This is a genomic window from Flavobacterium sp. T50_26 (genome assembly GCF_057652995.1).
Genome location: NZ_JBYFCC010000022.1, coordinates 1 through 57,671 on the forward strand (window position 1 = coordinate 1; position 57,671 = coordinate 57,671).

Annotated in this window: 54 protein-coding genes and 1 tRNA gene; 22 read left to right on the forward strand and 33 right to left on the reverse strand. The window is 31.7% G+C overall.

Annotated features, from left to right (window positions below; genetic code table 11):
* Positions 1–140: 140 nt before the first annotated feature.
* From AC23MC_RS12945 to AC23MC_RS12990, 10 genes are all read left to right on the forward strand, one after another.
* Positions 141–347 carry a hypothetical protein gene (locus AC23MC_RS12945; RefSeq protein WP_487568825.1) on the forward strand — a complete coding sequence of 69 codons (207 nt, stop codon included), beginning with the start codon at positions 141–143 and terminating at the stop codon, positions 345–347.
* Between the two features lie 269 nt (positions 348–616).
* Positions 617–733, forward strand: coding sequence for a hypothetical protein (locus tag AC23MC_RS12950; RefSeq protein ID WP_487570647.1), 117 nt, complete (start codon positions 617–619; stop codon positions 731–733).
* 2 nt (positions 734–735) lie between these two features.
* Complete coding sequence (locus tag AC23MC_RS12955) at positions 736–1,011, forward strand: helix-turn-helix domain-containing protein (RefSeq protein WP_487568824.1); 276 nt, start codon at positions 736–738, stop codon at positions 1,009–1,011.
* An 18-nt stretch (positions 1,012–1,029) separates the two neighbouring features.
* Positions 1,030–1,914, forward strand: a complete 885-nt coding sequence (locus AC23MC_RS12960; RefSeq protein WP_487568823.1) for a hypothetical protein — start codon at positions 1,030–1,032, stop codon at positions 1,912–1,914.
* A 99-nt stretch (positions 1,915–2,013) separates the two neighbouring features.
* Positions 2,014–5,307, forward strand: coding sequence for an Eco57I restriction-modification methylase domain-containing protein (locus AC23MC_RS12965; protein WP_487568822.1), 3,294 nt, complete (start codon positions 2,014–2,016; stop codon positions 5,305–5,307).
* A gap of 2 nt (positions 5,308–5,309) precedes the next feature.
* Positions 5,310–6,485, forward strand: a complete 1,176-nt coding sequence (locus AC23MC_RS12970) for an ABC-three component system protein (protein WP_487568821.1) — start codon at positions 5,310–5,312, stop codon at positions 6,483–6,485.
* Positions 6,478–6,981, forward strand: coding sequence for a three component ABC system middle component (locus AC23MC_RS12975; RefSeq protein ID WP_487568820.1), 504 nt, complete (start codon positions 6,478–6,480; stop codon positions 6,979–6,981). The genes AC23MC_RS12970 and AC23MC_RS12975 overlap by 8 nt, the downstream gene beginning before the upstream one ends.
* On the forward strand, positions 6,978–9,020 hold the full coding sequence (locus tag AC23MC_RS12980) for a DUF3732 domain-containing protein (protein ID WP_487568819.1): 2,043 nt from the start codon (positions 6,978–6,980) through the stop codon (positions 9,018–9,020). Before AC23MC_RS12975 ends, AC23MC_RS12980 begins: the two co-directional genes overlap by 4 nt.
* Before the next feature lie 6 nt (positions 9,021–9,026).
* Entirely contained in the window at positions 9,027–10,346 is a 1,320-nt protein-coding gene (locus tag AC23MC_RS12985; RefSeq protein WP_487568818.1) for a putative phage abortive infection protein, read from the forward strand.
* 135 nt (positions 10,347–10,481) lie between these two features.
* A complete protein-coding gene (locus tag AC23MC_RS12990; RefSeq protein WP_487568817.1) occupies positions 10,482–11,921 on the forward strand; it encodes a hypothetical protein in 1,440 nt (479 codons plus the stop codon).
* A gap of 402 nt (positions 11,922–12,323) precedes the next feature.
* On the opposite strand, the gene AC23MC_RS12995 is transcribed toward AC23MC_RS12990, so the two are convergent.
* Positions 12,324–13,388 carry a hypothetical protein gene (locus tag AC23MC_RS12995; protein WP_487568816.1) on the reverse strand — a complete coding sequence of 355 codons (1,065 nt, stop codon included), beginning with the start codon at positions 13,386–13,388 and terminating at the stop codon, positions 12,324–12,326.
* 1,569 nt (positions 13,389–14,957) lie between these two features.
* Between AC23MC_RS12995 and AC23MC_RS13000 the strand changes: the two genes are divergently transcribed.
* Entirely contained in the window at positions 14,958–15,380 is a 423-nt protein-coding gene (locus AC23MC_RS13000) for a DUF6943 family protein (RefSeq protein ID WP_487568815.1), read from the forward strand.
* A gap of 228 nt (positions 15,381–15,608) precedes the next feature.
* The gene (locus AC23MC_RS13005; RefSeq protein WP_300058711.1) at positions 15,609–16,250 is read left to right on the forward strand and encodes a DUF6266 family protein; all 642 of its coding nucleotides are present in this window, start codon (positions 15,609–15,611) and stop codon (positions 16,248–16,250) included.
* A 142-nt stretch (positions 16,251–16,392) separates the two neighbouring features.
* Here the strand turns inward: AC23MC_RS13005 and AC23MC_RS13010 are convergent.
* The 12 genes from AC23MC_RS13010 to AC23MC_RS13065 form a co-directional block, all read right to left on the reverse strand.
* A tRNA-Ser gene (locus AC23MC_RS13010) sits at positions 16,393–16,477 on the reverse strand.
* Positions 16,478–16,633: 156 nt separating this feature from the next.
* Positions 16,634–17,764: a 3,4-dihydroxy-2-butanone-4-phosphate synthase gene (gene ribB / locus AC23MC_RS13015; RefSeq protein ID WP_487568814.1), complete on the reverse strand. Its 1,131-nt coding sequence runs from the start codon at positions 17,762–17,764 to the stop codon at positions 16,634–16,636.
* Positions 17,765–17,775: 11 nt separating this feature from the next.
* On the reverse strand, positions 17,776–19,785 hold the full coding sequence (locus tag AC23MC_RS13020) for an LptF/LptG family permease (protein WP_487570646.1): 2,010 nt from the start codon (positions 19,783–19,785) through the stop codon (positions 17,776–17,778).
* Positions 19,786–19,793: 8 nt separating this feature from the next.
* On the reverse strand, positions 19,794–20,435 hold the full coding sequence (gene lolA1, locus AC23MC_RS13025; protein ID WP_487568813.1) for an outer membrane lipoprotein periplasmic chaperone LolA1: 642 nt from the start codon (positions 20,433–20,435) through the stop codon (positions 19,794–19,796).
* A 1-nt stretch (position 20,436) separates the two neighbouring features.
* Positions 20,437–22,887 (reverse strand): DNA translocase FtsK, encoded by a 2,451-nt coding sequence (locus AC23MC_RS13030; protein ID WP_487568812.1) that lies wholly within the window; start codon positions 22,885–22,887, stop codon positions 20,437–20,439.
* A gap of 45 nt (positions 22,888–22,932) precedes the next feature.
* Positions 22,933–23,316 (reverse strand): diacylglycerol kinase family protein, encoded by a 384-nt coding sequence (locus AC23MC_RS13035; RefSeq protein WP_487568811.1) that lies wholly within the window; start codon positions 23,314–23,316, stop codon positions 22,933–22,935.
* 6 nt (positions 23,317–23,322) lie between these two features.
* Positions 23,323–23,820 (reverse strand): thiol peroxidase, encoded by a 498-nt coding sequence (tpx, locus tag AC23MC_RS13040; RefSeq protein ID WP_487568810.1) that lies wholly within the window; start codon positions 23,818–23,820, stop codon positions 23,323–23,325.
* Positions 23,821–23,934: 114 nt separating this feature from the next.
* Complete coding sequence (locus tag AC23MC_RS13045) at positions 23,935–24,192, reverse strand: DUF6952 family protein (RefSeq protein ID WP_248434164.1); 258 nt, start codon at positions 24,190–24,192, stop codon at positions 23,935–23,937.
* Positions 24,192–24,506: a thioredoxin family protein gene (locus tag AC23MC_RS13050; RefSeq protein WP_487568809.1), complete on the reverse strand. Its 315-nt coding sequence runs from the start codon at positions 24,504–24,506 to the stop codon at positions 24,192–24,194. Before AC23MC_RS13050 ends, AC23MC_RS13045 begins: the two co-directional genes overlap by 1 nt.
* A gap of 35 nt (positions 24,507–24,541) precedes the next feature.
* Positions 24,542–25,180 (reverse strand): peroxiredoxin, encoded by a 639-nt coding sequence (locus tag AC23MC_RS13055; protein WP_487568808.1) that lies wholly within the window; start codon positions 25,178–25,180, stop codon positions 24,542–24,544.
* Between the two features lie 283 nt (positions 25,181–25,463).
* Positions 25,464–26,945: a Na+/H+ antiporter NhaC gene (nhaC, locus tag AC23MC_RS13060; protein WP_487568807.1), complete on the reverse strand. Its 1,482-nt coding sequence runs from the start codon at positions 26,943–26,945 to the stop codon at positions 25,464–25,466.
* A gap of 92 nt (positions 26,946–27,037) precedes the next feature.
* Entirely contained in the window at positions 27,038–28,264 is a 1,227-nt protein-coding gene (locus AC23MC_RS13065) for an aminotransferase class I/II-fold pyridoxal phosphate-dependent enzyme (protein ID WP_487568806.1), read from the reverse strand.
* Between the two features lie 168 nt (positions 28,265–28,432).
* Between AC23MC_RS13065 and AC23MC_RS13070 the strand changes: the two genes are divergently transcribed.
* The 3 genes from AC23MC_RS13070 (at position 28,433) to AC23MC_RS13080 (ending at position 30,550) form a co-directional block, all read left to right on the forward strand.
* Positions 28,433–28,894: an Lrp/AsnC family transcriptional regulator gene (locus tag AC23MC_RS13070; protein ID WP_487568805.1), complete on the forward strand. Its 462-nt coding sequence runs from the start codon at positions 28,433–28,435 to the stop codon at positions 28,892–28,894.
* Positions 28,895–28,977: 83 nt separating this feature from the next.
* A complete protein-coding gene (gene bshA / locus AC23MC_RS13075; RefSeq protein WP_487568804.1) occupies positions 28,978–30,126 on the forward strand; it encodes an N-acetyl-alpha-D-glucosaminyl L-malate synthase BshA in 1,149 nt (382 codons plus the stop codon).
* Between the two features lies 1 nt (position 30,127).
* On the forward strand, positions 30,128–30,550 hold the full coding sequence (locus AC23MC_RS13080; protein WP_487568803.1) for a protease complex subunit PrcB family protein: 423 nt from the start codon (positions 30,128–30,130) through the stop codon (positions 30,548–30,550).
* A 209-nt stretch (positions 30,551–30,759) separates the two neighbouring features.
* Here the strand turns inward: AC23MC_RS13080 and AC23MC_RS13085 are convergent, their stop codons facing one another.
* From AC23MC_RS13085 to AC23MC_RS13095, 3 genes are all read right to left on the reverse strand, one after another.
* Positions 30,760–31,818, reverse strand: a complete 1,059-nt coding sequence (locus AC23MC_RS13085) for an IS4 family transposase (protein ID WP_487568801.1) — start codon at positions 31,816–31,818, stop codon at positions 30,760–30,762.
* 172 nt (positions 31,819–31,990) lie between these two features.
* On the reverse strand, positions 31,991–32,491 hold the full coding sequence (locus AC23MC_RS13090) for a hypothetical protein (RefSeq protein WP_487568800.1): 501 nt from the start codon (positions 32,489–32,491) through the stop codon (positions 31,991–31,993).
* 99 nt (positions 32,492–32,590) lie between these two features.
* Positions 32,591–33,421 (reverse strand): UDP-2,3-diacylglucosamine diphosphatase, encoded by an 831-nt coding sequence (locus AC23MC_RS13095; RefSeq protein ID WP_487568799.1) that lies wholly within the window; start codon positions 33,419–33,421, stop codon positions 32,591–32,593.
* A 160-nt stretch (positions 33,422–33,581) separates the two neighbouring features.
* Between AC23MC_RS13095 and aroC the strand changes: the two genes are divergently transcribed.
* Together aroC and AC23MC_RS13105 are read left to right on the forward strand one after the other, a co-directional pair.
* Positions 33,582–34,643, forward strand: coding sequence for a chorismate synthase (aroC, locus tag AC23MC_RS13100; RefSeq protein WP_487568827.1), 1,062 nt, complete (start codon positions 33,582–33,584; stop codon positions 34,641–34,643).
* A gap of 2 nt (positions 34,644–34,645) precedes the next feature.
* Positions 34,646–35,920 carry a dicarboxylate/amino acid:cation symporter gene (locus AC23MC_RS13105; RefSeq protein WP_487568826.1) on the forward strand — a complete coding sequence of 425 codons (1,275 nt, stop codon included), beginning with the start codon at positions 34,646–34,648 and terminating at the stop codon, positions 35,918–35,920.
* A 79-nt stretch (positions 35,921–35,999) separates the two neighbouring features.
* On the opposite strand, the gene AC23MC_RS13110 is transcribed toward AC23MC_RS13105, so the two are convergent.
* Genes AC23MC_RS13110 through AC23MC_RS13120 form a run of 3 tightly spaced genes read right to left on the reverse strand, consistent with a single transcriptional unit; the run spans position 36,000 to position 39,252 of the window.
* Complete coding sequence (locus tag AC23MC_RS13110) at positions 36,000–37,274, reverse strand: glucose-1-phosphate adenylyltransferase (RefSeq protein WP_487568798.1); 1,275 nt, start codon at positions 37,272–37,274, stop codon at positions 36,000–36,002.
* 4 nt (positions 37,275–37,278) lie between these two features.
* Positions 37,279–38,694, reverse strand: coding sequence for a glycogen synthase (locus AC23MC_RS13115; RefSeq protein ID WP_487568797.1), 1,416 nt, complete (start codon positions 38,692–38,694; stop codon positions 37,279–37,281).
* The gene (locus AC23MC_RS13120; protein ID WP_487568796.1) at positions 38,695–39,252 is read right to left on the reverse strand and encodes a thioredoxin family protein; all 558 of its coding nucleotides are present in this window, start codon (positions 39,250–39,252) and stop codon (positions 38,695–38,697) included.
* 95 nt (positions 39,253–39,347) lie between these two features.
* Between AC23MC_RS13120 and AC23MC_RS13125 the strand changes: the two genes are divergently transcribed.
* A complete protein-coding gene (locus AC23MC_RS13125) occupies positions 39,348–39,680 on the forward strand; it encodes a tRNA-binding protein (RefSeq protein ID WP_487568795.1) in 333 nt (110 codons plus the stop codon).
* Between the two features lie 30 nt (positions 39,681–39,710).
* Here the strand turns inward: AC23MC_RS13125 and AC23MC_RS13130 are convergent, their stop codons facing one another.
* On the reverse strand, positions 39,711–40,088 hold the full coding sequence (locus tag AC23MC_RS13130; protein ID WP_291096063.1) for a PUR family DNA/RNA-binding protein: 378 nt from the start codon (positions 40,086–40,088) through the stop codon (positions 39,711–39,713).
* Positions 40,089–40,158: 70 nt separating this feature from the next.
* The gene (locus AC23MC_RS13135) at positions 40,159–41,919 is read right to left on the reverse strand and encodes an ABC transporter ATP-binding protein (protein WP_487568794.1); all 1,761 of its coding nucleotides are present in this window, start codon (positions 41,917–41,919) and stop codon (positions 40,159–40,161) included.
* A 202-nt stretch (positions 41,920–42,121) separates the two neighbouring features.
* On the opposite strand from AC23MC_RS13135, the gene AC23MC_RS13140 reads away from it, so the two are divergent.
* The 4 genes from AC23MC_RS13140 (at position 42,122) to yajC (ending at position 45,092) form a co-directional block, all read left to right on the forward strand.
* On the forward strand, positions 42,122–43,225 hold the full coding sequence (locus AC23MC_RS13140; RefSeq protein ID WP_248434147.1) for a Glu/Leu/Phe/Val family dehydrogenase: 1,104 nt from the start codon (positions 42,122–42,124) through the stop codon (positions 43,223–43,225).
* A 125-nt stretch (positions 43,226–43,350) separates the two neighbouring features.
* Positions 43,351–44,244 carry a transcription antitermination factor NusB gene (gene nusB, locus AC23MC_RS13145; protein ID WP_487568793.1) on the forward strand — a complete coding sequence of 298 codons (894 nt, stop codon included), beginning with the start codon at positions 43,351–43,353 and terminating at the stop codon, positions 44,242–44,244.
* A gap of 19 nt (positions 44,245–44,263) precedes the next feature.
* Positions 44,264–44,815, forward strand: a complete 552-nt coding sequence (locus AC23MC_RS13150; protein ID WP_487568792.1) for a DUF1573 domain-containing protein — start codon at positions 44,264–44,266, stop codon at positions 44,813–44,815.
* Position 44,816: 1 nt separating this feature from the next.
* Positions 44,817–45,092, forward strand: a complete 276-nt coding sequence (gene yajC, locus AC23MC_RS13155) for a preprotein translocase subunit YajC (protein WP_112086370.1) — start codon at positions 44,817–44,819, stop codon at positions 45,090–45,092.
* Here yajC and AC23MC_RS13160 read toward each other — a convergent pair whose 3' ends face one another.
* The 12 genes from AC23MC_RS13160 to AC23MC_RS13215 form a co-directional block, all read right to left on the reverse strand.
* Positions 45,093–45,671 (reverse strand): YdeI/OmpD-associated family protein, encoded by a 579-nt coding sequence (locus tag AC23MC_RS13160; RefSeq protein WP_487568791.1) that lies wholly within the window; start codon positions 45,669–45,671, stop codon positions 45,093–45,095.
* Positions 45,672–45,876: 205 nt separating this feature from the next.
* On the reverse strand, positions 45,877–47,118 hold the full coding sequence (gene pepT, locus AC23MC_RS13165) for a peptidase T (protein WP_487568790.1): 1,242 nt from the start codon (positions 47,116–47,118) through the stop codon (positions 45,877–45,879).
* A 135-nt stretch (positions 47,119–47,253) separates the two neighbouring features.
* A complete protein-coding gene (locus tag AC23MC_RS13170; RefSeq protein ID WP_487568789.1) occupies positions 47,254–48,012 on the reverse strand; it encodes an FkbM family methyltransferase in 759 nt (252 codons plus the stop codon).
* A gap of 758 nt (positions 48,013–48,770) precedes the next feature.
* Complete coding sequence (locus AC23MC_RS13175; protein ID WP_487568788.1) at positions 48,771–49,220, reverse strand: HAD family hydrolase; 450 nt, start codon at positions 49,218–49,220, stop codon at positions 48,771–48,773.
* Between the two features lie 173 nt (positions 49,221–49,393).
* Positions 49,394–49,858 (reverse strand): hypothetical protein, encoded by a 465-nt coding sequence (locus AC23MC_RS13180; protein WP_487568787.1) that lies wholly within the window; start codon positions 49,856–49,858, stop codon positions 49,394–49,396.
* A 335-nt stretch (positions 49,859–50,193) separates the two neighbouring features.
* The gene (locus AC23MC_RS13185; protein ID WP_487568786.1) at positions 50,194–51,990 is read right to left on the reverse strand and encodes an SLC13 family permease; all 1,797 of its coding nucleotides are present in this window, start codon (positions 51,988–51,990) and stop codon (positions 50,194–50,196) included.
* A 169-nt stretch (positions 51,991–52,159) separates the two neighbouring features.
* The gene (locus AC23MC_RS13190; RefSeq protein WP_487568785.1) at positions 52,160–52,510 is read right to left on the reverse strand and encodes a DUF2200 domain-containing protein; all 351 of its coding nucleotides are present in this window, start codon (positions 52,508–52,510) and stop codon (positions 52,160–52,162) included.
* 409 nt (positions 52,511–52,919) lie between these two features.
* Entirely contained in the window at positions 52,920–54,314 is a 1,395-nt protein-coding gene (locus AC23MC_RS13195) for a hypothetical protein (RefSeq protein ID WP_487568784.1), read from the reverse strand.
* Positions 54,315–54,336: 22 nt separating this feature from the next.
* Complete coding sequence (locus tag AC23MC_RS13200; RefSeq protein ID WP_487568783.1) at positions 54,337–55,449, reverse strand: hypothetical protein; 1,113 nt, start codon at positions 55,447–55,449, stop codon at positions 54,337–54,339.
* A complete protein-coding gene (locus tag AC23MC_RS13205; RefSeq protein WP_487568782.1) occupies positions 55,449–56,699 on the reverse strand; it encodes an OmpA family protein in 1,251 nt (416 codons plus the stop codon). Before AC23MC_RS13205 ends, AC23MC_RS13200 begins: the two co-directional genes overlap by 1 nt.
* Before the next feature lie 11 nt (positions 56,700–56,710).
* Positions 56,711–57,457 (reverse strand): hypothetical protein, encoded by a 747-nt coding sequence (locus AC23MC_RS13210; RefSeq protein WP_487568781.1) that lies wholly within the window; start codon positions 57,455–57,457, stop codon positions 56,711–56,713.
* A gap of 2 nt (positions 57,458–57,459) precedes the next feature.
* Positions 57,460–57,618, reverse strand: a complete 159-nt coding sequence (locus tag AC23MC_RS13215; RefSeq protein WP_487568780.1) for a hypothetical protein — start codon at positions 57,616–57,618, stop codon at positions 57,460–57,462.
* Positions 57,619–57,671: the final 53 nt, after the last annotated feature.

The window sequence follows — 57,671 nt, forward strand, 5'->3', positions numbered from 1 at the left end:
CAAAAAAATCATTTATCTTTGAATTATTAACGAAATACTCTATTAGCAAAAGTCCAATTTAGTTTGAAGATATACATAGTGAAAATAATGAAAAAGATAGTAACACTAAGCAATTAACAGTAAATCAAGCTGTAATTCTTTTGGATAAACTGGGTGTATTTAATACCAACTATCTTTCTAGACTTCCCAATACTAAAAAAGCTAAAATAATCAGTCAATTATTGGGTAAAAACGAGAAAAATATCAAAACAGCAATTGAAAACCTAGAAAAAAGACAATCAGTGTTAGGTGTTAATTATGTTGATGATATTGATAAAATTCAACAGCTTTTAGATAACTTGGAGTAACCTCTGGAGTACCTTTTGGAGTTACTCCAATAATAAGATTCGAGAAACCTCTCGATAAATTTGTTCCATCATAACAGTAAAAAGTTAATTATGGAACAGTCTAAAATCACCCAAGTATTCGGGGTTACTCCCGAAGAGTTCAAAGAAAGCATCTTAACGGATGTTAGAGCAGAAATTAAATCCCTAGCTCTAAATTTCAACCCATTACTCCACAAGAGTATCTTACAAGACAAGAAACGGCAGAGATTCTAAAAGTATCTCTTGTTACGCTGTCTGATTGGAATAAAAAGAAAATCCTTAATCCCTATCGTTTAGGAAATTTAATCCGCTACAAGCGTTCAGAAATTGAAAGTGCATTAATCAGTATCAACTCTAAAAAAGTATAGTGATGGATGAGCCTTTCAAATCTAGTATTAAAAACATCGAAAAACGATTAGAGGAACTAACTGCACTTAGTACCAATAAACAAGAAATCATTTTCAATAAAGTAATTATTGACAATGATGAATTTCAGAGACTTTTTAAAATCAGTCCCGGAACTGCTGCCAATTGGCGTGAAAAAGGATTAATAGCCTTCAGTCAAATCAACAACAAAATCTTCTATAAAATAGCCGACGTCAATAAAATGTTGGATGACAATTATAGAGCATTCAAAAAGAAATAATTCCAATCAACGTACCTAATGATTGACTTATTCAAAATTAAAATAACAGATGATGCCCTCATTAATTCAGTTTGGAGCAATCCATTATTGGAGTTTGATGGTAAGTCTGAAAAAAGGTTTGATGATGAAGTCAAAGAATTGGTGAGAAGAAAACACAAAAATTTATACTTTACTAAGTTTCAAAATAGATTGGAAATTAAAGGGAGTTTACACTATTATTTTAACAATGAAGAACACAACGCCAATGATTTTTATATTTCAGACTGCATTGATACAATTTTAGAATTACAGCAGACATTTGATTTGGATTTAAGTAAATGCTATTTAGTAAATCTTGAATATGGTGTGAATATTAATCCGAAAGTTTTAATCCCTGATTTAATTCATAATATAATCTATCATGAGAAAAGAGCATTTAATAGGCCTAATAACTTTGATTTTAAAATTGCCGGAAATGAAGCATATAAACTGATTAAAGCTTATGACAAAAGTGTGCAATTTCCAAACCATTGTAATAATACATTTCGGTTTGAAGTAAAATCAAAACAAGCTAAATTTATTAATGGTTTAGGGTTGTTTACACTACAAAATCTTACAGATAGAAATCGTTATAATGTGCTGATTAATTCGCTTTTAAACGAATGGGACAATATTTTACTTTTTGATAAATCAAAATCTGTTGATGATAAATTTTTTAACACCAACTTTTGGGATGATATTATTAAAAACGGGAATCGGAATAAATTCTGTAATCAAAAGAAGATTTATTTTAGAAAATTAGGTACGGTTAATCTTCATTCTGATATTAGAAACTTAATTGAACGTAAAACAAAATATTTAAAAAGTGTGCATATTCCAACTACTATAAACTTGGAAACTGCACAGTATAAGATATTGTTTTAAATTCATATTTTTATTGTATCTACTTTTATTCATTAAAACCCAAAAAGTTTATTAAATTTAACCCAATTAAATTTCATCTTACTACAGAATTTTCCTTATATGTCATTATATCAAAAATCAGTACTTAAAAAGTACTTAAAGCAATTAGAAACGTCAAAAGTTGAGAAAGCATATAAAAAATATGCCAATCATTTTTTGAACCCAACTATACAAGAAAACATTAGAAATTCTAAAGAAGAAGAATATCAAGGTATTTTCTTGACAGATTTATTTGTAAATATATTAGACTATACTTTAAAGCCAAATCCAAATTTTAATTTAGTAGCTGAATATAAAAACCAAACTAACTCTCGTAAGGCAGATGGTGCTATATTATTTGATAATAAAGCTACTGGTGTTATAGAATTAAAAGGCACTAATACTAAAGATTTAGAAAGCATACGTAAACAAGCTTTTGATTACAAAGCAAATCAAAAAGAATGTGTGTATGTTATAACTTCTAACTATGAAAAGTTACGCTTCTATATTAATGATGCAACAGAATTTGAAGAATTTAATTTATTTGAACTTTCAAAAGAACAATTTGAACTCTTATATTTATGTTTATATAAAGATCATATTGAAAACAATATCCCTTTAAAAATTAAAGAAGCATCTTTATTAGAAGAAGAAGAAATTACAAAAAAATTCTACAAAGATTATTCAGTCTTTAAAAGAGAATTATATCGTGACTTAGTAAAGAGAAATACTAAACGTATAAAAAGTAATTTAAGTAAAATAAGCACTGATGTTAATGAAGCTGATTTAGATGAAGAAACAAAAGCTGATTTATTAAAATTAGAGAAAAACGTAAAGTTAAATCTATTCAAAAAATCGCAAAAATTAATTGATAGATTTTTATTTGTATTCTTTGCTGAAGATAGAGGATTATTACCTCCAAATAGTACATTACAAATCTTAAACAAATGGAAAGCAGATATTGATTTTGGTGACGAAAGACCGCTTTACGATATGTTTAAGCAGTACTTTAAATTTCTCGACACTGGTAGACAAGGAACAACTAACAGAGCCGAAATTTACGCCTATAATGGTGGCTTGTTTAAAGAAGATATTGTATTAGACCAATTAGAAATTGATAATGATTTATTGTACATTCATACCAAAACATTAGCTTCTTATGATTTTGAAAGCCAAGTTGATGTAAACATTTTAGGTCATATTTTTGAAAACTCACTTAACGAAATTGAAAGCGTAAATGCAGAAATTGAAGGTGGCGATTTTGACAAACAAAAAAGTAAACGTAAAAAAGATGGTGTTTTTTATACGCCAAAATATATTACAAAATACATAGTAGAAAATACAATTGGTAAACTATGCAATGAAAAGAAAAACGAATTAGGTTTTAAAGAAGAAGAATATTTTAAAGGAAGAAAAAACAGACAACAAGCTACTATTATTAAGTTAGTTGAAATACTAGACACATATAGAGATTGGCTGTTACAATTAACCATTTGCGACCCCGCTTGTGGTAGTGGTGCTTTCTTAAACCAAGCGTTAGATTTCTTAATAAAAGAACACAATTATATCGATGAACTTAAAGCTAAAATTTTAGGTGGTGGAATAGTCTTTAGCGATATTGAAAATACCATTTTAGAAAACAATATTTATGGGGTCGATTTAAACGAAGAAAGTGTAGAAATTGCTAAATTATCTTTATGGTTAAGAACTGCACAACCTCGTAGAAAGCTAAACAACTTAAACAGCAATATTAAATGCGGCAACAGCTTAATAGATAGTAAATCTGTCGCTGGTGATAAGGCATTCAATTGGAAAGAACAGTTTCCTACGGTTTTTGACAAAGGTGGTTTTGACGTAATTATTGGAAATCCTCCTTATGTTAGAAATGAATTTATTGATTCTTTATCTAAAAATTATTTAGAGAAAAATTATAAATTATTTACAGGAAAATCAGACCTTTATGTATACTTTTTCGAGAAAGTTCAAAATATTTTAAAGGCAAAAGGTTTGTCTGGATTTATAGTTTCAAGTAAATATACGAAAACAAAATATGGTAAAATTTTAATTGATTTTCTACATGAAGAAACTCATATTGAGTGCTTTATAGATTTTCAAGATTTAGATGTGTTTTCAGGTATTGTTGCATATCCATCTATAATTTTATTTAAAAAAATAAATATTAATCCAGATAACAATTTTTCCAAACTTTTAGTAGTGTCTAATGATAATTACGAAGAAGTTGAAAATTTATTTTCTAATGCAATTGATGTAAAACAATCAGAAATATTTGAACGATTAGGCTCTTGGTCAGTAGGTAGTGTAGATGATAGTTTATTTAAACTAATTAAGAAACTTGAAAAGAAAAACGAACAATTAGGTAAATTAATTGAAAAACCACAAGTTGGCATTAAAACAGGTGCAAATGGTAGTTTTATTTTTGAAAAAACTAAAATTCCAATTGAAATAAGAAATTCACAACTGCTAAATGATTATTTAGTTGGTAGAGAAGTTAAAAGATATAGACCTACTATTACTGCAAATAAGATATTCTTCCCTTATAAAAAAATTGATAATAAATTAGAATTAATTAAAGAAGAAGATTATAAAACTGAATTTTCTTATTTAGAAAAAGATAAATCAATTTTAAGTAAAAGAGCAATAATTGACAAAGGAATAATTTCTGGAACCAAAAAATGGTATGAATTTCAACAAATAAAAACTGATTTTCCATTTAATACTAGATATATTGTTTATCCAGATATTTCATCAACTGTAAACTTTACTTTTGCAGACAACGTATTGTTAGATATGACTTGTTTTGGGATTGCCTCAGATTCTAAGTCCCTTTTAGGTATTCTTAACTCAACTTTAATAAAAACCTATCTAAATACGATTTGTGTAAAAGCAAGAGGTGGTTACTTACGCTTAAAAAGTCAATATATACTTAAAATTCCAATACCAAATAATTACTCAAGTGATGTTTTAGACAATGTCGTTAATAAAATGATGCTATATACTTTAGAATTAGACAACATTGAAAGTAAATTCACAAAATACTTACAATCTCAATTTGCTATCGAAAAGCTTACAAAAAAGTTAGAAAATTGGTATGAGTTATCTTTTGGAGATTTTATAAAAGAGATTAACAAAGCTATAAAAGAATCTAATAAAGAAAGAGTTAAAAACAACCTTCAAACCATAAAAGAATTAACCAAACTTAATGAAATGGATTGGATGGATGTATTTGAAACTAAAAAAGCAGAAGTTCAAAACCTAAAGCAACAAATTAACACAACAGATAAAGAAATTGATGCAATGGTCTATGAGTTATATGGATTAACAGATGAGGAGAAATTAATAGTTGAAAATAGTTAATTATGGGAAAAAAAGTTAAATTTTCATCACCAGCTCCAACAGGAGCAATAATATCTCAATTCTATTTAGCACTTGAGAAATGTTTTGATATGGATAAAAATGAAAGTATCTATATTGAAAAGGATGGTGATGTTAGTTTAATAAATAGAATTGATAAAGAAAATGGAATACAAACAGAACTAAAAGAGTATTCAGAAGAAGATAACCTTACCGATTCACATTTAAACTTTTGGAATACATTGAATAATTGGTTGTCTTCAAATTTTGATTCCAAAAAATACAAATTTTTAATTTTAGCCACTACTCAAGAAATTGGAAACAATTCATATCTTCAAAAATGGAATACTTCAAGTAAAAATGAAAGATTAGAAATATTAAATAATATATTGACAGATGCAGAAAATAGATACAAAAAAGCTTTAGCAAAAGATGATAAAGCTGGTATCCCAGAATCATTAAAATTAATGAGATTAGTTTTTTCTGATGATTATAAATTACTTGATATAATCGATAAAGTATATATCGATAGTTCAGTTCTTAAAAGAAATGAGTTAATAGTTAAATTAAAAAATGTTAAATTAAAATCTTTTGATGAAGAAAATAGAGAAAGTGTTTTAAATTCTTTATTGGGATATATTATACAAAGTGAGGAATATAATAAAGGTTGGGAGATTAGTTATGATAATTTCTCACAAGAACTAATTGATTTAAATAATAAATATAAGATTAATTCAGTGTTGTTTCCATATGATAAAGAATTAACAATAATTCCTGAAAGTAAAAAAAAGGAATTTGTTGAATATGATTTTATTAAAAAAATTAAGGAAATTAATTATGAATCTGTTATTCCAAGAAGTTTAAACCATTATTGGTTTACATTTAATACAATTAATAATGAATTTAAAACAAGAACACAACGAGTTGAATCACTTCTGCAATTTCAAAACGAATTAATAGATGAATACTCTAGTGTTTATGATCGTATGTCAAGAAATTGTAATGATTTAGAAATTGAAAGTAAATCTCAAGATTTCTTTGATAATATAATGGAAAAAGAGATAATAAATATAGACATTTTTAATAATACACCTCTTATATTTAAAAAAGGTATGTATCATATTTTAGCAGATGAAAAAGATGAAATTATATGGAAATTAAAAAATAAATCAAATGAGTAAAGCGATTCAAAATTTAAATATTTTATATAATAATCCTTTCATATTAACACCTATAATAATAACGTTTTATGAAAAATATGAAGGAAAACAAGGTAAAGATATGTTTCTCGCATATTTAATACTACCATTAGTCTTATATGAATATAGCAAGATAGTTTTAAAAAATAAAAAGAAGGAATTGCGAACATTTATAAATTTTGTTCAAAAAGAAGATATAAAAAATAATAAAACTGAAATTAGAAAAAGTGATAAATTGTATGGTTTGCCTGGGAGAGTTGAAGATTTTAAAGAGTTAACAAATCTATGTTTGCAATATGCTTTTGATACAGGCTCTTTAAGATTGAATAAAGATTTATCAATAACATTTATTAAAAATGATTTTAAAGTTGATAAAACATTAATTGAAAACTTTAAGGCTTCACAAAATTTAGCATTAATATTTAAAAATGAGAAAATCACTCATATTTATATGAGATTAGGTATAAAAAAAATATGAAAGCATTTATAAAATATATAGGAGTAATAACTAAAGATGAAAAAATTCATCACATTAATTTTAAAGAAGGTGTAAATGTTATTACAGGACGCTCATCTACGGGTAAAAGTGCGATATTAGAAGTTTTCGATTATTGTTTTGGAAGTTCAGAATTTATAATTCCAGATGGTGTAATAACTAATAATACTGTATTTTATTTTGTCGTAATAAAATTAAAAGAAATTTATTTAATATTAGGTAGAAGCAAGAACAAAAAAGATTGTTTTTTGGCTTCAACATCTGATAATTCATTTATTGAAAACATAAGTAATTTTAATATTGAATATTTTCATTCGTTAGATAAATATACTTTAAAAGATTTTAGAAAAGAATTAAATAAATATTTTAAAATTGATATTGATGATACTGATGAAGATTTAGAGGATAGAAAATTTAGAAATAATAATGCAAAAAAAGCTGCTCCATCCTACAGAAATTTCACTTCTTTTATGCTTCAACATCAGAATTTAATTGCTAATAAACATGCTCTTTTTTACAGATTTGATGAAAAAGAAAAAAAAGAACAAGTAATTGAACAATTTAAAATTTTTTTAAGTTTTGTTGATTCTGAGTACTTCCCATTAAAACAAAGATTAGCTGAATTAAATAGAGAATTAAAGCAATTAGAATTTATAAAAGAAAGTACTAAAAAGTACATTAACGAGAACAAAGAAAAATTAAAATTTTTGTTAGAGGAATTTGAACTTATTACAAATAAAAAACTTTTTAAAAAAAATATTGACTCAATTCTACAAAGACCAAATGAAAGTTTAGAATATTTAGACAATTTAATTTCTAGTAAAGAAAATATTATAAGTAATGATTTTTCAAATCAGAATATAAAGAAGAAAAATGATTTACAGACTAGTTATAATAAGATTGTTTCAGATATTAGAAAAATTCAAAATATCATTAGTGAAATAGATGTTTCAATTATTTATGCAAAAGATTTCATCGAACAAAAATCAAATATATCTCATGCTAATGAATCTAGTTTAAGTAATTGTGAATGTATTTTTTGTGGAAATAAAAACATTAAGTTAATAGATAAACAAAACAAACTAAAAGAAGCTATAGAATGGTTTAATAGCGAAATGGATAAATCGCAATATACTATTGAATCTTTTGTTAGTAATAAAAAAGAATACGAAGTAAAACTGAAAAAATTAATGGTTGAAGCTAATTTGATTAAAAATGAACTAAACGTATTAGATAAAGTTATTACTTCACTTGAAAAAAATAAAAGCATAGAATATCAAGCTACCAAAGTAATTATCCAAATAGAAGCTTTCTTAGAAACAATTAAAACAAATAGTTTGACAGAAATTGAAACTAAAATTAATAATTTAGAAAATTCAATTTCAATTATTGAGCAAAATTTGAAAACAGATTATAATGTTGATAATAAATTAAATTTAGCAGAGCGTCAAATTAATCAACAAATGATTAGAATTGGTAAAGAGTTAGAATTTGAAGAAATATATAAAGATAATTTAAATTTAAAATTTGATTCAAAGACATTTGAATTGTATCAACAGACTTTAATTAAAGGGTATCCTGATAAAAAGGTTTATTTAAGGTCTATGGGTAGTGGTGCTAATTGGCTTTCAAGCCATGTGGCACTTTTTACTAGTTTATTATATTATTCGTGTAGTTTAAAGGATAAATCTTTAATCCCTACAATATTATTTTTAGACCAGCCTAGTCAAGTTTATTTTCCAACTGAAATTGATAATGACGAAGTTTTTGATGGAAAAAAGTTAAAAAAAATATCAAATGAAGAAACTAAATACGATGATGACATAAATGCAGTCACAAATCTTTTTGATAAATTGGTTGAATTTTGTAATTACACTTTATTAGAAACAGGAATTGAACCTCAAATAATCATAACCGATCACGCAGATAAATTAAAATTAATAAATGCAGATTTTGACAAAGATTTAGTAAGAGCTAGGTGGAGGGATAAAAAGGATGGATTTATAAAACTTAATGATTAGGGTTTTATGAGTACATATAACATATTACTAACCTGTATTTTAATAATATTTGTTTTTCTGCTTTTATCAATGTTAAGCTTTAAAAACATATTAGATAATCATATTAAACGAGTAAATAAAAACTATATAATTACACCATTGATTGTAATAAGTGTAATTTTAATAATAATTTCTTTTATTACACCATATTTTTATACCGATACTGATATAGGTAATTCAATAAAATTTGACGATAAAACAGGTCAAATTGGAGATACTATTGGAGGTATTATGAATCCATTTATTGCTCTTGCTGGAGCTGTATTAACATTTATTGCTTTTTACATACAAAAGATTGCAAACGATGATATTAAAAATCAATTCAAGATTCAACAGTTTGAAAGTCAATTTTATGAGATGCTACATTTACATAGAGAAAATCTAAATGAAATGACTATTGGAGGCTATGTTTTTGAATATGATAATAATGATAAAAGCAAAGCTGCAAAAAAAGATTCAAAAAAAGAAAAAACAACATCAGGAAAGAAGGTTTTTGTTACAATGTTAAAGGAATTTGAAGCAATTCATTTAATCTGTACTAAAGTTTTTATGTTTAAATTTAAACTTTTAGCATCACCACAAAAAGAACAAGTTGATATTCTATTAAAGCAATTTATATTCAATCATTCCTACTTTGTTTTCTTTAATGGTATTAATTTATATAAAAAGAGTAATGACAGGTATAAACAAAATGATTCAACAGGTTTCCTAAATTTAGTTTTAGATGATTTTATTCGAGAATTAGAAGCCAAAAGAAACGAACATTTAGAATCAGGTATAAAAGAATATCATCAATATTATATAACAGGAAACGTTTTAACAAGCGATATTAAGAGCAATAGTTTATGGTTAAGTTTTAATTATAAGCCATTTTCTGGTCATCAGTCAATATTGGCTCATTATTACAGGCATTTATTTCAAACTGTAAAATTTGTAGCAAAGCAAAATAATAATCTTATTTCGTATGAATCAAAAAGAGATTATTTAAGAGTTTTACGTTCTATGATGTCTAATCAAGAACAAGTACTTTTGTTATATAATTGGTATGGTGGTTTTGGTTCTAATTGGGAAGAAAAATCAATAAACAACCGAAAGAATAAAAAAGGGAACTATTTCTTCACAGACTATAGAATGATTCATAATATACCACCAGATTTATTAATAAACGAATTAAATTTAGGAGTTATATTTAATGAAAATTATAGAAATTTTCTTTATGAAGTAGACAGAAAAGAAGAAGATTCGCTTTTTGAACTAATCAATATAATTAGTGTATTAAAAAACTAATGTGACACTAAAAATGCTTCAAATTGATGTTGATATTGAAGTTTTAAAATTTTTTTAAACCTTTTTACTGGGCTAAATCAAAAAAAAAAAGTCTTGTTGAAAAAACTCTAAAGAGTTTTTTATATATAGCGTCATATGACAAATTGTGAAATAATACTAAAACAGACAGGACCATTGATGTCAGGTGAGCTTGGTGCAATACTTGTTAGTCAATACGGTTTAATTGCAAATACAGCGAGTAAAACTATTATTCGTGATAAGTCAATCAAAAGAATTACGGGATTTTATAAAAGCGGGCAACATTTTTGTTTTCTTGAAGAGCACAAAGAAAATGTCGATTTTTTCGATTTATTTCAAGAATCTTTATTCAATAATGGTAGAAAATATTGGTATGTTCTTAACGCTTTAAAAATGTGTGGAGGTATTATCAGCCAAAGATACCTAGAATGTTATACAAATTATCCTATTAGTCCCTTAAAGAGCCATATTCCCTTTAATGTAATTCTTCAAAGATTTGTTGAGCAAGGCATATTATTATTCAATGATGATTGTTATTTACTTTCACCGAAATATGAAAAGTCCTTTACAAACTACGCTCATTATTCAGCAATTGAATGTATTAAAGACACTATATTAGATAACTTCAAATCATTATCTAAAAACATTGGTTTAATATCTTATAAAACAGGAGAGTTTTTTTCAGAGCATGGTAAATTCAGATTTGGTTTTAAAGGAGTATCTTATGTTTCAGGTTTAATGCAAGGAAATAAAAATGGTTTTGTAGTAGCTGATATTTTAATAGGTCATCCAATTTATGAAAATGATGTAAAGTTTTTTATTGATAAATTGGAAACCATAAGTAAATTTGAAAAATCTGCTAAATTAATTCCTTTTTTAATTGTTGATAATTTAGATAAAAACGCCTTAAAAATTTTAAAAAATAAGGGTATTGTTATTGGTTTTATTGATGAATTATTTGGCGAAAAATATGCTAAAACTTTAATTGAATTAGTAAGTATTTTAAATAATGCTGGAGCAAGTTTAAAACAAACACCAGAGAAATATTTAGATTTAATAAAACAACTAAAGAAATATAATGAAGGATTAGCCAACAACATAAAAGGAACTTTGTTTGAATTTGTAGTAGGTCATATTCATTCAACAAAATGCCAATCATTAGATTTAGGCAGAGAAATAATAGATGAAAATGGCAAACATGAAACTGATGTAGTAAGTGTTTACGCAGATAAGATTGTTATTTCAGAGTGTAAAGCAACAAATGCTAAAATTGATATTGTTTTAATTGATATTTGGATACAAGTTAAAATTCCAGCTTTTTTCAAATGGATTAAAACAATAGAACCATATAAAGAAAAAAACGTGGTTTTTGAGTATTGGTCTATAAGTGGTTTTACAGATGAAACATTAGAACGATTAAATCATTTAAAGAACACTTCAAAACGTTATAAAGTAGAATATTTTGTAGGGAATGATGTAAAAGAAAAAGCTATTGATATGAATAATAAAAAACTAAAAGGAGTTCTAAACGATTTCTTTTTAAAAACTAAAGTGTAAAGTATATAAGTTATAAAAAATTTCTATTATCTCATTCAACTCAGCTACACAAAAATCGCTTCTTGTCTAAATATTGCTAGCATCAGTTATATGTTTGTTTCATTTCGTTAATTAAACATAAAAGTAGAATAAAACAATAACATGAGAGTTGATGTGTATAAACATGTAATACAAAAAAAGAGCTATTTTCATAGCTCTTTTTCTTTTATTTGTTAAACAATAAAATTTAATTTAAATTCCTGTTTTAGTTCTCATAATAATATTTTTTTAGTTTAATATATTAAATAGTATTAGTTACTAATTCTTAGAAATACCTTTTACATATCTAATTATATTTCAAATATAATATATTATTTAATATTAAAAAATGTAATAGCGATTATTTAATAAACATTAACACTATTAACCTTCTCCATTATGTTTTCTAAAAAGAAATATCTTGTACTTTTCGCCTGGTAGAAACACATCTCTATTAACATAACATATTCTATCTTGAAATATATTTTCCTTATTAAAATGATTATTACCAACAGGTTCAAAGACTATTTGTAATTTATTACAGATTTTAATTCTTACTGTTAGATCATCTACAACATTACTACTGCTAAAACTCACTATCCTGTCATCATCAATAATTTGTGAAAATTTAAAACATCTTTCAATGTGATATTCTCTTTTGTTTTCCAATGGATAGGTAAATTTCTTTTTTGTGAAGTTATCAGAATCAATTTGATTAGTTATTACACATTTTTTCAAGTCAATAATCTCTCCGTCTACTTTTGTGAAATTTTCATCAAGTATTTTTGTTTCTGTTTTAACTTCATCTTCTATATTTCTTACAAATGAAACAAAAAAATCCCAATTGAATTTTTCAGTTGAATTTCTAATGATTGTTAAAGAGGTAAACTCTTTAACATCTATGGTTTTATTATCGTCAGCTAATTCAAATTCGTAACTAATTTGAACATTTTTATAATATTTATTAAGACTATTATTTTCGAATAGTTCATTTTTTATATTTTTCTCTATCTTATCATATAATTCAGGAAATTCCTTTTTATATTTAATTAAAGTAACTCTTTTCCAAATATTAGATAAATCATTTTGTTTACTAAGAAAATCTTCAGAAAATGTAATTGAAGAAACTATCTTTTCAAGTTTATTTTCAAATTTAGGACTATCGATTATTCTATTAAACTCACTTTCAAAAACTTTTAAATATTGAAAATATTTTAATGTAACTGTAAATACACCAGCTGAAAAAGAGAAAATACATAGAGTTTTAAAAAACTCAATAATATCTGCGTAGTTATTTAAAGCAATTTTCAAATCACTGTTAAAATAATAAATTAAATAAAATATTATAAAAACTGACGAATAGCTTAAGAAAACTAAATATAAATTTGACTTTAACCAATTCTTTAAAACGTTATACCATTCTACTTTTTCTATATTTTCTGGTCTCATGCTTTAGTGTTATATTTTTCAAATATAGTTATTTCATAAATATGAAAACTTTAAATTAGTAATGCTTTCTCTACAGAATTATTACTTTCTAACCTAACATTCCACCAACATTCTTGTAACTTTTGTCCACATTCAATAAATACGAGCTTTTTAAGCTCTAAGGTCAAGAATAAATAGTATCAATTCTTTATTTGCTTTATTCCTTTAATTACTTCCTTTCTTTAAAAATTGTATTAATCGAAAGAATTAAATAACTAAAAGAACTCTTCTGTGCCCGGTTTAACGTTTTAGTCCTTCGTTCACCACCGCTTGCCAACGCTCAAAAAAGTTTTTGTATGCCAGACGTTTATGCCTCCGATACAAAATGGTAGTAGGCAACAAAAACTTTTCCCAAAGCTTCTTTACATAATGTGGCATTATAGGGCAATAAAAAAATTCGGTTTTCCAAAAAGAAAGTGTGCATTGCCCTATAATAACATTATGTAAAAAAGCCGCACGGCCCACGCTCGAAAGCCCCGCTCCAGCCACACATTTTTTTCGCTTTCCTCGCACCACCCAGCTTCAAAAAACACGTGGCTTCACGGGTCTTACTTTGTGTTTTCATTAGAACGTTTATACTTTGCTTAAAAGCCTTATTTCAAATAACGTTTAGAGTATGGTTTTTATCAGCTAACCGCATAAATCGGTAGTATTTGCATTATATTTTGAAGTTGCTATCCATCTTCGCATCACGTTTATTGTTATATGTTTTTCAAAACACTTTCAAGCAACCTCAAAATATAAATTCACCCGCAAGAGTATAGTTTTGATTTGCTCAAGAGAGTAGTAGTCATTACTTTTAGTCTTGCCGATGCCGTACTGCTTTTTTGAACTTTTAAACTTATAAACTCATAAACTTTGAAACCTTTCTCGGCATCAGCAATCCTCAAAAGCAATCAGAAAATTGTGCTAAGCAAATAAAAACTATACACTTGCTCTTCCTCCGAAACAAATTCTTCCTAATCACTTAAAAAAAAGCGGTAGTATTTGCATTGTTTTTTGAAGGTGCCACCCATCTCCGAATCAAATCTTTCTAACTTTCTTTTTCAGTAAACTTTCAGGCACCCTCAAAAATCAAACAGTGCAGTAAGAGTTTCAAATTTCGTGTTCGGATAAAAAGCGTTTATATTGTTTTTTTGGTTTTTTATCCGCCCCCAAAATTTGAAACCCTTACAAGACGACCCCAACTCCGAACGAGAGAAATAAATGCTAGGAAAGAGATGCTGCTCCGAATCAAAAAAAATAAAATAAAAAAAAAGGTAGCAAAGTTAAGTTCCGGGTATACAAAAAAGCAAGTTCAAGCCCTGCGGGTTTTTTAAAAAATCTCCACCACCCATACATCTCCGAATGACGATTTATCTAATTATCTTTTTCATAAGACTAATTGGGGTGGTAGTATTTTTTAAAAAAAACTTGCTTTTTTGAAACCCTCCACTTGACGAGAGTGCTTTCTTTTTTTTTCTTTTTTTTCTTTTGAAAAAATTTTATGGGAAAAGTGTGTCTAGTCAGTAATTCTTTAAACGCCACGTTATGATAAATTTTAAATTGAAACATCACCGAACTGGGGAAACCTACTCAAACCCTCATTTTTTCATTCTCAACAAAGGAATGAACACAGGTAAACTTTTAGAAGTTCCATGCCCTAATTGCTTTGTAATTTCGTTCTATTGCTCCGAAGATTGCGAACACATGAAAGCCATTATTTCCTCACTTTGGAGGATAAAATTTTGGCATCAATTTCTAATCGGTTCCGTTATTCCGTATATCCGAATCCATGATTTTTCTAAAAACCTGATGTTAAAATCAAATGAAATGATGCAAGATTTTGAGCAGCACAAAAAAGATGTTGCCACGCTCAAACTTTTGGAGCAAAAAGAAGACCAATTTCACAAAAACATTAACCTAATAAATGACCTTAGAAGAGTCATTTTGTATCGATACTGCAAACGATAAACAAAAGAAGCCGAGTTATTGACTCGGTTTTTTTATTTTAAATAGTATTTCTTTTTTGTTTTTGATATGCATTGGAATCATTTAAAAACAATTAAATACAATAAACGGCATTACATATGATAATAAAGAAAAAACCAAAGTATATTTTAATTTTGCTTTAAGAAATTACAAATCAATACCAAAGCCGTACCAAGTCCACAAAATTGTAATTTTAAAAGTGTATATATTATGGGTAAAATTGGTAAAGGTATTCTAGGAGGAGTATCAGGTAAGGTAGCCAACGTAGTTGGTGCAAATTGGAAAGGGATTGACTACATTAGAGCAAAACCTCTAAGTGTTAGAAACCCAAGAACAGATTTACAAGTAAATCAAAGAACTAAATTTGCATTGGTTTTGAGATTTCTTCAACCAAATTTAAACTTCATTAAAGTTGGTTACAAAAACTTTTCTGTAAAGAAATCACAGTTCAACAGTGCAATGTCATACATTTTGAATAATGCTATTTCAGGCACCTATCCGAACTATTTAATTGATTACTCTTTGGCTTTGTTGAGTAGAGGTAGTCTTTCAGGAGCTTTAAACCCTGTATTTGATTTATCTACTGCCGGACAAGTTGAATTTAGTTGGGATGACAACTCTGGAGAGGGAAGTGCTTTGGCAACTGACAAAGTTATGGCAGTAGTTTACAACCCTTTAAAGGGTGAAAGTGTATTTATTACCGGTGGTGCTTTAAGAAGCGATTTAACGCAAGTAATACAAATACCAAATAGCTACTCAGGTGATGAGTTAGAAATGTTCATCGGGTTTATTAATGATGCTGGAACACAACTTTCAAATAGTGTATATATTGGCTCAGGTACGGCTCTATAAATGTAATGCACTATTTTAAGAACCACCTTTTAGGTGGTTTTTTTTATATCTAAAAAGTATTAATTGCGGGGATAATGTGGGGATAATTAGCAAATAAAAAACCCTAACTTATTGATAATCAATCGTTAGGGTTTAAATTATGCGGAGAAAGAGGGATTCGAACCCCCGGACCTGTTACAGTCAACAGTTTTCAAGACTGCCGCAATCGACCACTCTGCCATTTCTCCAATAAACACAACCATTTTCTGATTGCGAGTGCAAATATAGAACGAATTTTGGTTTATACAAACCTTTTTTTGCTAAAAATAAATACTATTTTAAAAGAAACTACTAACCGTTTCATTTTCTATGTTTTAGAAAGAACAATTAGTCTTAATTTTAAACTAATAATTCACATATTCTGTAATTTCCAAACCATATCCAATCATCCCCACTCGTTTTGTTTGTTTAGAATTAGAAAGCAATCGTATTTTTGAAATATCAAGATCATGCAAAATTTGAGCTCCAATGCCAAAATCTTTTGCATCCATTTTTATAGGAGGAGCTTTCATTTGTCCTTCTTCTTGAAGTATTTTTAGTTCACTAATTCGATTAAGTAACTCGATTGATGGAATTTCTTGATTAATGAATATAATTGCACCTCGTCCTTCTTCATTTATTCTATTGAACATGCTTTCCAAACGTTTATCAGAATTATTAGTCAACGTTTCTAAAATATCATTGTTCACTTGTTTCGAATTGATTCTGGTTAAAACAGCCTCGCCATTATTCCAGCTTCCTTTTGTTAAAGCCAAGTGAACTTGTTTATTTGTAGTTTGAAGGTAAGCTCTCAATCGAAATGAACCAAAACGAGTATTGATTTCAAAATCTTCTTTTTTCTGAATCAAACTATCATGTTGCATTCTGTAGGCAACCAAATCTTCAATAGAAACTAATTTTAAATCAAATTTTTTTGCTACGTTAACTAACTCTGGTAAACGTGACATGGAACCATCGTCGTTCATAATTTCACAAATAACACCAGCAGGACTAAAGCCGGCAAGTCTGGCAAAATCAATTGCCGCTTCGGTATGACCTGTTCTTCGTAAAACACCACCTTGTTTAGCAATTAATGGAAAAATATGTCCGGGTCTAGCTAAATCAAATGGTTTTGTATTTTCGTCCACCAGAGCTAAAATAGTTTTTGCTCTATCTGCGGCAGAAATTCCGGTAGTAACTCCGTGTCCTTTTAAATCAACAGAAACTGTAAATGCTGTCTCCATATGATCAGTATTATTCGATACCATTGTATGAAGTTCTAATTCTTTACATCGTCTTTCTGTTAATGGAGCACAAATGAGGCCGCGACCATGCATAGCCATAAAATTGATCATTTCGGGTGTAACCTTTTCGGCAGCAGCCAAAAAATCGCCTTCGTTTTCACGATCTTCGTCATCCACTACGATAATTACTTTTCCTTGACGGATGTCTTCTATGGCTTCTTCAATTGTATTTAGCTGTATTTTTTTTGGCATTTCAACTTTAATTATTGTTTATTGAATTCTTCTAGCGTTTCTTTTAATTGTTTTCTATTGTAAAAATATATTAAAATAAAAAAAGGAAAGCCAAGTATAATTGCTAAGTAGATATTGACAAATCCTTGTTTGTTTGTTATTTTAGAAATTTCTGATAAAGTTTGGCCAGATTTATAAATATAAAAATACATAAGTATAGAATTCAATAAACTTAAAATTATTAATACTAAATTCATTGAATTTAAAACTGCCGAAAACACAATCGAAAATATAAATAACATCAAAGCAATTTTACTTTGTTTTTTATAAATAGTTATATAATGAGTTAATTTTAAGTATTCACTATTGTATAAGTTATTGCTATACAACAATTCTTTTTGAGTAATTCCTCTTGATTCAAGTATTTTTAACAACTTTATTCGTTGCGTGGTAGTGTAATTAAATTGATCAGAATTTTTTACAATTCCAATAAGAATAGAGTCAGACATTTTATTGAATTCTAAAAATTCATCTTCCTCAAAATTTATACTAATTTTATCTAAATCAATTATTTCTTTTTTAAATTCTACAGGTTGAGTGTTCTTTTTAAATAATTTTAAGAATGGCTGCAAAATAACATCCATGTTAACCAATCCAATGTCGTTTGTGGCTCGATAAGTTAGCAATATGGCAATTGGAGTTAATAGTATGGAAGACATCCAAGATCCTAAAAATGGAGTAATTCCGTCTTCTTGAGCTAATTTTTTTCCAAAAACATTGATGAAATGGTAAACTATAAAAACAACCATAGCAAAAACAATTGGCAAACCTAAACCACCTTTTCTAATAATTGCTCCAATGGGTGCTCCAATAAAAAACATAAGTAAACAGGCATAGGCAATCACAAATTTATCATATAATGCTAGCCAGTGATTGTTAATGTTTTTTATTTTTCCTTCTAATTCATATTTTGAACCTTCAATAGAAAATTTTGTATTTGCAACATTGGCTTTTGCAATATCATAAATTGCTGGTATTTGATGAGGCTGTAGCAAACTCATTAAATCATTAATATTCTCATTTTTAATCACCCGTTCTTTAGCAACTGTGTCTTTAACACTATTTTTTACAGGTTTAGCATAAAATGAAGTATAGCGTTGTTTCATATTTTCTGTATAGGAAACAATGTCTTTTTTATGATTATTTTCCAATGAATCAAGCGTGTATCTTAATTCATTGATGTTTAACATGTTATTTGTATTGGAGATTTGATCTGTTTCCATATCTGTTTTTTGCAAGGGTGCCAAATCAAAATTGATAATATACTTTTTGAAAGCACTTTTAGCAAATGGAACTTTGTTTTTTTCGGTGTAATTTTTTACTGGAATATCTTCATAATAATTTCCATCAAATAAAATTAATTGAAGAAAATTGGAGTTTTCATTACTAATTAATTCACCTCTTTTTGATTTAATAACTACGTTTGTTCCAACCCCTAAATTTGAGAGTTTATGAATGGTTACATCTCGCAACAAATTATCGTTGTCGCCATATTTATCTGCTACTTTGATGGTATAGCTTCCTACAGTGCTAAATTGTCCTTCTGCAATAGCCATGGAAGGTTTTTGCTGAACAATGCTTTTTCGTAGATTAATAAATTTATATTCAGCTTGCGGAATGATATTATTTGCAAATAGAAAGGCAACAAAACTTAATCCCAAAATAAATACTGTTAACGAGTGCATGGCTCTTCTAAGTGATATTCCGGAAGATTTCATGGCTGCAAACTCATAATTTTCGGCAAAATTTCCAAAAGTCATGATGGAAGAGAGTAGTACAGAAAGTGGAAGTACCAGAGGAACCACCTTTGGTGAATAGAACGCTAAAAACTTTAAAATTAAAAAACTGTCCAAATCTTTTCCTGCCAAATCGGCAATAAAAAGCCATATTCCTTGAAGAATAAAGATAAAAAACAGAATAACAAATACTGTAGCAAATGTGCTCAGAAATGATGTCAGAATATAGCGATCAAGAATTTTCACCTTAAAAATTAGTCTATTCTATTGATGTAGTAATTTTTATATTTACTCTCGTCAAAGGTAAACTGATTTTTTGATAATGGCTGATTGGTTTTGAAAGAATTAACAGTGAGCGTTGTTTTTGTTCCTTTTTTGCCAACTTCAATTAGGTTATAAATATGCTTTGTCTGCACATCAATTCCCAAAAGAATTTCTTTTCGTTGATCTTTTGAACTTATAGGAACGAGTTTGATGTATTGGATTTTACGTCCTTTAACGTCTTGCGGAACATCCCAATAATATTTATATCCCGAATTAAAAAAAGTTAACATTTTGGATGGAGTGATTGCATTTTCATCTTTTTCATCCACTTTAGAAATGGTTACTTCTTCATCTTCAGGAACTATTGTGTATGTTTTTTTTCCATCAAAAATCTTCGTTGTTCCCATGAAATTCAAGTGGTAAAGATTCCCTTTTAAAATTACATTTCCTTTACTATCTTGATTAATATTTTCTTTGGTATTTTGAAGACTGTATTTAAAATCGATAGAAATGTTTTCGTAGCTTTTTACTTTGGCAGTTACTTCATCCAATAAATCTTTTGCTTTTTTATCTTGTGCTTGTGCATTGAATACAGATAAAAACAGAATTGAAATCCAGATAAATTTTTTCATTTTAAGCATTGTTTTGTTCGTTGTTAAAAAATTCGTTTAACGAATTCAAGTCAGGAATATTTACTGATCGAGCTTTGCTTCCTTCAAAAGGTCCTACAATTCCGGCAGCTTCCAATTGATCTATCAATCTTCCTGCACGATTGTAACCTAGTTTTAACTTTCGTTGCAATAATGAGGCAGAACCTTGTTGTGCGGTTACAATCACCTCGGCAGCATCCCTAAACATTGAATCACGTTCGGATATATCTATATCAAGCATTGTGCCACTTTCTTCGCCAACGTATTCAGGAAGCAGATAGGCATTTGGATACGCTTTTTGCGAACCTATGAATTCAGTGATGCGTTCAACTTCCGGAGTATCAACAAAAGCACATTGCACACGAACCAAATCATTGCCATTTGTATATAGCATATCACCACGACCAATTAACTGATCGGCTCCTTGTGTGTCTAAAATTGTTCGTGAATCGATTTTGGAAGTTACTCTAAACGCAATACGTGCAGGGAAGTTAGCTTTAATTAAACCTGTAATTACATTCACCGAAGGGCGTTGTGTAGCAATAATTAAATGAATTCCGATTGCACGAGCTAATTGTGCCAAACGGGCGATTGGTGTTTCAACTTCTTTTCCGGCGGTCATAATCAAATCGGCAAACTCATCAACCACCAATATAATGTAAGGTAAAAAGCGATGACCTTCGTTTGGATTTAGTTTTCGAGCTTTAAACTTATCATTGTATTCCTTGATATTTCTAACCATCGCATCTTTTAAAAGCGTATAACGGTTATCCATTTCAATACACAACGAATTTAAAGTATTGATAACCTTTGTGTTATCTGTAATGATGGCATCTGAATTATCTGGTAATTTGGCCAAATAATGACGTTCAATTTTATTAAAAAGTGTTAGCTCTACTTTTTTAGGATCTACCAACACGAATTTTACTTCAGCAGGATGTTTTTTGTATAATAAAGAGGTCAACACCGCATTTAATCCAACCGATTTTCCTTGTCCTGTAGCACCGGCCATCAAAAGGTGAGGCATCTTAGCTAAATCAACCACAAATGTTTCGTTCGAAATTGTTTTACCTAACGCTAAAGGCAATTCCATTTCGGCTTCTTGAAAACGAGAAGAACCAATGACCGATTTCATGGGAACCATCGTTGGATTTTTGTTTGGCACTTCAATACCAATTGTTCCTTTTCCGGGAATTGGAGCAATTATACGAATACCTAAAGCTGAAAGCGATAAGGCGATATCATCTTCTAAACTTTTAATTTTTGAAATACGAATACCGGCTTCAGGAACAATTTCATATAAAGTAACAGACGGACCAACGGTTGCTTTTATTTGAGCAATGTCGATTTTATAGTTGCGAAGCGTTTCTAAAATTCGGTTTTTATTCTCTTCTAATTCTTCTTGATTTATCGTAATTCCGCTTGAACCGTAGTCTTTTAATAAATCTAAAGTTGGAAATTTATATTTAGAAAGTTCTAACGTTGGGTCAAATTCACCAAAATCGGCTACTAAACGAGCTGCTAAATTTTCTTCAATTTGTTCTTCTTCTGGAGCTTTTTCTATCACAAACTGTTCATCGTCAGTTAAAATGATTTCTGGTTCTTTAGCAATAGGTTGAAGAATTGAATCTACATTTTTAATTTTTGGTTCTAAATTTATTTCAGAAGAATGTTCTATCGTTGGTTTAAGAGCCTCTTTATTAATTTCAAATGTTGAGGTTGGTTTTTTTATCGAAATTACACCTTCTTCTAATTCTTCTTCTTTTTTTGGTTCAATAGGTTTATCAAACGGATTGATGGAAGCTGCTTCTTCTAAATCGTCTTTTATTTCTTTTTTCTTTCTTTCAAATAATTTTTGAAAAGTTTCAGGAGAAACATTTACTTTAAAAATAAGATAAATTAAAAAACTGAATGCCAAAACCAAAAGTGTTCCGGGTTTTCCCATGAAATCTTGTATGTAGGAATTCATTTCAAACCCAATTATTCCTCCTAATTCTGGAATATAATTGGAAAAAAAGCCAAACATTAGGGAAAAATTCACCATAGCAAATAAATCCCAAAACCATAAATTCTTTAACTTTTTTATCGGCAGGCTAAGAATCATGTAGATTCCGGACATAAAAAAAAGTCGAACGAGTAGGAAGGAAGCTATACCAAAACCTCTATATAAAAATAAGTCGGCTAAGTAAGCCCCCACTTTCCCTAACCAATTTTTTACATCAACAGAACGATTAGCGATGCTGCTAACAGCACTTTGATCATCTTGCCAATGAATAAAAAAGGAAACCATAGACAGAAACAAAGCCACTGAAAAAAGTACCAAAAAACAGCCAAACAAGAAACGGTGTTGTTTAGAAAATTTGAATATTTTTTTATTTTCAGATTTTACTTCTGCTTCTTTTTTGGCAGAATTTGTCGAAGATGTTTTAGCCATTAACTCCCTTAATTTGTTGTAAAAGTAACTATTTTTAAATTATTTTCAATATAATTTGACAAGGTATGGAACATAAATTATCATTCCAACAACAATAGCCGTTAAAGCTGCAAAAAATACTGCACCGGCTGCAATATCTTTGATAAAGCCGATTTTTTCATGATAATTTGGATGAACAAAATCTGCTACTTTTTCAACAGCTGTATTCAATCCTTCAATAGATAAAACCAAACCGACGCAAAGGGTTTGAATTAACCATTCATTTTTAGAAATATCAAAATAAAATCCAGCTATGGTTACCATAATTCCTAAAGAAAATTGAACCATTATGCTGTGTTCTGTTGACAAAAGTTTATAGGCACCTTTAAAAGCATAAAGGATGCTTTTTAAACGTCCGATAAAAAAACTATTGTCTTTTTGGAATTCCATTACTAATTATAGTGCAGCTAAGGCTGTTTCATAATTTGGCTCGTCTGCAATTTCAGGAACTTGTTGAGAATGTGTCACCACTCCATTTTCATCAACAACAATAACCACTCTTGAGTGAAGTCCGGCCAATGGTCCGTCTGTCATAGTTAAACCGTAATTTTTTCCGAAATCACCTTCTTTGAAATCGGATAAATTTTCAACGTTTTCAATTCCTTCTGCACCACAAAAACGTTTTTGAGCAAAGGGTAAATCGCGAGAAATGCAAAGTACTTTTGTATTCTCTAAAGTGGAAGCTTTTTGGTTGAATGTTCTAACGGAAGTAGCACAAACACCTGTATCTACGCTTGGAAAAATATTTAGAACTAATTTACTTCCTGCAAAATCACTTAATGAAACGACTGATAAATCTGTTTTTACTAATTGAAAATCAGGTGCTTTTGACCCAACTGTTGGTAATTCACCATTGGTATGAATAGGATTTCCTCCTAAAGTTATTGTTGCCATGTTTAATTTTTTTAAGACTTCAAAAATAGGAATTATTTAATAAAGTTTCTCTTATACCACAAACAAAAAAACGCTTCCCGAAAGAAGCGTCTTTAATAGGTATTTGTATGGAAATTATTTGTCTATTGAACCCAAAACCCGTTGCATGAAACTGTTTAAAGCTTCTTTTTTTTCCATTCCGTTTTGGATGGATTTGTGCACTTCAAGAGCTCCGTACATATTTGAAATTAATTCGCCAATTACATCCAATTCCTCGTCTTTTAGCGAAGGAACTTCTGTTAAAGCTTCCAACACTTCAATTGTTTCAACGAGATAATCTTGATCGTTTTCCTCAATAAATTGAGTTAACTGTTTGATAACGGGTAATTTCATTAGTTTGCTGAAATTTCTGCAACCAATTCAGCTAAAACTTCTGCTTTGTTGGTTTGGGTTTGGTTAACTAATTCACCATTTACAAAAGTTGCAAACGTTGGTAAGTTGGAAACATTGGCTAATTTTCTCGATTCAGGAGAATTTTCTGCATCAACTAATACAAATGTAATTCCGTCGTTTTCTGAAGCCAATTTTTTAAATTTTGGTTTCATAATTCTGCAATTTCCACACCAAGAAGCAGAATATTGAACTACTACTTTGTTGTTTTGATTGACTAAATCGTGAAGTGTATCTTCGGTTAAATCGATTAACATAGAAATTAGAATTTAGAGTTTAGAATTCAGAATTTTTAGTTTTGACTTAAATAAGCAGCAGTGCTCAAACGGTCAGCAACCATTGCTTCTTTTCCTTCTTCCCAGTTGGCAGGACAAACTTCACCTTTGGTTTGAACATGCGTATAAGCATCAATTAAACGTAAATATTCGTTTACATTTCTTCCTAATGGCATATCGTTTACACTTTCGTGGAAAATTTTTCCTGTTTCATCAATTAAATAAGTAGCTCTGTACGTTACGTTTGATCCTGAAATTAAATACGTTTCAGTATCTTCATTGTATTCTCCGGCTTCAATATCTAAAATTCCTAAAGCAGAAGATAAGTTTCTTGTTGTATCTGCAAGTAGAGGGTAAGTTACACCTTCAATTCCACCATTATTTTTTGCTGTATTTAACCATGCAAAATGTACTTCATTTGTATCGCAAGAAGCACCAATTACAACTGTATTTCTTTTTTCAAATTCAGGTAAAGCAGCTTGAAAAGCGTGTAATTCTGTTGGACAAACAAATGTGAAATCTTTTGGATACCAAAACAAGATTACTTTTTTGTTGTTTTTAACCGCTTCATCCAACACATTGATTCTCAAATTGTCTCCCATTTCTGAAATTGCATCAACTGTAATGTTTGGAAATTTTTTACCTACTAATGACATAATTATTTATTTTTTTAATTGTTAAATTCTGATGCAAATTTAAGTTATTTGATGTGTATGAACTATGATATATATCATTCAAAATTTTAATGAACGTATTGATTTTATTGATACTGACAGAGGGTTGTGTCTAAATCTTGCAAGTGTGTAATTTTACTTCACTATTTTTTTTGTATTCGTAATTTTCGTATTAAAGTTTTAAACATTTAACAATTGTTAAAGTTAAATTAAAATAAAAAAACTGCCTATTAAAGCAGTTTTTATGATTTATGATAGACAAATCTTATTTAGAAGTTAATTGTTTAATTTTAATGTTAAACGCAGCAAACAATAAAGTCATAAACGGACTAATTATATTGAAGAAAGCATACGGTAAATAGGCCCAAGTTGAAACACCTAAAACTCCTGCTTGATAAGCTCCACAAGTATTCCAAGGAATTAAAGGAGAAGTTACGGTTCCGGAATCTTCTAATGTTCTACTCAAGTTTTCAGGTGCCAACCCTTTATCTGCATAAGCTTTTGAAAACATTTTTCCGGGAACAACAATGGCTAAATATTGATCAGAAGCAGTTAGATTTAAAGCTAAACAACTCGCTACTGTACTGGCAAATAAGCCCAATGTGGTGTGAAAAAGTTTAAGTAAAGAATCTGTAATTCTAGTTAAAGCTCCAATGGCTTCCATTACGCCGCCAAAAACCATTGCACAAAGAATCAACCAAATGGTTCCCAACATTCCTTTCATTCCTTTGGAAGAAAACAGATTTGAAAGCATTTCGTTAGTAGTTTCAATCGAAGTTTCCACGGTGATAGCGTTCATGACACCTTTATAACCGGAAATAAAAGACAATTTATCGCTACCACCAATTTTAGCAACTAATTCCGGTTGAAAAATAAGAGCAAATACACCTCCCAATAAAGTTCCGATTAACAAGGCAATGAGCGGTTCTGTTTTTTTTACAATTAAAAATATTACAACTCCGGGAACCAAAAATAACCATGGCGATATGTTGAACGTTTCTTTTATAGAAGTTAAAGTTTCTGCAGTATCGCCACCACCTGTTGTGGTTTGTGCTAAGCCTAAAAATATAAAAATAAGCAAAGTTAAAATCATTGTAGGCACAGTTGTTAACGTCATATACCGAATGTGCGTAAACAAATCTGTTCCTGCCATTGCTGGTGCTAAATTGGTCGTGTCTGATAAAGGAGAAAGTTTATCACCAAAATAAGCTCCTGAAACGACTGCTCCGGCAACCATTCCGAGTGGCATTCCTATCGTGCTTCCAATACCAATTAGAGCAATTCCGACTGTTGCAGAAGTTGTCCATGAACTTCCTGTTGCAATTGAAATTACCGAACAAATTACTAAACAAGCCGGTAAAAATATAGCAGGATGAAGGATTTGAAGTCCGTAATATATCATTGTTGGAATAACTCCACTCAACAACCAAGTTCCTGAAAGAGCACCAACCATTAATAGAATTAAAATTGCTCCTGAAGTTGATTTAATGTTTTTTGAAATGTCTTCCATCATCGCTGCATAAGAGACTTTGTTTCTAAAACCAATTATAGCGGCAATGGCAGCTCCAATAATCAAAGCAAATTGATTTGGGCCTGACGTTGCACTGTCGCCATAAGCATAAACATTATAACCTAAAATTCCAATCAATAAAAAAATAGGAAGTAGTGCTTCAAAAAGCGATAAATTTTTATTCTCAATAAGTTGTTCGTCTTTAGGATCGAATGGTTTGATGTCTTGACTTTCCATGTATTTTGTTTGTGGATGCAATATATAAAAAAATCATGAAAACACTGTAAAATTAAAAATCCGACTCGTTAAAGTCGGATTCAAAGTGTTTTTTATGCTTCTTGAAGTTCTTTTAAAACGCCAATTTCTTTCATACACGCCTTCATCATTTGATAGGTTCGTTCGATGTCATTATCTAAACCAATTGAAAAACGAATTAAACCATCGGTTAAACCCATTTCTTTTTGTTCTTCAAGCGGAATTTCAGATGAAGTGGAAGTACCCGGTGCACTAAATAATGTTTTATAAAATCCTAAACTTACAGCTAAGTAACCTAAGTTTCTGTTTTGCATTAATTCCATTAATTCGTTGGCTTTGTCGAGCGAACCCACATCAACTGTCATCATACCACCAAAACCATATTCTTTATTAATCATTTTAGAATAAATTTCGTGACTCGGATGGCTTTTCAAACCCGGATAAACCACTTTCAAACCATCATTTTCGAACTTTTCAGCCAAATAACTTGCATTATGACTGTGTTGTTTCATTCGAATATGAAGTGTTCGCAAGTTCTTTAAAATACTAGCCGAACGGAGACTATCCATCGTTGGTCCAAGTAACATACTTGCCCCGTTATTTACATTTTTCAAATCATTGATAAACTCTTGCGAAGCACAAACAACTCCACCAACTGTATCACTACTTCCGTTGATAAATTTAGTTAAACTATGAATCACTACATCGGCACCCAACTTTGTCGGAGCAACAGAAAGTGGCGAAAAAGTATTATCAACAACCAATTTAATATTATGCTTTTTAGCTAGCTTTGATAAGCTTTCAATATCCGCTACTTCTAATAAAGGATTACTTACGGTTTCGCAATATAACACTTTGGTATTCTTTGTGATAGCTGCTTCAACTAAGTCTAATTTTGTGATGTCAACAAAGTGGGTTTTGATGTTCCATTTTGGCAACATATTTTTCATAAATGCATACGTTCCGCCGTAGATTGTTCTGCTTGAAACGATTTCGTCTCCGGCAGCACACAATTGCATTAAAACAGGAGTAATTGCTCCCATTCCTGAGGCAGCAACATTGGCACTTTCTGTTCCTTCCATAGCAGCTAAGGCTTCACCTAAATATAAATTCATTGGCGAAGAGTGGCGAGAATAGAGGTAGCAGCCTTCGGCATTTCCTTCAAATGTATCAAACATCGTTTTGGCAGAAAGAAATGTATAGGTTGAACTATCTGATATAGATGGATTTACACCACCAAATTCACCAAAATACTGTAAGTCTTGAATGTGATCGGCCGGATTAAATTGATTATTTTTCATATCTTTAGTAATTGTTTTTCATTACAAAAGAAAGTATATTCAGTAAAATAATCAATATATGTTTTAAAATTTAGTTTTTTATTCTATTAAAATTAATTTTTATAGAAATTTGTGTTATATTTGATTTGCTTTTGACAAGAATTATAGAAAATTTAAAATTTTTAGTGTATGGAATTCGATTTAATTGACAAAAAACTATTAATGCTTTTGCAAGAAGATAGTAAAAAAACGACCAAAGATCTTTCAAATAAACTAAATCTTTCAGTTACTGCCGTTTATGAAAGAATAAAAAAATTAGAACGCGAAGGTATAATTCGAAACTATGTTGCTTTGTTGGACAGAACCAAAATTAATAAAAGTTTTGTGGTTTTTTGTCACATCAAACTAATTCAGCACACCAAAGAATACCTAAATACTTTTGAACATGAAGTAACACAATTGACTGAGGTTTTAGAATGTTTTCATGTTAGTGGTGATTACGACTATATTCTTAAAATTTGTGTAGGAGGAATGGAAGAATACCGTGAGTTTATGGTAACCAAACTCACTAATTTAAAGCACATTGGCAGCACGCATAGTTCGTTTATGATTTCCGAATTAAAAAATAGTACGCAATATGAATTGCTTTAATCAATTGTAAAATTAATTTTTTAACGATTTCTTACCAAAAGCAAATACTAAAGGGTGTAACTTTGTTATACTAATTTTTATACATGAAAATAGCAATAGTTTGTTATCCAACGTTTGGAGGAAGTGGCGTGGTAGCTACAGAATTAGGGTTAGAATTGGCTCAACGCGGGCATGAAATTCACTTTATAACCTACAAGCAACCGGTTCGATTAGCGTTACTTAATCCAAATTTGCATTATCACGAAGTAAACGTTCCCGAATATCCTCTTTTTCACTATCAACCTTATGAATTAGCCCTATCAAGCAAATTGGTGGATATGGTGAAGTTACATAAAATTGAACTTTTGCACGTTCATTATGCTATTCCACATGCTTATGCAGGGTATATGGCCAAACAAATGTTGAAAGCAGAAGGAATTTATATTCCTATGGTCACTACTTTGCACGGAACAGATATTACGTTGGTTGGGAAACATCCATTTTACAAATCGGCAGTAACTTTTAGCATTAATCAATCGGATGTGGTGACTTCGGTTTCACAAAGTTTAAAGGATGATACGTATAGACATTTCGCTATTTCCAAAGAAATTGAAGTTATTCCGAATTTTATTGAATTAAATAAAGTCAAAGTAGAAGAGGGATCACCTTGTTATAGATCGCTCATGGCGAATGACGGAGAGCGTATAATTACCCACATAAGTAACTTCAGAAAAGTAAAACGAATTCCGGATATTATTAAGATATTTTATAAAATTCAACAGCAAATTCCTGCTAAGTTGATGATGGTTGGCGAAGGTCCGGAAAAAGAAAGAGCGGAATTGTTATGCGAAGAACTAGGCATTTCCAGTAAAGTCATCTTTTTTGGAAACAGCAACGAAATTGATAAGATTTTATGTTTCACTGATTTGTTTTTGCTTCCATCGGAAACAGAAAGTTTTGGTTTGGCAGCTTTAGAGGCCATGGCTTGTAGTGTTCCGGTTATTTCTACCAACACAGGCGGATTACCGGAAGTAAATATTGATGGTTTTTCAGGCTATTTAAGTGATGTTGGCAATATAGATTCGATGGCAGAAAACGCTATTAAAATAATTCAAGATGATTCAACGTTATCTACCTTTAAAAAGAATGCTTTTTCGGTTGCAAAACAATTTGACATAGTCAATATTCTCCCTCTTTATGAGGCAGTTTATGAAAAAGCAATCAAAAATCAATTTAATTCTATTTCAAATTAAGATGAAAAAAATCCTTGCACTTGCTTCTGTTTTTTTAGTATTGTTTTCATGTTCAACACAAAAAAATGCAGATGAAAAACCTCCACTTTATGAAATATTAAAGCAAAGAGAAATTGGTGGAGCCAACTTTCGTTTTTTTGAAATTATTACCGAGCAAAAAGAATTTAAAATGTTGCTGAATGATCCGGATTTAAAAAATAAAGTCAAACCATCAGATATCAATACCAGCAATTTTTTATTGCTGAATATGGGTGAGAAAAATTCCGGAGGATATTCATTTTCAATTGAAAACATAGAAGAAACAGAAAATGACATCATTATTACTATTAAAGAAAACGGTCCTAAAGGATTGGCAACAACTGTAATGACCTATCCAATTTCAATTGTCAAGATAAATTCAAAAAAGAATATCATCATAAAATAAAAAAAACGTCCCGATTGGGTAGTCATGGTCGGAAGAAATTCCGACCATTTTTTATGTCTTAAAAACCTTGTCAGGATCTCCTCCTGCAAATAGTATAAGAATTTCTGTAATCATATCTCTAAGTTCCATTGCTATGCGTCTTTTAGCTGTTTTATATCCTAAATTATTTACCTTTTTATAAATCAACAGTAACATAGCCGCTATCATTGTCATATAAACCATAACTTGAATTCCGTTTTATTGAGTGAAACTAAATGGCTCAGATTAAGGTCTTGTTTAAGAAATCTGAAAAACACTTCAATATCCCATCTTTTACGATAATAATCTGAAATTTCTTTTGTTGAGAGATTAAATTCATTAGTTAAGAACCAAAATTCTTTGCTCGTTTTTCTGTTTTTTATAATCACCAAACGAAATTCAGTTTCTACCTTTTCTTGTCTGTAATGTAAATTACCTCGCTTGTTTTCAATAGGTTTTCCAGTGTATAATTTTACTTTGCTGTCTTTTATAACATCCCAATCCTCCCATTGTAGAATACTAGATGAGTTAATAAGAGATTCGATTTCTTCAAATTTGCGATTTTCCTTGGCACGGATAATGAAGTTTACCGATTTCTGGTCAAACTCCTTCATCATCCGAGTGGATTGCAGTCCTCTATCAATAACATAGATATTACTGTGATGGTCTTCTTTTTTTACTTGTTTCAAAATAGCTTCAGGAAGAGCTGATTCCTCTGAAGAATATTTTTGTGAGGTAAAAACTTCAACTCCTGATGGTAGAATTCCGTCAAAAGAAAAACTAAATTTCACTAATTTTTTTCCGCTTTTTTGGTCAATTCCTTCTTTGAGTTTAACACAGGAGTCAGCAACAATTGTACTATCAACTCGGATTAAGTTGAACTTCTGAATTTCTGTTTTATCATAGAGTTTAGAGAATTGCTCATACATTTGCTCGTAAATCTCTTTAAAATAATTAGAATCAATATTTGAAAGACGTTCTGAAATTGAACTACGTCTCACTTTTTCTTCTTCTGCTAAACCAAATAAAGCTTTGAATCCGCTACTATTGAAAGTATCTTCTAAAGTTCTTTGGCTTAACTTCTCATTGTCATAAATAGAAAACAAAAGGAGGTAAAACATTTTTCTTCCATGAAGAACTTTACTGTAATAATCTACCTTAGTAGTGGCTGAAAGATGGCTTAAAAGTGCTTCGGGTATAAACTCTAAAATCTGTTTAAGTGAAATTTTGTGATCTCTGAATGTGTTCATTATATCTAATTATTACACAATAAATATAAGAAAATTCATTCATATAAACAAGCAAAAAAACAACTTATTATGAATAATAATTGATTTTAGTTACTATCAAAACAAAAAAAGTCGGAAGAAAAAATCTTCCGACCATGACTACCCGATTGGGACGTTTTTACTATACTAATTTCTAGAATTGATAACGAACACCTAAAGCGATATCCGGTCCAAAACTTCTGTCTCCGTATCCATCTCCAATATACAATTCCGGACGGAAATCAAGAGATAATAAAAGCGGGAAATCAAAATTATATTCTATTCCAATGTCTCCCGCAGCCAAAACATACGTTCCGCTGTCTTTATAATTATTATTTCCCGGACCATCATAATTGTGGTTCCAGCTTCCAACACCGGCACCAACACCGGCATACCAATTAAATCCACCTTCAATGTTCCAAACCCATTGATAAAGACCAACTAATTTGTAACCATCCCAATTCTTGCTGTTTCTCCAACCTAAATCAAATTCCAAACGATTGTTTTTTGAAAGTCCTCTTTGATAGGATATTTCACCGCCAAAACCGTCGTTGTCTCCAAGTCGTAAACCAATTGCATTTTTTGAGATTTCTTGAGCATTAGTACTCAAGATAAAGCCGAAAACCATGATGGCTGATAAAAGTACTTTTTTCATTTTTTGTTAATTTAAGATTTCTACAAAGATAACGCTCAATTTATAAAAATCGTATTTTAACAAGTTAAAGTATGTTAACAAAAACTTCTGTTAATCAAGTTATTTTTTTGAAAAAAGTAAGGATGCAATGAGTTGCTCGCTCAGTTTGGTTTCCATTTCAAAGAAATCTTCCTCAATCATATTAGAATCTTTATCGTATCGATACAGTTTCCAACGTTTTTTATTGTATTCCAAAGCGGTTAGATTTTCAACCCAATCACCTGAATTTAAGTAGAAAGTAGTTCCTTTTTTATTGACTTTTCTAGTCATTTTCGGCTCATGAATATGGCCACAAATCACATAATCATAATGATTTTCTATAGCTAATTCAGATGCTGTATGCTCAAAATCTGAAATAAATTTTACTGCCTTTTTTACATTTGCCTTTATTTTTTTTGAGAAGGAATAAGGCTCTCTCCCCATTTTTTGAAGAATCCAATTCACAAATCGATTTGCAACGATTAATAAATCATAGCCCCAACCGCCTAATTTTGCAATCCATTTTGAATGTTGAACGGATGCATCAAAAACATCACCATGAAAAATCCATGCTTTTTTTTCGTTTAATTCCAAAACTAATTTATCAACAATAGAAAAATTTCCAATTTTAGTTTCGCTGAATTTTCGAAGCATTTCGTCATGATTTCCTGTGATGTAATATACTTCGGTACCTTTGGAAGCCAAATCAATAATTTTTTTGATGACTTTTAAATGCGTTTTTGGAAAGTAGGATTTACGAAATTGCCAAATATCAATGATATCTCCGTTTAAAATTAACGTTTTGGGTTTAATAGTCGAAAGATAATGACACAATTCTTTGGCATGGCAACCAAATGTTCCGAGATGTACATCGGAAATGACCACCACTTCAACTTTTCTCTTTTTAAGCATACATAAATGAGGTTTAGCAAATTAACACCCATTTTTTTATGTATGCTTTATCTAAAAGTTAACGAATTGAAGGTTTATATTATATTAATGTGAATTCAAATAGATTTTATTGGTACTATTTTATTGAAAAAACTTATTTTTGTTGAAACAACTTCAGAAAATGGCAGGAAATAGCTATGGAACCTTATTCAGACTCACAACTTTTGGAGAATCGCACGGCGAAGCGTTAGGCGGCATAATTGATGGTTGCCCTCCCGGAATTTCTTTAGATTTTGAGGTTATTCAGCAAGAAATGATTCGGCGAAAACCAGGACAATCAGCCATTGTAACACAACGAAAAGAAGCCGACGAAGTTCAGTTTCTATCCGGAATTTTTGAAGGTAAAACGACCGGAACTCCAATTGGTTTTATTATTCCAAATACAAATCAAAAATCGGATGATTACAGTCATATTAAAGATGCCTTTAGACCGAGTCATGCCGATTTTACGTATGAAAAAAAATACGGAATCAGAGATTATCGCGGTGGCGGAAGAAGTTCTGCTCGCGAAACATCCAGTAGAGTAGTGGCAGGAGCAATTGCAAAACAAATGCTTTCCGAAATAAAAATTAATGCTTTTGTTTCTTCTGTAGGCGATATTTTTATTGATAAACCGTATCAAGACTTAGATTTTTCTAAAACAGAAAGCAATCCTGTTCGTTGTCCGGACGAAGCTACTGCTGCAAAAATGGAAGAATTAATTCGTTCTATTCGAAAAGATGGTGATACGATTGGCGGAACAATAACATGTGTAATTCAAAATGTTCCCATTGGTTTAGGTGAACCCGTTTTTGATAAATTGCATGCCGAATTAGGAAAAGCTATGTTATCGATTAATGCTGTGAAAGGATTTGAATTTGGTAGCGGTTTTTGTGGTGCAAGAATGCGAGGAAGCGAGCACAATGATTTGTTTAACGAAGATGGAACTACTCAATCCAATTTATCAGGCGGAATTCAGGGCGGAATTTCAAACGGAATGGATATCTATTTCAGAGTAGCATTCAAACCCGTTGCTACCATTATGCAAAAGCAGACAACAATTGATAAAGATGGAAATTATTTAGATTTAGAAGGAAAAGGACGTCATGATCCGTGTGTTGTTCCTAGAGCTGTCCCAATCGTAGAAGCCATGGCAGCGATTGTGTTAGCCGATTTTTACTTATTACAAAAAACATACAAATAACAATTATGAAATTAGCTTTACATTGGAAGATTCTCATCGGAATGATTCTCGGATTAGTTTTTGGTTATCTGATGAAAAACATGGAACTCAAAGAAGTTGTGGTAGATTGGGTAAAGCCTTTCGGAACAATTTTTATCAATTTATTAAAGATGATCGCAGTTCCGTTAATCGTTGTTTCATTGATTGTTGGACTGTCTGATTTAAAAGATATAGCAAAGCTATCTAAACTTGGTGGTCGAACAGTGGTTTTGTATTTGTTTACAACTGTGACTGCTGTTTCAATTGGATTGGTTTTAGCCAATTTAATAAAACCGGGCGATTATATCAATGATGAATCACGTAAAAGTCTGTTAGAAAACTTTGCAGGTGATGCTGCTCAAAAAATTGAATTAGCCGAAAAAGCAAAAAATAGTGGACCTTTACAACCTTTAGTTGATGTTGTTCCTGAAAATCTTTTTTTGGCAATGACAGATAATGCATCAATGTTACAGGTTATTTTGTTTGTAATATTAATGGGAATTGGGTTGATTTTAATAGATGAAAATAAAGCTAAGCCTGTTGTTGATTTTTTTAAAGGTTTAAATGATGTCATTCTGAAAATCATAGATATTATTATGATGTTTTCACCCATCGGTGTTTTTGCGTTAATGGCAGCATTAATGGTGGAAATTCCGGATTTCTCTACCTTAAATGCATTATTAGTATATGCTTTAACGGTTGTTTTAGGATTAATAATTATGACTTTTGTTGTCTATCCTACTTTGTTAATTACGCTGGCAAAATATTCTCCGGTTAAATTTTTTAAAGCCATTTCCCCTGCTCAATTATTAGCTTTTTCAACAAGTTCAAGTGCCGCAACTTTGCCTGTAACAATGGAAAGAGTAACAGAACACGTTGGTGTCGATGAAGAAGTTTCCAGTTTTGTTTTACCATTAGGAGCAACCGTAAACATGGACGGAACCAGTTTGTATCAAGCTGTTGCAGCAGTTTTTATTGCTCAAGCCATGGGAATTCCTTTGGATTTGCAAACGCAATTAATGATTGTGGTTACAGCTACTTTGGCATCCATTGGTTCCGCTGCTGTACCAAGTGCAGGAATGGTGATGCTCGTAATTGTTTTAGGGCAAGCCGGAATTCCGGAAGCTGGTTTAGCCTTAATTTTTGCGATAGACAGACCGCTTGATATGTGTAGAACAGTAGTTAATGTAACCAGTGATGCAACAGTTGCAACCGTAGTCGCAAAATCTGTTGGAAAACTGCATGATGTTGATGAGTAGTGTTTTATCAAATTTTAAATAACTAAAAAAGGTTTATTGAAATCAATCAATAAACCTTTTTTTTAGCTTTTTAAGAAACTTATTCTATTCTAAAACCATCCGGCAAAACGGCTCCTTTTTTTACAACAATAATACCTTCTTTGATAGTATATAAAGGAGTGTTGATATCTTCTAAATGTTTTCCACCGTTTAAGTAAACATCATTACCAATTCTACAATTTTTATCTACAATTGTATTGTTGATGTAACATCGTTTCCCAATACCAATATTTTTGACGTTATTGGCAATATTTTGATTTAATTCATCTAAATTTTGATAGTAATCGCTACCCATCACATAGGAATTTTTGATGACGGTATCTTCATCCACACGAGCACGAATACCAATAACGGAATGTTCGATGATTGCTGAATTTAAAATACAACCTTCGGCAACAATTGATTTTTCAATCGTTGTTTTTCCTAGTGTTTTTCCAGGAGGTAAAACCCTTGCACGAGTGTAAATTTTACTATTATTATCAAACAAATTAAACTTCGGAATATCATCGGTTAAACCTAAATTGGCTTCAAAAAACGAATCGATATTTCCAATATCCGTCCAATATCCTTCGTATTGATAACTTAATATTCGTTGATTTCCAATGGCTTGCGGAATAATTTCTTTACCAAAATCTTTCGTATCAGGATTTTTCATTAAATTAATCAATAAATCACGATTAAAGATATAAATTCCCATTGAAGCTAAATAATGTCTGCCTTCATTTTTCATTTCATCACTCACATCAGAAGTCCATTGTGGTAATAATTCTGCTGCCGGTTTTTCTATAAAGGATGAAATAAAACTGTTTTCATCTGTTTTCAAAATACCAAATTCAGGAGCTTCTTTTGCCGAAACCGGTAAAGTAGCTATTGTAATTGATGCACCACTTTTTTGATGAGCATCAATCATTTGATTAAAATCCATTTGATACAATTGATCACCCGACAAAATTAAAGCATAGTCAAATTCATGATTTAAAAAATGCTGCATACATTGACGAACCGCATCAGCCGTACCCTGAAACCACGTTGGGTTGTCCGGTGTTTGTTCGGCAGCTAAAATATCAACAAATGCTGAACTAAAATAACTGAAATGGTAGGTGTTTTTGATGTGTTGATTTAAGGAAGCCGAGTTAAATTGAGTCAATACAAACATTCGTTTAATATCTGAATTGATACAATTTGAGATAGGAATATCAACTAAACGATATTTTCCTGCAATAGGAACAGCCGGTTTCGAACGACTTTCCGTTAACGGATACAATCGTGAGCCTTGTCCACCGCCTAAAATGATGGCTAATACTTCTTTTTTCATGTGGTTAATTTTTTAATGATTGATAAACATCTATATATTCTTGTGCAACTTTTTCCCATGAGTGGTCAATTTGCATAATCGTTTTTCTTGTTTTTTCAAAAAGTTTGGAGTCGTTGTATAAATCAATTGCTCTGGTTATCGAATGATTTACATCATAAACACTAGTGTGATCATGACAAATTCCGAATCCGCCATCGCCAATATCTAGTACGGTATCTTTTAAACCGCCGGTTCTTCTTACAATCGGAATTGTGCCGTATCGCAACGCATACAATTGATTTAATCCACACGGTTCAACGCGAGATGGCATCAATAAATAATCTGCTCCGGCATAAATGATGTGGGCTAATTTTTCGTTATAACCAATGTAAGCATTGTAATTTCCGCTGTAGAAATGAGTTAGTTGTGTTAAACCATGCTCCACATTCGAATCGCCTGAACCTAAAATTAAAATATTGATTTCGTTCGGATTTCTGCTTAATGCAATGCTGCAAATTTCAGGTAATAAATCGGCACCTTTTTCGCCAACCAATCTTCCTATGAAAGTGAAAAGTGGTTTGGTTGGATCTAAGTTAAATTGTTCGCATAAAATCTTCTTATTCTTGGCTTTTCCGTCTTTTAAGGTTTTTACCTCATAATTAAATTCGAGCATTTCGTCAGTTTTCGGATTCCAAACTTCATTATCAATTCCGTTTAAAATTCCGAGGCATTTTGGGCGTTCAAAACGCAATAAATTTTCTAAACCATTGGCTTTTTCGCTCATTTCATCTAAATAACTTGGCGAAACAGTGGTTACTTTCCAAGCACATTTTATGGCTGAAGCAAGTGGATTGATAATTCCATTCCATTCTAAAAATCCTAAACGCGACGAGCTTACTTGCGGTAAATAATGCAATTTATCAAAACCAAACCAACCTTGGTATTGCCCGTTATGAATGGTTAAAACCGTTGGGACACGATTCAAATGTTGATATATTGGTGCATGCGACATCATAAAAGGAATCAGTCCGGTGTGATGATCGTGGCAATGAATGATATCAGGAACTTGATTGGTTTCGGTTAACCAATTTAAAAAAGCAACTTGAAAAGCAGTAAATCGCTCGGTATCATCTTGATAGGAATAGACATTAGGACGATCAAATAATTCTGGAATAGCAATTAGAAATAACTCAAATCCAAGTTTATTGGTTTTTTCTTTAAGAATTGTATATGAAAATTGAAACCATCCCAATCGCAATTGACCTTGATGAACAGTTTCAAATTCGTTTTCATTCGTAAATTTATTGTCATAACCCGGCACAACCACTTTGGCATGTTGACCTAATTTGTTTAAATATTTTGGTAATGCTCCAACCACATCGGCTAAACCGCCCACTTTTGCCACCGGATAACATTCGGCACTAATATGAATAATTTCCATTTATTTTTTCCATTTAATATTACAACCGATACTTGGTTTTTGATTTGGGTTGACGCTTCTGTTATACAAAACACTGTCAATAGCTCCTCGTAAATCGCTTCCACTTAGTGGAATGCCGTTTCCGGGACGAGAATCATCTAATTGTCCACGATACACCAATTTGTCCTGATTATCAAAAAGAAAAAAATCAGGCGTGCAAGCTGCTCCAAAAGCTTTGGCAACTTCTTGTGTTTCATCATATAAATACGGAAATTCAAACTTGTTTTCAAAAGCAAATTCAGTCATTAACTCCGGACTATCTTCCGGATATTGTGTTGAATCATTGCTTGAAATGGCTACGATTCCGATTCCTTGTACGCGGTAATCATTGGCAACCAAAATAATTTCATCAATTACGTGATGCACAAACGGACAATGATTACAAATAAAAAAAACTAACGTTCCTTTTTCGCCTTTGCAATCTGAAAACGTGAAAAAATCATTGGAATTGGTGTCTTTTAAATGAAAATTTGGAGCTAAAGTTCCTAAAGAAATCATGCTTGATTCTGTTCTTGCCATTACTGCGGATAATTTTTTTAAGTTAATGCTTAAAGTTAAGAATTTTTAGATTGATATTCTTATTTTTGAGTTTAAATTTTTAAGAATAAATTATTATGTTGAGTTGGGAAGAATTTGAAAAGGTAGAAATGCGAATTGGAACTATTTTAGAAGTAAATGATTTTCCTGAAGCTCGAAAACCGGCTTATCAATTAACGATTGATTTTGGCGATGAGATAGGAATCAAAAAAACATCGGCTCAAATTACGAAACGATATAATAAAGAAGAATTAATTGGAAAGCAAATTGTTGCCGTTGTGAACTTTCCCAAGAAGCAAATCGGGAAATTCATGAGCGAATGTTTAGTGTTAGGTTCGGTGGGTGAAGACAGTGATATTGTACTTTTATCATCCGATAAAAAAGTAGCAAACGGTTTGCGGATTGGATAAAAAAAATCCCTTCGAAAAGGGATTTAAGTTTTAAATATCATCAAAATCAATGTCGGTAAAACTCGCTTTTGGAGCATCTTCACTCTCAACCGTTTCCGAAGCATATTCTTTTTTGAAATCTTTTTGATGTCTTTCTGAAATAACTTCTTCGCCTTTGTGGTCTAAAACATAGGCAGTCATATCGTCTAGAATTTCTTTAAAGGCAACAAAATCTTCTTTATATAAATAAATTTTGTGTTTTTTAAAGTGGAAAGAACCATCTTCTTCTGTAAATTTTTTACTTTCTGTGATGGTAATGTAATAGTCGTCTGCTTTGGTTGCTCTAACATCGAAGAAATAGGTTCTTCTGCCTGCTCTTAAAACTTTAGAAAAAATTTCGTCTTTTTCTAACATTTCGTTTTCTCTCATAATCTTTCTGTCAAATTTAGTGTTGTAAGTAGTAACCAAAAATCTAAAAAATAATTGAATTATCAAAAAATTACGACAATTCTTTTTCAGAAAGTTGTTTCAAATACAATTCCTTATAATAACCTTCTTGATTTAATAATTGAAAATGAGTGCCTTGTTGTATAATTTCTCCTTCTTCTAAGATAATAATTTTATCTGAATTTTTAGCTGAAGAAACTCGATGGCTCACAATTAATGTAGTTTTATTTTTACAAATATCAAATAAGTTGTTCAGAATTTGTTCTTCCGTTTCTGTATCAACGGCTGATAAGCAATCATCAAAAAGCAAAATTTCAGGATCTTTTATAATTGCTCTGGCAATAGAAACCCGTTGTTTTTGTCCTCCGGAAAGTGTGATTCCTCTTTCGCCCAAAACGGTATCATATTGATTTTTAAAGTTGATGATATTGTCGTGAACAATAGCTAGTTTAGCCGCTTCAACCACTTCTTCGTCTGTAGCATCTTCTTTTCCGAATTTAATATTATTTTTAATACTATCCGAAAACAAAAAAGCATCTTGAGGAACAATTCCGATACTATTTCGAAGATCGTGAAGGTTTAAATCGGCCAATTTTTTTCCATCCATAGTAATCGAACCTTTTTCCACATCATATAATCTGCAAATCAAAGAAAGAAGTGTAGATTTTCCCGAACCTGTTTTTCCTAAAATTGCTAAAGTTTCACCTTTCTTCACTTCAAATGAAATATCTTTTAACGCTTGAATATTGGTGTCTTCATAGGTAAAACTCACATTTTTAAAAGCAATCGAACCTTGAATCGTATCGTTATTTGGATTATGATTCTTAATTTCCGGTTCAATTTTTAAAAATTCGTTGATACGTTTTTGAGAAGCTTCAGCTTCTTGAACCAATGAAGAAACCCATCCGATAGAAGCTACCGGCCATGTAAGCATGTTAACATACAAAATAAATTCGGCTATAGTTCCAATGTTTTCAATGGTTCCATCCACATACATCATCCCACCAAAATAAATTACAACTAAATTACTCAATCCAATCAACAAAATCATTAATGGTCCAAATAATGAATTTACTAATGCTAAACTCATATTCTTATCACGACTTTCTTGTGCCAAACCATTGAATTCTTTTTTGTTTTGTCCTTCCAAAGCATAGGCTTTTATCACTCTAATTCCGGAAAACATTTCCTGTGAAAAACTGGAAAGTGTAGATAGATTTTCTTGATAAATGCGACTTCTGTTATTGATTTCCACACTCAATTTAAAAATGAAGTAGGAGAGAAGCGGCAATGGGAGAATAGTATATAAGGTCAGTTTAGGTGAAACATTATACATATATATAATCACAATGGCAAAGCGGATGAAGGTGTTGATGGTGTACATAACGGCCGGACCAACATACATACGGACTTTACCCACATCTTCCGAAATCCGGTTCATTAAATCTCCCGTTCGGTTTCTTTTGTAAAAACTTTGCGATAAACGTTCATATTGTTGAAAAACTTCATTCTTCAGGTCGAATTCAACATGGCGAGACATTACTATCAAAGTTTGTCGCATTAAAAACGTCAAAAATCCTGCAATTACAGTTGCTCCAATGATTAATCCTAAACTAATGAGCAGTTCTTTTTTGATTAAACTGGTGTCGCTAATTGGGTTTTTAATATACGCATCAATAATATTCATTGATTTACTTACTAGTTTTGGAATAAATAGTGAGAATATTTGTGCAACAATTGTAATGATAATACCTAACAAAAAACGGTATTTATATTTTATGAAATATTTATTTAAATAATGTAGTTCTTTCATGTTATTTAATTCAGATGAGAGGCTATGGGTTAAAAAGTGTTAAAAAATTGAGAATTGTGTTATTTTAAAATTATCTTCAATTCGTGTTTGTTATTAACAGATTGCTAAAATTATTAAATTTTATTGCGTTCTTTTGATTTTAGTGCTACTTTTGTTATGTCTTTTTGACAAAGTCATAATTTTACCAATTAAATATTCAACTATGATAGCAGAAGTAACAACTCCTAAAGAACTTCAAAAAATGGATCCGGTTTTTGGACAAGTATCCTTTGATAATCATGAGCAAATTGTTTTTTGCAATGACAAAGATACTGGTTTAAAGGCAATAATTGGAATTCATAACACAGTTTTAGGACCAGCATTGGGTGGAACAAGAATGTGGAACTACACCAATGAATGGGAAGCTTTGAACGATGTTTTACGTTTATCACGCGGAATGACTTTTAAATCTGCTATCACAGGATTAAACCTTGGCGGAGGAAAAGCAGTGATTATTGGTGATGCTAAAACGCAAAAAACACCGGAATTAATGCGAAAGTTTGGTGAATTCGTTCATTCATTAAGCGGAAAGTATATTACTGCAGAGGATGTAGGAATGCAGACCGAAGATATGGATACTGTGAGAGATGTAACACCTTACGTAACCGGAATTTCTGAATCAAGAGGTGGATCAGGAAACCCCTCTCCCGTAACTGCTTTTGGTGTTTACATGGGAATGAAAGCAGCTGCAAAATATAAATTTGGTTCAGAATCATTAGCCGGAATCAAAGTTTTGGTGCAAGGAATTGGCCATGTTGGCGAAACTTTGGTTGATTATTTAACAAAAGAAGGTGCAATTGTGACCATTTCTGATATAAATGAAGCTCGTTTGAAAGAAGTTGGTGCTCATTATGGTGCAAAAGTTTTCAATGGTTCTGATCTATATGCAGCCGATGTTGACATTTATGCTCCTTGTGCATTAGGAGCTACCATCAATGATGATACAGTTTATAAATTGAATGCCTCTATTGTAGCCGGTGCAGCCAATAATCAATTAGCAAATGAAAACATTCACGGAAAAATTCTTCAAGAAAGAGGAATTTTGTATGCTCCCGATTTCTTAATCAACGCCGGTGGAATCATAAATGTTTATGCAGAAATTGAACATTATGACAAAGCAGAAGCAATGAGAAGAACGGAAAACATCTACAATACAACGTTGGAAATCTTTGATTATGCTGTGAAAAACAATATCACAACGCATCAAGCAGCTTTAACAATTGCTCAAAATAGAATAAATCTACGTAAAAAAGAAAGCGGGAAATAAATTTTTCCGATAAATAATACTATTTTTGTGACGTCCTACGGGGCGTCACTAATTTTTTAAAAAGTTCTTACAACGTGTTAAACAGGAGACATATTCGGGTAAAAGTATTGCAAACCATTTATGCAATGCATCAGAGCGGTTCTGATCAATTGGAAAAAGAAGAAAAATTCTTATTCGCAAGTATCGAAAGTATTCAGGATTTATATTTGATTGTGGTTTCTGCCTTAGTTGAAATCAGAAAAAAAGAAGAAGATTTTTTGGAGAAAGCGTCCAAGAAACATTTAGCTACTGAAAAGGACTTAAAGCCAAACAGAAAATTTATTACAAATCGTGTCTTACATGCTTTGGAAGAGAATAATTCGCTTTCCATCGCTTTAGAAAAACGAAAAATCAACAATTGGAGTCAGAATGATGACCTTATTTTGATTCTATTGGAAGACATCAAAAAGAGTTCGCTTTATCAAAATTATTTGTCAGACAAGACAGATTCGTTTGAAAACGATAAAAAATTCTTGGCAGATATGTTCACTGAGTTAGTTGCATCTAACGAAAAATTGTATGATTATTTAGAAGATTATAAACTCACTTGGGTGGATGATATTCCGTTGGTAAACACAATGATTCTTAAGCAATTGAAACATATTGAAGAGGGTGTTGAAAAATCGTTTGCTGTTTTACCATTATATAAAGATACCGAAGACAAAGATTTTGCTCGCGATTTATTCAGAAAAACAGTTTTAAACGAAAATGAATTAGCTAAAGAATATATCGATAGAACGCCAAATTGGGATCCGGATCGTATTTCTGAAGTTGATACTATCATGTTGAAAATGGCTATTTGTGAGTTTTTGCGATTTCCATCTATTCCCGTTAAAGTAACTATAAACGAGTATTTGGAGATAGCGAAAGAATATGCCACACCAAAAAGCAGTATTTTTATAAACGGAGTTTTAGACAACTTAGTCAAAGATTTCCAAAAAGCAGATAAATTAAAGAAAACCGGAAGAGGTTTAATGTAATTTTTAAATTCAACTAACTATGTTAAGAAAATCAATTTTTGCGATGTTCGTTTTTGCATCATTACTTTCTTGTAAAAAAGAAGATGCACTTTCTAAAATCGATCCAAACAGTAAAGATATTCCAATTAATGAATATGTTGGAAATCCTCAAACACAAAACCCACCAGCAACTGAAACCGTTCAACCCGATGCAACTGTTGCAACGCCACCGGCAGACGGTAAATATCCGGTAATGACGTTCAACAAAAAAGAACATGATTTTGGTGTAATAAATGAAGGTGCTAAAGTAGAAACAACTTTTACTTTTACCAACACAGGTGAAGCCGACTTAATTATTGCCAATGCTTCAGGATCATGTGGTTGTACTGTTCCTGAATTTCCGAAAGAACCAATTAAACCGGGAAAAACAGGAAAAATGAAAGTGTCTTTCGACAGTAACGGAAAACCTGGAATGCAACAAAAATCGGTTAACATCACAGCTAATACAGCTTCCGGAAAAGATGTTTTAACCATAAAAGCAAACGTAACACCAAAACCAAAAGCAGAAGCTCCTGCTGTAACTAATCAATAATATGGAAAATATTCAATCGTTATTACCGTTTTTATTAATGTTTGTGGTCATTTATTTTTTTATGATCAGACCGCAACAAAAACGTGCAAAACAAGAAAAAGAATTTGAAAGTAATTTAAAAGTAGGCGATAGAATTATCACCAAAAGCGGACTTCACGGAAAAATTGCTGAAGTATCTGAAGGTACAGTTGTGATTGAAACAATGTCTGGAAAATTAAAAATGGAACGCTCAGCTATTTCTATGGAAATGAGTGCTAAATTAGTAGAAAAGAAATAATTATTTTCGATACTTATCATTTAAACCGATGTTTGCCAAAAGCATCGGTTTTATTTTTTCAAAGCGGTCAAGTTTTGTTTTTTCCTGTTTGGCAGAATCAATGTATTCTATGAATTCTTTTTGTTTGAAGGGAGAAAAAGCATTGAATTTTTCTACTAAATTTTTATCTTCCTCAAGTTTGGATAGAAAAAATTCGGAAGGTTTTACTTCCTTTTTTTCAGGCTTAATCGAAAGTCCGTTTTTTTCATTTTCTATGGCTTGATTCACGTAGTGAAGAACTAATTTTTCGTTCACTTCCTCTTTTGAAGTAAATCGCCATTGCCGTAATCCTTTGGTAACACCTTCTCCGGCATTTACCAACACATTTTTTTCATCCGAAAGAAAGACACCATTAAAAAACCAAATCGTGAAATAATCTTTAAATCCGCCAATTCCAATGATGTTGCGGTTGTTCCAAGTATAAACAATTCCGCCCCATTTGGTGGTTTCAACCAAATCGGTTTTCACGATGATGGATTTGAGTAATTCAATTTCTTCAAGCCATTTCTGATTTCTGTTCCAAGTTTTTTTGTCTTCCATAATTGTAAAAATAAAAAGGCTCTGATTTACAGATTAAAAATAATAGAATCAGCGAATGAGCGGCAGCTTAAAATTCGATTTATCTATGATAGTTTTTTTTCTAAAAATTCGTGAGATTCGTGAAATTCGTGGCAAAAAAAAAGCCACTGATTCGCTGATTAAAAATAAAAATAATCAGCTAATCAGCGGCTATAAAAAGTATAATTTATTTCTTTTCCGCAGTCAATTCAACAATTTTCACAATAACTTCCACTGCTTTTTGCATACTTTCCACCGGAACATATTCATATTTTCCGTGAAAATTGTGTCCGCCCGCAAAAATATTCGGACATGGCAAACCTTTGTAGGAAAGTTGACAACCATCTGTTCCGCCACGAATAGGTTTAATGAGTGGTTTAATGTTTAACTTTTTCATTGCCTTTTCAGCAATTTTTACAATATGAAAAACCGGTTCTACCTTTTCTTTCATATTATAATATTGGTCTTTGATTTCGATAATGGCGATATCATCACCAAATTGTTTTTTAAATTTTTTATTGAATTTAGCCGTTAAATCATGCAAAAACTCTTTTCTTTTTTTGAATAATTTTTTGTCATGGTCGCGAATAATTAACGAAACCGTGCTTTCTTCAATGCTTCCTGTAATTCCGGTTACGTGAAAAAATCCTTCATAACCTTTGGTTTCTTCCGGCACTTCTTTTTTTGGTAATTTGGATATGAATTTGGAAGCCAACAACATCGAATTAATCATTTTTCCTTTTGCATAACCAGGGTGAACGCTTTTTCCTTTGAAGGTAATTTTTGCTCCGGCAGCATTAAAGTTTTCATATTCCAATTCGCCAATTTGGCTACCATCCATCGTGTAAGCCCAATCAGCTCCAAATTTTTCTACATCAAAATGATGAGCACCACGACCAATTTCTTCATCCGGTGTAAAACCAACCCGAATTTTACCGTGTTTGATTTCAGGATTCTTGATTAGAAATTCCATTGCCGTTACAATTTCGGTAATTCCTGCTTTGTCGTCTGCACCTAAAAGTGTAGTTCCGTCTGTTGTAATGATGGTTTGCCCTTTGTATTGCAATAAATCACTAAAATAGGAGGGAGACAACACGATATTTTGCTCGGCGTTCAACACGATGTCTTTACCGTCGTAGTTTGAGATAATTTGTGGTTTCACATTAGCACCTGTAAAATCCGGCGTAGTGTCGTAATGCGAAATAAAACCAATTACCGGAACGTCGTGTTCCACATTGCTTGGTAAAGTAGCCATGATATAGCCTTTTTCATCCATCGTCACGTCATCCATGCCAATGGTTTTGAGTTCTTTAACTAGGTTTCGGGCTAATACTAATTGTTTTTTAGAACTTGGAGTAGTTTCTGAATTCGGATCAGATTCGGTGTCAATCGTTACATAGCTGATGAACCGGTCAATAATATGCTGCATAAAAGGAATGTTTGATTAAAGTTAATTTAAAGTAAATTAATTTTAACAAAGATACGCAATGATGGGAATTTGACAATAGTAAGTTTTTTTGTAGTTTAGATAAGATTAATCTATACTTATTAAACATTTACTTTTCTATGATTTATTAAAATCTAAATTATCGATAATTATATTTTCACCTCTAATCGTAAGTTTGTAATTATCAAATGATTCATTGATGGCTTTAAAAAAAGACTTTGAACAACCTTTTTCCATGCTGTCATGTAGTTCAATAAAAATGGTTTTTACTAAAGGCAACCATTCACTATAGTTATCTGAAAAAAGTTGTTTTTCACTTGTTTCAATATCAATTTTTAATAAATCAATATGTTGAATATCATGCTTCTTCATTAACGAATTTATGGAAACTGCTTGAATGTTTCCGTTTTCCAAATCTTCTTCTACAACCATTCCCCATTTTCCTGAATTGAATTTGTCATATACTTTTAATTTGGTATCTTTATTCCAAATACCTTTATTTTCACAAATAACAGAGCTATATTCTTTTGTGTTTTTTTGCAGTTGAACAAAATTTTCAGGGTCTGGTTCTATTGCAATTACTTTAGATTCAGGATACTTGTTTTTTATGTAAACAGAGAACAGTCCAATATTTGCTCCACAATCAAAGATAACTTTTGGATTGTTGAAATTTCTTTTATATTCTTGAGTAACAAATACTTGAACAAAAGTGGGTAGGTCTGATGTATTTTTACGTAGTGAAATAATACTTTTCACGCCTGGTACTTTTAGTTTGGTTGTGTCACCAAAATTCATTTTAAATTGCAATTTGAAACCCTGCCACAAACCATAATTTAAGATAGTGTTTCCGAATTCTTTGATATTAAATTTTTTCATTAATAACGTCGGTTTTTATTTGAAATTTTTCAAATATACTATTATTTGATTGATTTTATTACATTGAAAATTTTATCATATTCACTTCTTCAATTTTGTGAAGGTTTTGTTGAGAAACTCAGACTTATAAAAATTTATAACTAATAGAATTAATGAATGCAATAGTATATTTTATAAAGTGCAACGTTGTTAATAAAAAAGTTCATTATTTTCAAAAATTTCAAATTCGTTTGCGGTTTTGATGGTGAAGTCTACTATAAATTTATTCCATTATAATTGAATAACAATAATCTTTTTCATTTGCGTCAACAAGCAGGTATTTACTGACTCCATAAACCTTTTATTGCAGTAAATATTTTTTGTCTCACCTTTCAAATAGGAGGTAATTACAATTTCTTTCTATCCCATTTCAAAATAGAAGAGTGTTTTTCCTTCTTGTAGTATTTCAATTCTAGAATTCCAAAAACGATTTGATTCAAGTTGATATATCGAGTGGTCTGCCAATACTACTTTGGCTTTGTAGGATTACCATTTCTTATATTTTATTTGAAAATGGTTATACAATAATGTGTTAAACTAAATAATTTTGAGTTGGATGAGTTTACTTTGCTTTGGAACATTTTTTGGAAATTTTAACATTTGGCAGCTATAAGAAGTTGCCTACCACATTCATGTCGATTTCAAATATAGACAAAACTTTGTTTCAAAAATCAAGAATTCTAACATAAACCAAGACTAGTAATTTCTTGTAACTGCTTTTACTTGACGTTTTTTATTTCAGTTTTCACTTTCTCAACCCATTTTTTCTCTGATGGTTCGATAATTATAGATCGAAAATTATGTTTATCAGCTTCCATTCCAACACCTTTTGAATCGTCAATATGAATGTCGAAATTAAATGCAATTGGATATTTTGAAGAATTGATTTTTAGAGATTTTAATTTCTTTTGATTTTCAGTTTGAGTGATTATTCGATTAACTCGAATTCCATAGTAAAATAATGTAAATCTTATTTTATTTTTTGTTCTAAATGATGTTGTGTAAATATGAACTTTATGACCTTCTTTTTGTAAATCAGAAATTAATTCCCGAGTTCCTTTACGTATTTTTTCTACACCAAATAGTTTTCCGATTCTGCTTATTTTTTCGGTTTCAAATTCTTTTCCATTTGGAATTAAAGTACTATCAAGATCAAAGCTAATGTTCATTAATCAATTTTTTTCGGTTTCTTGCAAGATATTGGATAACGTTCTGGCACTACAGCGGGTTTGGGGTTAAATTAAACTTTATTTTCGGATTTGCCAAATATTCCAAATACAAAACCATTTTTCCATTAAACCAAATGCCCAAATCCTTTGTAGTGGCTGTTATATGCAGGTTCTTAACTCTCACTATTCCACCACAAGTACAAGATGTTTTCTTCCGAATCACTCGTGATGGCAAAGTCTCCAATCCCTTTTGGTATTCCGCTTATAGCTTTCTCAAAGTCAATCAGTTTATTTTCTCCAAACTGAATTTCAATTTCGTTTTCTTTTTCCAGTACTTGCCAAAACTCTTTCTCTGCAGTTTTTTTAGAAGTCAAAATTAATTTAGATACAGTTTTCCATTTGGCAATTCCGTTTTGATTATTCGGAACTTTAATTTGGTTTTCTGTTGGCTTAGAAATTTGGATTTCCTTTCTGCTCGACCATTCACACTGGTTCATTAAATTGAGCAATTCTACTAAGCTTCCACTTGCAGATTTATCAACCGTAAAATTCCAGCCTGGATAATTCCTTGAATTTTCAAGATATTTCCAAGTATAAACTTTGCCGTCAATTTTATATTTTTCGATTTTATCTTTCATATGGAGAGTTGTCTGGAACTTGCATTAAACTTGTTTATATGTATATCAAAATCATACTATTACACCCAAATATGCGTAGCTTTGGATTATAATTATCATACTTTATTGATTTATCAAATATAACAAAAGATGTTATAAATCATCAAAATAACTTTATAAACAGATTTTCTTTTAAAGCACAATCTCCTAGCCCCGATTGGAATGGAAAGCCTTGTGCTGCCGTAGCTGATTTTTTCTTGCTGGCCTAAAGCGACCAAAGGAAGCTCTTGGGGCGGCTTAGAAAAAACAGCTTTGGCAAACAAGCTTGGAATGAAAAGCGGGAATAGCTTCTAAAATTACTTAAACGGGAAAAACAGCGGTATCACAAACACAGCTACGATCCAAATGATGATGTTTAGGGGCAAACCGACCTTGATATAGTCTTTGAAGGTGTAATTTCCGGGTGAATAGACCATCGTGTTGGTTGGGTTGCAAATGGGCGTCATAAACGTGTAGGCACATGCAAACATAATGGCAATCAGGAAGGGTTGATAGTTCACTTCCATACTCAAAGCGAACTGAATGGCGATGGGTGCCATTAATGCGGCAGCGGCTTTTCCGGAGAGGATATTGGTGGCAATGAGTGTAACTAAATAGACGAACGCTAATGTAATGTGCAAATCGAAATTACCGAGATTAGTGGCTAAAAAATCGGCTATGATTTTGGAAGTTCCTGTTTTTTCTAAGGCGGTTCCCATGCTTAACACACCGGCAATCATAAAAATTACTTTCCAATCGATGGTGTCGTAGGCTTCTTGGGGTTTCAAGACATTGAGCACCACAAGGGATAAGCAGCCCACCATTCCGGCTACAACTATCGAGGTAATTCCCATCGCAGCAGCAGTAATTACGCCGACTAAAATGAGTACGCTAATGATTGCTTTGCGTTTATCCAATTTTTGACTTGCAATTTCTTGGAGTGGAAAAAGCATTTTGTGCTTAATCATCTCGTTAAACGATTCGGCAGAAGAATCGACCACCAATACATTTCCTTCGCTGAGTTTAAAGTTGCCTAAATTTGAGAATCTGTTTTTCTTTAAATTTCTCACTGCCAAAACATTAGCACTGTATCTTTCTCTGAATTTAATGTCATTCAACGTTTGTCCGGCGAGTTTAGAGCCAAAAGGGATGATGGCTTCGTATAACTGATTTCCTTTATCATTTTTTTCAATAACATCGCTAAAGAGCGGTTTGTCATCTTCTAGCGTATAATTGTTATCGTGCCGAATGTCGTTGAGTTCGTTAAAATGAATGACGATTTTCAGATGGTCGTTGGCTTTTAATTTCCATCGTTCTTCCAGCTTGTTTTTTCGGTTGTTGAGGTTATTTACTTCAATGATTTCAACGTTGTATTTTTGCCTGAGAATGCTTTCGGCGATGGTTTTACCGATGTCGGCACTGTCTTCATTAATGATAATTTCGGTGATAAATTGGTTGGATTCTTTTTGCATATCGTCTACCAAACTATTTCTTTTGGGCAATAAAAATGGAGCAACAAACAACAGATAGATAAATCCGACAGAAGTGATTATTAAAGCCGGAATAGCAAAACTAAACATTTGAAACCCCGGTAAACCGTTATCTTCGGCATAACCGCTCACGACTAAATTGGCACTCGTTCCGATGATAGTGGTCGCTCCGCCCATCGCAGCGGCAAAAGAAATTGGCAACAATAATTTGGAAGCACTTATCGAACTTTTGCTGCTCACTTGCAACACAATCGGAATCATAATCGCCACCACAGCAGAGTCGTTAATGAACGCCGAAAACACAGCCGTAATCACACAAAACACGACGAGGGTTAACGCGTAATTCTTCTTACCGATTTTGACTAAAATGTCCCGAAACCCTTTGAGTAAGCCCGAATTTAGGACGGCATAACTCATCACCATCATACAAGCAATGGTGATGGGAGCACTGTTGGTAAAGCCCGAAAGACCTTCTTTGTAATCCAATATTCCGGTAACGATGAACAGGGTCATAATGATAATGGATGACGTATCGATGGTGAAATATTCTTTGACGAACAGAAATATACCAATCAGAATGATGATTAGTGTGATGTAGATTGAAATGTATTCTGATGAAAACATATAAAGGGCGTTTACTTATGTTCTCAAATATATGAAATTATGCCGGTTTTTTTTTTAGTGTTAAGAAAAGGTAAGAAGTTGAAAGTTTTTGTTTTTATTGCAAGTGGCTTTTTGAAAAAATTTTTTCTTCTAAGTTTATCAATTTAATAAATGAGCCGAACTTCAGTTTTTACTTCCTCAAAATTTTTTCCATTGCACTGCCTTTCGCCAATTCGTCTATCAGTTTGTCTAGGTAGCGGATTTGTTGCATGAGTTTTTCTTCGATATTTTCTACACGGTAGCCACAGATTACGCCGGTTATTTTAGAAGCATTGGGGTTTATTTGTGGAGCTTGTGCAAAAAATGTTTCAAAATCAGTTTTTTGTTCCAAGTGTTGTTGCAAAGTTTCTGCGTTGTAGCCGGTGAGCCAGAAAATAATTTCATCTACTTCGGCTTTAGTGCGTCCTTTTTTCTCTGCTTTGGTGATGTAGTGGGGATAGACACCGGCAAAAGACATTTTATAGATTCTGTTGTTGTTCATGGTGTTTGTTTAGATTGGTAAAATTAAGTTTTTTATGCAAATAGTGGATTATTTTTAAAATGGATTATTGATTTTTTACCATATACGTCATATAAGTTAACGACTTTATTGAAGTGAATATAAGTTAGTTTTAGTGTTTGAATTGTTTACTCGCAAACATTTAACGATATGCAGAACTGATTTTTTTGTATTTGATTTTTGAAATTGAAATTGTTTTATGAAATGGTATTTCCTTAGTAGCAAAAAAAACCAGCCCTGACCGAAACGGAAAGCCCGGAGCACTACACGTGTGTTTTTTTTGCGGGAGGCAGAGCGACCAACGGAAGCTACTGAAAACCGCTTAAAAAAACCACGTGTAGTGCGAGGACTTGCAGTGTAGGGCAGGATAAGCTGCCAAAAAACCAATAATTTAATTAATTCGGTAGGCAATAATTGTGTTTTCTTGCCACCAAGCTCCACCAAAATTTTCTAATGTATTTGTGGTATTCACAATTTCAGTAGCTCCTGCAATGTAGTAATAGTTACGATTACCGGCTGTTGCATTATTAATGACTACTGTTCCTTGCACTAAAGAATAATAGGAAGAGCCCGAATAGTTGCCACTAACAAAGTAACTTCCCTGAATGTCAGGTGAGATTGTTGGGTTTACAGCTGCAGAATTTGAAAACGAAGTACGAAGCCAAAAAGAGGAATTGTTTGGTGTTACTGCCCCAGCACCACCGGTTCTTCGCATCAACATTGTTACATTCACAGCCCATCGACCCGGTGGCAAAACTATTCTGGATCCGGTTTGCAAATAGTTGGTTGTGTTGTATGGAATATTAATTCCGGTAGCTCCCAAAATACCAACTACATTGTTAATGGAAATGGGTTGCCAACTGGCTACTCCGGTGGCAGTAGAGGTGAGTACTCGTCCGTTGGCTTGTGTTCCGTCAACAATTCGAACTGTTCCGTTAACATGTAATGAATTGGAGGGAGCAGTTGTATTGATACCCACATTACCTCCCAGTGGTTGTAAACTCAGCGGATCCGCAGAACCACCAAAACCGGACTGAATCCAAGCGGAATAACTATCTGCAAAATCAGCTTTTCCGATGTCTAACCCTTCGGTAGCATTAAGTGCTAATCGTAAAATTCCATTACTGGTTGCACCGGGGTACGCAGGAGCATTTCTTGTTCCTTGCACGGTTAGTCTAGCAGGTGCTACGGTATTACTGATGCCAACATTGCCATTGTCGTTAATACGGAAACGTGAAATTCCGGTGGTTACCAAATCTAATGTATTGGTAGCTGGTCTCCACATTCCGGTGTCTTCATCGCCCATCCAAGAGTAAGTGGGTTGTGTAATTAGTCCATTATCATAGGATCTTAATCTACCGTTGTTTGTAAAATTAAATCGCGGGTTGTTATTGGTGCGAACACGAAAATCTACATCATCAGTTGTTCCAATGAAGTTATCAGTTGGATTGGTTCCGCTGTTTCCTGTCGTGGTCCAATCTCTGCCATCTGAACCAACGGCCACCCAGCGAGTGCCATTCCAATAGTAGAATCCGGCAACAACATTATCCGGACTAACGCCCGCAGGAGTGGTGTTGTAAACCAACGTGGATGTAACCAATGCTCCACCTTGTGGATTCACTACGGTTGTGTTATCGATAGCGGAAAGTAGAGCAACACGAGGAATTAATAACCCATTATTAGTTGAAGTAATATCCATCATTGCATTGGGGTTGGTGGTGTTTACACCTACTTGCGATAGGGCGACAAAAGGGGAGAGGAGCAAAAGAAAAATGAATTTTTTCATAACAGTAGTGGTTAGGTTAGTATTAGTTTACAGGAGGAAAGTATTGTTTGCCTAAATCGGTGGCTTTTGAAGCAATTTCCTCCTGAATTTGCTTTATTTGATTGTCAATCGCTTTCCGGCATTCACGACCTTTTTGGTGAGAAGGACAATTTTTGCGTTGTGCCCGCAAATTTGTGATTTCGTTTTGTTTGTTTTTTAACCAGCTCACCACGTCATCTACTTTTGCTTTTCCGGATGGAAGATGATAATCAAAGGCGATAATGCGGTAGTTTTTGGTAGTAATGCCCCATGTATCAATTTTTTCCAGATTTAGGAGTTTCATTACTCCTTCGTTCGTTTCTGTTACAGCTAAGAACTGCTGTCTTTGCTCCAAAACATTCTTAAAAATACCCACACCAAAACCCATGATAGGAACGCCGGTGGCAATTTGGGCTTCTTCTTTTGCCATCCAAAATGTAATTTGCTTTTTATGTCCGCTTTCGTCAGTAAAGTGACCTTTGTATGGTTCTAAACCAGAATTGTTTATCCCTAAACCTGCATTTTCTTTGGCACTATTTAAAATCTCCAATGTCTTTAAATGTTGATCGGTTATAATGCCGGAAAAGCTTAATCCGGAAGGCATTTTAATGCATAGTTTACCTTCTTCTGCATGCGTCATAAATAGCATCCAATCGTTTTTGGCATTGCGAATTAGGAATTCAAACGTATATTTTTGCAGAAAAGGATTAGATTTAAGCGGAACAAAAAGTGGGTTTTCTGTAATTTCTGTTCCGTGCACATACATCGAATTATCGTTGCTATTGACTTTATAGCGAAGATTACCGGATTTTCCATCGATGGAAAAATATTGTTCTATTTCATAATCGAATTGAAAAACGCCGGCAGTTTCGGTTGGATTAGGACTAATTAAAGGTACTTGATCAAAATATTTCGTATCATCAAACGGAGTGCCTTGTTCAATGATGGGAATGGATTCTACTTTTCCGTCGTGATTCCAACGTACTTTCATTTCGTGTACACGATGAACAGCAGCAGCTTCGTGTTGGTCTTGAAACGGATTAGGAATAACGCCAAAAGCCATTCCGGCCGCCGTGGCAGAAGCTAAACCTATAATCACTTTTAGGGTTGTTTTCATTACTGGATGGCTTTAAATTCTACCCGTCTGTTTTGTGCTTTTCCTTCCTGGGTTGCATTGGAAGCAATCGGTTCATTTTCGCCACTACCTTGAAATTGAAGACGTTTTTTATCAATACTCATTTTATCGATAAAATAATTCATCACAGCTGCAGCCCTTGCTTTGGACAATGTCATGTTTTTTACTTCATCGCCATCACTATCGGTATGACCGATGATGTTGATTTGCATGGAACGATCTTCTTGCAGTACTTTTCCAATTTTTTCAATGATTTCAAATGATTCTTTTTTGATTTTATCAGAACCGGAATCAAACAAAATTAGGTTAGTTGAAAATCCTCCTTTTAAAATTTTGGAGCGAATATCTTCGCCTTCTTCTGTGATTTTTATGTTGGAAAGAGCTACAATATGGTTTTCCTTGGCATCCGTTCCTTTTAAATAAAATTGAATATAGTTCCCTAAATTATCGGTTAAAAAGGAAGGCAAATCAATCACTTTTTCGTTTTCGATGTACACACGAAGTCTTGAACTATTAACAACAACTGTAAAATGCATCACAGAATTTAGTTTTTCCTGCATTTGAAAGGGAATGGAGTTGTTGATTTTTGAAGTAGAATTGCCCCAGTTTTCCACTTGAATTTTGTTGGAAACGGAGGAACCTTTCCATAATGAAAAACCAAATTTTCCTCCCTTTTTAGGTTTGTTCAGTGTTTTTTCTCCCGAAAACACAACACCAAAACCTGAACCGGACAGACTTTTATAATCTAAATTTTCTGTAATTAAATCAAATTCTAATGCATAATTTTCAGGAAGTTTTCCGGTTTTGGCGATATAGTTTCCGTTTGGATTGAGTTGAAGGGCTTTGTTTCCATCCACAACAATAACTTCACCTCCGGAATTGGTTTCCCAATTGGCTGGAAAATCTCCTATGGCATCTTGCGAAAATGTTTCACTGTAAATCACATTACCACCCGGAAAAAATTGACTACCTGTTACGATCTCTCTTTTGGATTGAGCATTGTTTTTTTTAGTTTTAGACGAAGATTTTTTTGTTGTTTCTTTTGTTGACTTATCTTCTTCAAACACCTTATCTAATGCTTTATCTGTTTTTTTGGATGTTTCTCGTTCAACTCGTCTTTCAACAGTGCGTTCTGCTGCTTTTTCAGCTTTTTTGCCAAGTTTTTCAATAAATTGTGCTTGTAAAACGTTGGTAAAACAAAATAGAATGATGCATAAAAATATTGTTCTCATACGTTTAAAATTTATAAGTTTCTATTGCTATACGTAAAAGTGTATTGAAATCCGCCTCCACCAGTAAGGTTATAAATTACTGTAGAAATCATATCATTTTGGTTGCGGGTGTGAATAGGTTCCAAATCCTGCACGCCAAATTCAAAGCGATTGATTTGTTGGGTACTCATGTAATAGAAATCCATCCCTGAAAAAAGAGCAAATTCAAATTGATAAGCAATTTGTGGTTCAAGAAATTTGAATGTGCCGGACAGATTATTGTCTAATGTCAAGATAAGATCTGCAAAAAAGGTGTTTTCATACCGTACTGCGTTACCTTGTGAATTAAGAAAAATGGAGAAGTTATCAGCTCCATCCACTAAAGTATAGGAATTTGTTGTTTCATCGTAAGTAATAAGGTAAGTTAATGTTGAACCGCCGTCAATTTCTACAATAGAAGAAAGGATACCGCTCGCATTATAAATGTAATTTCGTGTTTCACTATCTCCTGAATTGGTTGTTACTGTTTGTGTTAACTTATTATCGGTGTAGGTTAATGTTTTAATGGTATTATTTCCACTTGGATTTATTATTTCTACTCGACTGATTTGGTTTTGGTTGTTGTATTCCAATTCAATCGTTCTATTGTTTCCGGAATTGGTAAAATCAATTTTTTCGATAGTAGTAGGGAAGTAGCCTTGAGGTCGGTCATCATCACTGCTGCAACTTGTAACAGCGATGAGTAAGCAAATACTTAGGTAGGTTGAAATTTTTTTCATGGTTATTTTTTATTAAAGGTTGTTTTTTTGATTATTTTTTTTTGGTGAATGATGTTAAGTTCATAGTCTCCTTTTTCTAAATGGTTGATGTTCAAGTAAATTATTTTATCGGGAAGCTTGTTGATTTTTGCTTCATAGGGTTGCCGATTTTTCTTTTGCATTTGGGATGGTTTTTGTTTTGGATAAAATTATTTCAAACCAAAAAAAATCCCTG

Bases quoted from the DNA above. Each gene is read 5' to 3' on its own strand.
- AC23MC_RS13045 (WP_248434164.1), bottom strand. From the start codon at position 24,192: ATGAAATTACCCGTTATCAAACAGTTAACTCAATTTATTGAGGAAAAC.
- AC23MC_RS13000 (WP_487568815.1), top strand. From the start codon at position 14,958: ATGATAAATTTTAAATTGAAACATCACCGAACTGGGGAAACCTACTCA.
- lolA1 (WP_487568813.1), bottom strand. From the start codon at position 20,435: ATGAAAAAATTTATCTGGATTTCAATTCTGTTTTTATCTGTATTCAAT.
- AC23MC_RS13125 (WP_487568795.1), top strand. From the start codon at position 39,348: ATGTTGAGTTGGGAAGAATTTGAAAAGGTAGAAATGCGAATTGGAACT.
- AC23MC_RS13185 (WP_487568786.1), bottom strand. From the start codon at position 51,990: ATGTTTTCATCAGAATACATTTCAATCTACATCACACTAATCATCATT.
- nhaC (WP_487568807.1), bottom strand. From the start codon at position 26,945: ATGGAAAGTCAAGACATCAAACCATTCGATCCTAAAGACGAACAACTT.
- AC23MC_RS12955 (WP_487568824.1), top strand. From the start codon at position 736: ATGGATGAGCCTTTCAAATCTAGTATTAAAAACATCGAAAAACGATTA.
- AC23MC_RS12980 (WP_487568819.1), top strand. From the start codon at position 6,978: ATGAAAGCATTTATAAAATATATAGGAGTAATAACTAAAGATGAAAAA.
- AC23MC_RS12960 (WP_487568823.1), top strand. From the start codon at position 1,030: ATGATTGACTTATTCAAAATTAAAATAACAGATGATGCCCTCATTAAT.
- AC23MC_RS13080 (WP_487568803.1), top strand. From the start codon at position 30,128: ATGAAAAAAATCCTTGCACTTGCTTCTGTTTTTTTAGTATTGTTTTCA.
- AC23MC_RS13005 (WP_300058711.1), top strand. From the start codon at position 15,609: ATGGGTAAAATTGGTAAAGGTATTCTAGGAGGAGTATCAGGTAAGGTA.
- AC23MC_RS13065 (WP_487568806.1), bottom strand. From the start codon at position 28,264: ATGAAAAATAATCAATTTAATCCGGCCGATCACATTCAAGACTTACAG.
- AC23MC_RS12965 (WP_487568822.1), top strand. From the start codon at position 2,014: ATGTCATTATATCAAAAATCAGTACTTAAAAAGTACTTAAAGCAATTA.
- AC23MC_RS13200 (WP_487568783.1), bottom strand. From the start codon at position 55,449: ATGAAAACAACCCTAAAAGTGATTATAGGTTTAGCTTCTGCCACGGCG.
- AC23MC_RS13215 (WP_487568780.1), bottom strand. From the start codon at position 57,618: ATGCAAAAGAAAAATCGGCAACCCTATGAAGCAAAAATCAACAAGCTT.
- ribB (WP_487568814.1), bottom strand. From the start codon at position 17,764: ATGCCAAAAAAAATACAGCTAAATACAATTGAAGAAGCCATAGAAGAC.
- AC23MC_RS12985 (WP_487568818.1), top strand. From the start codon at position 9,027: ATGAGTACATATAACATATTACTAACCTGTATTTTAATAATATTTGTT.
- AC23MC_RS13150 (WP_487568792.1), top strand. From the start codon at position 44,264: ATGTTAAGAAAATCAATTTTTGCGATGTTCGTTTTTGCATCATTACTT.
- AC23MC_RS12990 (WP_487568817.1), top strand. From the start codon at position 10,482: ATGACAAATTGTGAAATAATACTAAAACAGACAGGACCATTGATGTCA.
- bshA (WP_487568804.1), top strand. From the start codon at position 28,978: ATGAAAATAGCAATAGTTTGTTATCCAACGTTTGGAGGAAGTGGCGTG.
- AC23MC_RS12995 (WP_487568816.1), bottom strand. From the start codon at position 13,388: ATGAGACCAGAAAATATAGAAAAAGTAGAATGGTATAACGTTTTAAAG.
- AC23MC_RS12970 (WP_487568821.1), top strand. From the start codon at position 5,310: ATGGGAAAAAAAGTTAAATTTTCATCACCAGCTCCAACAGGAGCAATA.
- AC23MC_RS13190 (WP_487568785.1), bottom strand. From the start codon at position 52,510: ATGAACAACAACAGAATCTATAAAATGTCTTTTGCCGGTGTCTATCCC.
- AC23MC_RS13130 (WP_291096063.1), bottom strand. From the start codon at position 40,088: ATGAGAGAAAACGAAATGTTAGAAAAAGACGAAATTTTTTCTAAAGTT.
- AC23MC_RS13050 (WP_487568809.1), bottom strand. From the start codon at position 24,506: ATGTTAATCGATTTAACCGAAGATACACTTCACGATTTAGTCAATCAA.
- AC23MC_RS13085 (WP_487568801.1), bottom strand. From the start codon at position 31,818: ATGAACACATTCAGAGATCACAAAATTTCACTTAAACAGATTTTAGAG.
- AC23MC_RS13205 (WP_487568782.1), bottom strand. From the start codon at position 56,699: ATGAGAACAATATTTTTATGCATCATTCTATTTTGTTTTACCAACGTT.
- AC23MC_RS13120 (WP_487568796.1), bottom strand. From the start codon at position 39,252: ATGGCAAGAACAGAATCAAGCATGATTTCTTTAGGAACTTTAGCTCCA.
- pepT (WP_487568790.1), bottom strand. From the start codon at position 47,118: ATGCAGCATATTATTGACCGGTTCATCAGCTATGTAACGATTGACACC.
- AC23MC_RS13180 (WP_487568787.1), bottom strand. From the start codon at position 49,858: ATGAAAGATAAAATCGAAAAATATAAAATTGACGGCAAAGTTTATACT.
- AC23MC_RS13175 (WP_487568788.1), bottom strand. From the start codon at position 49,220: ATGAACATTAGCTTTGATCTTGATAGTACTTTAATTCCAAATGGAAAA.
- AC23MC_RS13160 (WP_487568791.1), bottom strand. From the start codon at position 45,671: ATGGAAGACAAAAAAACTTGGAACAGAAATCAGAAATGGCTTGAAGAA.
- nusB (WP_487568793.1), top strand. From the start codon at position 43,351: ATGCATCAGAGCGGTTCTGATCAATTGGAAAAAGAAGAAAAATTCTTA.
- AC23MC_RS13095 (WP_487568799.1), bottom strand. From the start codon at position 33,421: ATGCTTAAAAAGAGAAAAGTTGAAGTGGTGGTCATTTCCGATGTACAT.
- tpx (WP_487568810.1), bottom strand. From the start codon at position 23,820: ATGGCAACAATAACTTTAGGAGGAAATCCTATTCATACCAATGGTGAA.
- AC23MC_RS13055 (WP_487568808.1), bottom strand. From the start codon at position 25,180: ATGTCATTAGTAGGTAAAAAATTTCCAAACATTACAGTTGATGCAATT.
- AC23MC_RS13195 (WP_487568784.1), bottom strand. From the start codon at position 54,314: ATGAAAAAATTCATTTTTCTTTTGCTCCTCTCCCCTTTTGTCGCCCTA.
- AC23MC_RS13170 (WP_487568789.1), bottom strand. From the start codon at position 48,012: ATGAAAAAATTTAATATCAAAGAATTCGGAAACACTATCTTAAATTAT.
- aroC (WP_487568827.1), top strand. From the start codon at position 33,582: ATGGCAGGAAATAGCTATGGAACCTTATTCAGACTCACAACTTTTGGA.
- AC23MC_RS13070 (WP_487568805.1), top strand. From the start codon at position 28,433: ATGGAATTCGATTTAATTGACAAAAAACTATTAATGCTTTTGCAAGAA.
- AC23MC_RS13115 (WP_487568797.1), bottom strand. From the start codon at position 38,694: ATGGAAATTATTCATATTAGTGCCGAATGTTATCCGGTGGCAAAAGTG.
- AC23MC_RS13110 (WP_487568798.1), bottom strand. From the start codon at position 37,274: ATGAAAAAAGAAGTATTAGCCATCATTTTAGGCGGTGGACAAGGCTCA.
- yajC (WP_112086370.1), top strand. From the start codon at position 44,817: ATGGAAAATATTCAATCGTTATTACCGTTTTTATTAATGTTTGTGGTC.
- AC23MC_RS13135 (WP_487568794.1), bottom strand. From the start codon at position 41,919: ATGAAAGAACTACATTATTTAAATAAATATTTCATAAAATATAAATAC.
- AC23MC_RS13035 (WP_487568811.1), bottom strand. From the start codon at position 23,316: ATGGAATTCCAAAAAGACAATAGTTTTTTTATCGGACGTTTAAAAAGC.
- AC23MC_RS13030 (WP_487568812.1), bottom strand. From the start codon at position 22,887: ATGGCTAAAACATCTTCGACAAATTCTGCCAAAAAAGAAGCAGAAGTA.
- AC23MC_RS13210 (WP_487568781.1), bottom strand. From the start codon at position 57,457: ATGAAAAAAATTTCAACCTACCTAAGTATTTGCTTACTCATCGCTGTT.
- AC23MC_RS13090 (WP_487568800.1), bottom strand. From the start codon at position 32,491: ATGAAAAAAGTACTTTTATCAGCCATCATGGTTTTCGGCTTTATCTTG.
- AC23MC_RS13140 (WP_248434147.1), top strand. From the start codon at position 42,122: ATGATAGCAGAAGTAACAACTCCTAAAGAACTTCAAAAAATGGATCCG.
- AC23MC_RS12975 (WP_487568820.1), top strand. From the start codon at position 6,478: ATGAGTAAAGCGATTCAAAATTTAAATATTTTATATAATAATCCTTTC.